This window comes from Polynucleobacter sp. MG-5-Ahmo-C2 (assembly GCF_018687735.1).
GTDB lineage: Bacteria > Pseudomonadota > Gammaproteobacteria > Burkholderiales > Burkholderiaceae > Polynucleobacter.
The window spans coordinates 281744-339414 of record NZ_CP061304.1; the positions used below are offsets into that span (position 1 = coordinate 281744).

A 57671-nucleotide genomic window follows, 5' to 3' on the forward strand; every position below is an offset into this window, starting at 1 on the left:
ATATCAATGTTGGATTCGGCTCTGATGTAACAATTGCTGAACTAGCAAAGGCGGTGAGCGCAGCAGTCGGATATCAAGGGGCTATTGGCTTTGATCCTAGTAAGCCCGATGGGACTCCACGCAAATGGATGGACTCCACTAGACTAAATCGCTTGGGCTGGAATCCAAGAGTCCATTTGAATGATGGTTTACAGCTTGCGTATCACGAGTTTCTCCAGCGCTTGGCCTCTGAGTGATAGGGAATTCATGAGCTTTAAAGATAGCAACCTCAAAAGGGCCTTGAAGAATCTCTATCTTCCCGCTAGAGAGGACATCATCGTTTTAGAGCCCCATTTTGGTCTTGGGGATAATTTAGTTTGCCTAGGCTTAATGCGCGCTCTTTCTCGGCGCAATCCTCAAATTCGCTATTACTATGCTTGCTTGCCACGTTGTTACCACTCTTTGGCGTGGATGTTTCAGAATTTAGATAACGTATTTCTCTTTCCGATTGATGGGGGCCGAGAAGTGCGCCAATTTACTTGCTTCTTGAGAGCTCGTTATGCTCCCATCGGAATTGATGGAGTAGATATCAAGCGATTTGATGAATCGTTTTACGAGCAGCATAAAGTTCCTTTTGAGGCTCGCTGGAGTGATTGCGATGTTCCTCCGGGGCCTAAGTCAGATTGGCTGTACGAAAAGTTGAATCCTCATCATGAGCCCTATATTTTGGTTTGCAATGATGAGTCGGGCTTAGTGAGTTATGACCTAAAGATTGCTAATCTAGAGGGCAAGAAGGTTATTACCGTTGCACCAGAAACCAATAATATTTTTGATTGGACTAAGCTTGTTTTAATGGCTGATGAAATTCACACGATTGATACTTCATTTGTGCATTTTGTTGAGAGTCTTTTGCACAATAGGACTCGCCAGCCTTTGTTTTATCACTTGGCTAGAAATAGCCCAACTGAATTTACCCGCCGCCTTCCCTGGCAAGTCATACGATACCGAGACTAATGCGTAATGAATAGTGCAAAGTTGTTAGATCAGCCAATCTATTCACCCCCTTCGCCCCTCATTTTTCTGCAGTGTAGCCTTTTTGCTATTTTGTTTGGAATTTGGGTTCTTCCAGAAACTATCTTAGTGCGCCACTTATGCCTATTCATCGGTGGATTGATTAGTCTTCATACCATTTTTCGCAATTGGCCCTTCTTTGCTGTCAAGCGCGCTTTACCCATTTGGGGAATCATTGCCTTAATGATATGGGTCAGTTTCCACCTAGTGTTTCTGAGTAATGATGTGGATGCGCAGTGGTTGGAGTATGGGACGATCTGGAAACGTTCTGCTATTGGCTTTATCTTTGCTTCTGGCTTAGGTTTGGCTCTGAGTGGCCAAACTCAGTCAGAGCCCCAAAAGGCAAGAATTTCTGTGCGAATTTTGTTTGCAGGCTTTGCGCTGCCCACCTTGATTTTTTGGCTGAAAATTTGTGTTGGCTTCATGGCACAGAGATACGGTTTGGAAGCGCCCGCTTTTTTGATGCTCCAGGTAGAGTCGACTAAATTTTTTGTTCACAAATCAGCGTATGTGTTTTTCTGTTTGCCTTTATATGCCATATCTCTAGGCTGTCTGTATCAGCTGTATTTGCAATCTAAGCTAATGAGCTATCAATCGCTCATTTATATAGCTTGTATCTTCGCCGTTCTGTTGAATTTTATTGTTGAAAAAGATCGCAATGGTGAAATCTATGCATTTTTTCTGACACTGTGTTTTTGTGCACTTCTCTTAAAAGATCAAATTAAAACGCTTTCATATCAAAAGATCTTATTGGGATGCCTGATTACCGCAGTACCAGTAATTGGCGCTTTGTATCAGTTTCGCAATAATCCTCAGTGGAATTCGATAATTTCTGATGCCAAAATCGCAGTGCAAATCGATCAATATAATAATTGGCAAGATCAAGCCACCTTAAAGCCTCCTAAGGATGCGCAGGGTAGACAAATTTCTGGAACTAACTATGAGCGTATTGCCTGGGGCACAGCAGCGCTCAGGTTGATCTCTCAAAATTCATTAGGCTTTGGTTTAGTGGAAAGGTCTTTTGGAAGGTTGGGCGCAAAAGTCTGGCCAGAAGCAAAGCTACATCAAAGCCATAGTGGTTGGTTAGACTTCACCTTAGGTTTAGGCTTGCCAGGCCTATTCTTATTATTGGGTGCTGGGGTGCTAGCTTGGCATCAAGCTTTGTCTAGCTCTGGCTGGGCAAAAATCATTGGGGGATGGGGCTTGGCAAGCATTCTACTGATGATGTTTACGACTGAGCTCTCACAAAAAGTCTATATTGATGCCATGATTTTTATGATTGGATTGGTTGGTTCGCTTAATCTCAAGGAGCGCGGTGACTCATTCAACCACTGACCCGATTTGGCTTCGTCTCTTGCCATCGTTTATTCGAAATAAACTTTCTGGCCGAGATCATTTACATGCAGCTATTCACAATAGTGGCTGGATATTTTTTGACAAAATATTGCGGGCTGTAATTGGGCTCGTAGTTGGTGCTTGGGTTGCACGTTATTTGGGTCCAGAGCAATTTGGTGAACTGGCCTATTGCATTGCATTTATTGCTATTTTTCAATCCATTACCAACCTTGGATTAGATGGCATTGTAGTCAGGGAGATCGCGAATCAACGTCATCGCGTCAATGATATTTTGGGCACGGTCTTTCAGCTGCGGTTATTACTGGGTATTACATGTTGGATGCTTGCGCTGGTACTTTATGGAATTGGCAATGGATTTTCTGGTCAAGGGATCTGGATTATTGGTTTTATTGGAGCCGGAATGATTTTTCAGGTAGCCGATACCGTTGATCTCTGGTTTCAGGGCAATAGCCAGAGTAAGAGAACAGTATTGGCAAAAGCCTCGGCTTATTTGATATCGAATGGCATCAGGGTGGCGCTGATTTTGTTATCAGCACCTTTGATTGCTTTTGCAGTGGTGGTTATGCTTGAGGGAGCGCTCACAGCGCTTGCGCTAAGCATTTCATATAAAAGATATCCTAGCGATGGTATTTGGAAAAGCAATCTTCAGGATGCCAAAAAATTATTGGGTGAGTCCTGGCCATACATGCTCTCTGGTTTTTCTATCATAATTTATATGCGTATTGATCAATTAATGATCAAAAGTATGTTGGGTGATTTTGAGTTGGGCATTTATTCGGCAGTAGTGCCGATTTCTAATCTTTGGAATATGATTCCGGTCACTATCTGCGCCAGCATTGCCCCATACATGGCCAAAAAGAAAATGGAGGGCCAGGCCATTTTTGATAGCGCATTACTTAAAGTATTTCGGCTCTTTTGGCTACTATCTCTAGCAGTTATTGCCTTAACAGTTGTGCTTTCTAGTTTTCTTATTGATCTAATGTATGGGGATGCCTATCAAGAGGCTACATCCGTTTTAAATATTTACGTCTTGACTAGTATTCCGGTATTTATGGGGGTGGGGCAAGGTCTATGGATGCTCAATTACCAAAAATCCTACCTATCTGTAATACAAACTATTTCTGGCGCGGTAGTTGCCTTAGTGGCAAACTTTGTATTGCTTCCTATTTGGGGTGTACAAGGTGCGGCAGTGGCCGCAATACTCTCACAAGCAATATCAGCTATGTGCATCAATGCTATTTTTGCTAGAGAACTATTTTTAATGCAGATGGGAATTCGTTTGAAAAAGGTTACTGATCTTAATGTCTAGCCCGGTTTTATTTATGGTGTTTAATCGCCCAGATGTGACTGAGGTGGTGTTTTCTGCCATTCGCGCGGCCAGGCCATCAAAGCTTTATTTAGCTGCTGATGGGCCACGTAGGTCAAAGCAAGGCGAAATTGATCAATGCAAGGCTGTTTTGCGCATCATCTCAAGTGTGGATTGGCCTTGCGAGGTCCATACCCTGTTCCGAGAAGAAAATCTGGGATGTAAGGTAGCGGTTTCCAGTGCGATTGACTGGTTCTTTTCGATGGAACCTGAGGGCATCATTCTTGAGGATGATTGCCTGCCGCATCCGGATTTTTTTAAGTATTGTGATGAATTGCTTGAGAAGTATCGTCACGATGATCGCATTGGGCTAATCTCAGGAACCTCATTTGGGGACTTGAGGGCTGAAGGTTTAATTTCTGGTCCAGAGGATTTTATTTTTAATCGCTACCCTTCTATTTGGGGGTGGGCATCTTGGCGGCGCGTATGGAGTCAATACGATGTCGATATTCAGGATTGGAAAGAATATCGTCAAGATATTTCTGAGATGACTCCGTGTGTAGAGCTGAGAAAAAGAAATGATCGACTGTTTGATCAGGTTTATGCGCACAAGATTGATACCTGGGATTATCAAGTGAGCTTCTTACTTTGGACAACTGCTAGGTTTGCTATTGCTCCACGCATGAATCTCATTGAGAATATTGGGTTTGGTCCAGATGCTACGCATACTAAGAACGCAAGTCAAATAGATTCTGGGCGCATTCAAATGTCTCAAGGGCGTCTTCAGTTTCCTCTTATTGCCCCTAAGATCATGGTGCCTAATTCGAACTATCAGCACTGGCTAGAAAAGCATTCAAGCCGCTCTAGCTTTGTAAAAATAATCAATAGATTAAAAAATTATGTCAGTCGCTAATCAATGTATTGGATGTGGCAGTCAGTCTTTAGCTCTGGTCCAGGGCAGAACAGTTTGTCAAGACTGCAGTCTTGAATTTGATATTCATGAGCAGGGCTTAAATTACGCGTCAGCCTACTCCGATGATGAATCCTTATATGCCCAGCACTTTCAAAGTTTAGACCGATTTCAGGCTGAGTCATTGGACAAACTACACTCATCCTTACTGCCTTTTGAGGCCTCTGTTTGTGATCTGATGGGGGCAAATGAATATAAAAGTATTGTTGACTTAGGGTGTGGTACAGGTCGGTTTTTGCGTGCAGTTGGAGCTGTTATTCCAAGCGCCAAGGGGTATGAGCTTGCTAACACTTTAGTGGATAGATTGAAATGGCATGGTCGTAATGTAACTAAAGGCGGTATCGATGAATTTTTAGCGGCGCCAGAAACCCCTGATGCCATTACTTTGTTTGAAGTAGTTGAGCATTTGCAGTCTCCAGGGTATTTCATGAGGCAGATTCTCGAAATCAAATCTCCTAAGATGCTTGCTATTGTTGTGCCAGAATGGGCAACTCGAAGGACATTTGATCTTCAGTTCGCCAGTCATGATGTGCCACCAAACCATCTGAGCTGGTGGAGTCCTCAAGCCCTCAAATCAATGCTGCAATGCCCTGGATACACAATTCGTGTACAGGTTATTCCAGAAAAGAGAATGAGTATGCTTAAACATTTTGTACGAAATTTGCGATGGGGTTCAAACTCAGCATCCTGGTTACAGTGGTTTAAGGCAATTCTGAATCCACCTGTATTTTGGTTGCTCGCTATTGCTGAGAAAAATACATGAGAAGCAAAATTGCTTTTGATGTGACTGGTTTGGCATGGAAATACCGTACAGGCGTTCAAAATCTCTACTGGGCCTATATTGATGCATTTTCTAAGTCACCCAAGTACCTTGATGAATGCGAAGTGACTTTTTATGATCGCTCAGGTATTTTTAATCAGCAGATAGACCGGGTCATCAGTTCAAGTTACCAATCTTGCGCCCCAAGATGGTGGCCCCATCACATGCGCAGACCACTGCAGGTTTTGATCAAATCAGGATTTGGGCTTAATCCAGCGCTGGGTAATGGAGTAAACCAGGTGTGGAATTGGGATATTTATCATCCCAAAGTGGCCAGGGGTTCAATTACCATCCCAGACATTTTGCCGCTGGAATATCCGCAATGGTTTAGCGCTCGCTTTCGACGTCAAACGGAGCGGGCGATCTCTTTTGCTGCTGACAGGGCAGAATTCGTAAACTGTATTTCTCATGATGTCAAAGATAGATTGCTTAAGTTCACAGGTATGAACCCCAAAAAGGTTCAAGTGATTTATCCCGGGATTCATGAATCTTATTTTCAGCTCGTTACACCCAATCGCCAAGAAGCAACACTCTCTAAATTTGGCTTGACTAAAGATGCATATGTTATTTCCTCGGGATTTTTGGATCCAAGAAAAAACTTAAAAAGACAGATTGAGGCGTTCGCACTATTTACTAAAAAACATCAAACGCCCTTAAAGTATGTATTGACTGGTTTAGAGACAAACTTATCCCAGGATATTTTGGAGTTGATTCGAAGTCCTGGGTTACGCGACCGAATCATTTTTTTGGGCTATGTATCTGCTGATGAACTTTTAGTTCTTAGTAGTGCATCAGCTTGCGTAATGTATTGCAGTATTGCAGAAGGATTTGGATTGCCGATTATTGAGGCAATGGCTTTAGGCGTTCCGATAATCACTTCTGCAACTAGCGCTATGCAAGAACTTGCAAAGCATAGAGCGATGTTGGCCAATCCCGAAGATCCTGAGTCAATAGCGGCAGCTCTAGAAGAAACCTTGCAGCTATCTTTGGCAGAGCAACGGCAAAGAAGCGTATCCAATCGAGAGTTTGCCTCGCAATTTACGATTGATCGCTGGTTTAAGGGGCATATTGATCATATGCTGCATAAGTCTGAGATACAAATCTAAACTGACATACTTAGACTTGTTCGAAAGATTTTTAATTGTGCTGCTTAAAGCCTAAAAAATCTTTGAGGGAAAGATAGACAAATTCACTGTTACTCACTAAGTATCTTCTCCATAGTCTCCCTGGCTCTGAAAGGAGTCTATATAACCACTCCAAACCCCACTGCTGAATTAGCTTAGGAGGTCTTTTTTTGGTCCCGGCATGGAAATCAAAAGCGGCTCCGACACCGAGCGCAATTGCTTTTAGATGGGGTGCATGGGTTGCGCACCAATATTCTTGCTTTGGGCAGCCCAAACCAACAAATAAGAAGCTGGCTCCAGAAGAATTAATTTTATCTACCAAGCTCTGATCAAGCAAAGCTTGCTCAGGAAGTTTTTCAGGGGCATAGATGCCTGCAATTTGCAGATTTGGAAATTGTCCCAAAAGCTTTTGCGATAAGAGACTCAAGGTCTGGGCATTGCTCCCAAGCAAGTAAATGGATTTGCCCTCAAGCGAAGCCAATTTACATAACTCCAGCATTAAATCAGGGCCTGATACCCGCTCTGCTTGTTTAAAACCCTTCAGCTTTTGTGTCCATACCAAGGGCATTCCATCAGGAACAACTAACTTAGCATTTTGAAGAGCGGATTTGAATACTGCGCTCTCATGTGCAATGGTGAGCATGTGGACATTTGCTACGCAAATATATCCCCCGGCATTATTTTTCTGACCTGCCAGTAGCATGAGTTTTTTTGAGATGCCTTTTATGTTGCCAATATCTACTGGAATCCCAATTACTTCAGCCTGGACTCTGTGCGAACTATTGAATAAGGTTTTGGTGGTCATAACTTATAACTTTATGGTGTACTAGAGTGGGTTACTAAATCTAGAGAAATGGCATTTAAGACTTGCTCAGGAGAAATTGACCGAATGCAGATAGCTTCATGAGTTTGACCCAGACAGGTTGGCTCATTAGAGCAGGGGTAATGAGGGCACCCGCCACTTTGGCCAATCGCTATTGAGTTTGGAGGCGCCCACCATTGCGGAAGATTGCCAGCATTAATCACAATCGTTCTTTTACCAAGCGCAGAAGCCAAATGAACTAAAAAGCTATCTACCCCAATTAATAAATCTATTTTATTTACTTCTGAAGCTAGCTTTTCAATAGACTCGTTAGAGAAAATCGGGATAGAGTATGCTGCATGGCCAAACTGCGTATTGGCAAGAGCTAGCTCTGCTGGAGAGCAAAGAATACTAGTCTGAACTCCTTTGTCAGCAAGGATCTTTGCAAGCATTAGCCAATTTTCAGTAGGCCATTGTTTGAAAGCTTGGCTAGAGTATGGGTGAAATGCAATCCTGAGAGGAGAGCTCAAGGGTAATGAACTCCCTTTTGCTTCAATGTTGCAGCCCAGCACGTTTGAAATGAGTAATGTTACAAACTGGTACGCCCAGCCATTATCAGAAGCTACTGGGATATATTTAACCCAGGGTAGTGAGTAATTCCAAATTAAACGTTTCATCCAATGAGGGGGTGCTTGCCCTTCCCACCTTGGGGAATGATGGCGCCTGCCACTAATAAGCATTCCTAAAAAGGATTCACGAGCATCGCCAATAAAATCGATGCTCGCATCTACTTGAAGCTTGTGGAGTTGGGTGATCGACTTCAATAAAGACAGCCAGCCACCTTGAAGTACTCTAGGAACGCCGCCAGCAATCGGAAACTGGGCTGTGATGATGCGATGAAAGCCCATCAGCCTAAAGAGTGGGGCAAACTCTGGTTTAGTCCAGATGATCCATTCAATGTCAGGGCGAACTTGTGCCGCCTCTTTTAGGGCAACTGCATTCATAATCGCATCGCCATAGCGACGTGCACTCATGACGCAAACACGGGCATTTTTGGGAAGCGGGGTCACAAATAAATGATGTTCAAGATTAAATGCACAATGTAAGATACCGAATATAGTTAGTAGGCTGATTTGCCAGTAAATCCATGAATGATGGTGAGGCAAATAATTTTCAGATCAAGCCAAATAGACCAGTGGTTAATGTAGTAGAGGTCATAGTCAACCCGCGCCTTCATCTTATCCAAAGTTTCTGTTTCTCCCCGCAGACCATTAACTTGAGCCCATCCGGTAATGCCAGGCTTCACCTTGTGGCGCAGCATGTAACCATTAATCAGTTTTCGGTAATGCTCATTATGAGAAACGGCATGTGGGCGGGGACCCACGATAGACATGCTGCCTTGAAGAACATTTAAAAATTGCGGCAACTCATCTAAAGAGGTCTTACGCAAGAATTTTCCTAAAGTGGTTACACGCTGATCATCTTTCTTGGCCTGCACAACGACTTCGCCATCATCTTGCGTGCGCATCGTTCTAAACTTAAGAACCTGAATGGTTTCCCCGTTTAGACCATAGCGGCGTTGCTTAAATAGGATTGGTCCTGGTGAACTCAGCTTGACACCAACAGCAATCAGAGTCATCAAGGGCAGTGTGATTAAGAAAAATAATAGGCCCAGAACACTATCTTCCACTTTCTTTAAAAACCACTGTGTCCCATAAAACGGATGATCATTAATGGTAATCATCGGCATATTGCCCAGGGTGATCCATTGAGATCCCAGTAAGTCTGAGAGAAAGACATTAGGCGCTAAATAGACTGAGGCCGTGGAGTCTGCGAGCCCATTGATTGCCTCAATGATTTCTTCTTGCTGGTTACCTGAGTAAGTTAAGAAGACGTAATCAATATTTTTTTCCTGAACATCTTTTAATAAAAGATTAAGGTCTTGATAAGTACTATGGAGAGACAAGCCAGTCCAAGGCAGAGAAGCAATCTTTGACTGAAGTTGCTCTGATGAAAGTCTATCTCCCAGAATTGCGTAAGTCCGAGTATTACTGCCAGTGCTGCGCAGGCGGCGCAATATGAGATAAATAAAGAGACGCTCTAATCCCAAGAATGCAGGGGTAGAAATGAGCCAAAAGCCAATTGTGAGACGTGAGAAATCTGCCGAAGACTTGGTGGCAAACGCGAGCAGAATCAAAATGAGCCCAACTGTCGCCCAAGTAGTAATAATTGTGAAGGCGATATCACTGTAGGACTGAAGGCGTGAAGAGCGATAGAGTGACCGCAGCTCGGCGATGAAGAAATATAGAATAATCGCCAGCAAAACAGCATATTGGTAGATAGAAAGATTCTCTATCTTGAAAACGAGGCACCAAAGACTCAGTCCGCCCCCGATCAAGAGGGCATCCAAAAGGCGGTTCAGGGTGGCAAATTCGGCGCTAAATGGGCGCAAAAGACCTGAATTTTGGGGATTACGAATAGTCATTAGTGGGTGATGTGCATCAGTAAGAATTGGGGTCTAATTAAAATGCTTTTATCATAGGACTTCTAAATGACTCATGATAATGCGACTAGTTAGACGAAGTCGTTTTATCCCATTCTGGAAGCTTGATTTGCTAAGAATTGCACAAAGTGGTCAAAAAGGGCTTGGCGCCGACATAGTGCCCGCCAGTTCCTTTGCTTATTTAATACTGTTTTTGCAGGTCTTTTCCTTTGCTATCTTGAATGCGATCTGGGTTCTTCCGGGAACAATCGGACTTCGCTATGCCTGCCTTATCCTCGGCGCATGCCTAAGTTTTTATCCCATTTATCAGGCGCGCAAACTCTTATTGCAAAAAAGAGCATTACCTATTTGGCTTCTAGTTGCCCTCTTTGGCTGGGCTACATTCCACCTTTTCTTTCTGAGTCAAAACAAAGTGTTGCAACTCGAAGAGCTCTCGAGCATTTGGAAGCGCGCTGCTATCGGACTTTGGTTTGCTTTTGGAATGGGCTTATCTATTTTCAGATTGGATCAACAAACAAATCGCAGTAAGTGGTGGCAATTATGCTATTGGATTATTTTTTATTGCGGCCTGCTAGCCCCAACGCTGATTTATCTGATTAAAGTATTGCTCGCTATGTATGGCCAACAGTGGGGCATCCAAATACCGCAGTCTATTCAGATGTATGTTGGGGCCCATTCAGTGTATATGGCAAAAACAGCCTATGTTGCTTTTTGCTTGCCAGCCCTAGCCGTCGCGCTTGGGATGTTGTTGCAGAACATTCAAAACCACCGCTGGCTCTCACTCGGAAACATTTTCTATATCCTCACGATCCCAGCTGTTTTTATCGTCTTCTATCTTGAGAATATTAAAAATGGAGTGGCTTACGGCACCTTGCTAATAGCTATATTTCTATTTTGTTTATTAGCTACCCTATTTAAAGGGCATTGGTTTCTAAAAATAATTCTAGGGGCTTGCTTGGTTACAGCAAGCATATTTTTTATCTCCAAACATCTAGAGCAAAATACATCCTGGAGAACATTTGCAGCTGATACTAAGATTGCTTTAGATATCAATCAATATCAGCAGTGGAAATACAGCGGGGCAAGAGGCTATCCCAATAATGCATTGGGAGTACCGGTCTCAGTGACGAATTACGAACGCGTATCATGGGCCAAAGTAGGAATTAAGTTGATTGAGCAAAACCCCTTGGGTTATGGCTTGATTGAGCGCTCGTTTGGCAGACAGGCAAAAGTCTCCTGGCCTGATTCCTTGCTGCACCAGTCTCATAGTGGTTGGATTGATTTAACTCTGGGGATTGGCATTCCTGGAGCCATCTTGCTTTTGGGCGCACTTTGGATGTTGCTTTGGCAACTCTGCGCAGAGGAGCTTCAAGAGCAGGGTTTGCGCTCCAATTCTTGGAAAAGGGCCTCCAGATGGGCCATCGGGGGACTATTTTTAATGTGGTGCACCACCGAAATCAGTCAAAAAGTCTATTTTGAGGCGCTTATTTTTTGGCTTGCTTTGGGGGCTGGCGTTAGCTTATATCCCGTAAAAAACAAGACTACCAGACCTTAAATGATCTCCGGGGAAGGTTGATGTGACCGATTGAGTCGCTGGGACTATTGTGATGCAGGCAAGAATTTTGACTGTCAAATAGTTGTAACTTTTGTAATGAGATAAAATTAGGTTTCCTGTATTACCTAATAAAGAACCTGGTTGATCCCTTATCTATGACCCAAGAAAACAACTCCTTGCCACAATCAGCTAATTTGAATGGTAACGCTTCAGGTGAGGCGGAAATCTCCCTTCTAGACATCGTCAATTTCCTGCAAGCATCTTGGAAAAAACTTGCCGCGGCAAGCATCGTGGGCGCTATTCTAGGATTTGCGAATTGGAACTTCTTGGCTAGCTATCAAGCAGAGTATGTTTTACTTAATAATAATAATAATAATAATAATAGTTATGCCCTTGACCTCGTTTCCTGGAAAACCATTCAAAAGAGCCTACCCAATTTAGCAGCGCAAATCGAAGATGAGGGCAAATCCCCCGAGAATCATGCGCAGCTTTACAGGGCTATGGCGAGCGAGCAGTGGTGGCAAAAAAATGTTATTCCGAGCTATGCCATATCCAAAGCCGATACCAAAGATCTGGCTGCCATTAGTAAAGACTTAGATGCTGCTTCCACTACTATTTTAAGTCTTACGGTAACGGCATCAGGTGGCACCAAAGAAAAGTCCATCGAGAACGTGCGCGCGGCAGCTAATTTTTTGCGTACTGGTAGCGCCTACTTGCAGCTGCGCAGTATTCTCAATAGCTACGAGACCGAGACCATATCGACTGTAGCTGATTTGCAAAAGCGCATTACCACTACCGAGATTGAGATGGGTTACCAAGTACAGCGCGCTAAAGCATTAGAAGATTTACATAAACGCTTTCCGGGGGGTAATAACGCCAGCAATCAGGTGGTTGATCCCAAGGACTCTGGCGCTAAGTATTTGCCATTAGCCACCCAAATCATCGCAGTTAATAACGATATTAATTTATCGAAAGAAGCCTTGCAGCGCTATAAGGATCGTTTAGCCCAAATCGCGCTCATCAAAATCTTTTTAGAAGAAGCAAATCCTCTCGCTGCAAACACATTTGATGGTATTGTTTTAGATGATGGCCTCTTGGCAATTGAGGCAAAGTTGCGCGCCAAATTGGCTAAAGAGGACATCAAACAACAAGAAGTCTTTGATCAGTTGCGCACCCAATTACTCTCTGTAAAAAGTCGCTTTACCAAGAGCCTAGATGCCAATACTGCGCCTACAAGCATCAAAAAAGGCATGATCAAAACAACTGCAGGCGGTCTAGCCGGTGCATTTTTCTTGATGCTGTTGGTACTTTTAGGTCAAAGAGTGTGGGCAAGTATTAAAGGTGGCGCAAAAAGCGGCGGTATCCAATGATCGGTAGAGCGCAGGCAAGAGCTCGGTATCGGGCATTAGCAGGCTTGTCTATTAAAAAGTAATCCATTCCTTTGGTATTTATAAACTCCCTTCATGACATTTACCTTCTCCTCCAATCTGCAAGAGCACCAATTACTTTTCCAGAATTTGGGCGCTTTAGAGTCTGTTGTTAATGAAGCTAGTGAGTTGATTGCTAAAGCTTTTATAAGTAGTAATAAATTGATGATTTGTGGGAATGGCGGGTCTGCTGCCGATAGTCAGCATATTGCTGCCGAGATGACAGGGCACTTTATTAAAGATCGCAAACCTTTACCGGCCATTGCATTAACTACCGATACTTCTGCTTTAACGTGTATTGCAAACGATTATTCCTTTGAAGATGTGTTTGCAAGGCAAGTCGGTGCGTTGGGTCGAGGGGGGTGATGTATTAATTGCTATTTCTACTTCAGGTAATTCGGGTAATGTTATTAAAGCGATGCATGTTGCGAAAGAGCTTGGGATCAAGGTTATCGCATTGGGGGGCAGATGAAATCCCTTACTGATCTTTCAATTATCGTTCCAAGTCAGACAACTGCACGGATTCAAGAAGCTCATATATTTATTGGACACATGATTTGTGGATTGGTTGGCTGAAGGTTGCCCACTATTTCACTTACTAATCCAATAGAAGCTGAAGCTATTACTGTGATTTTCATTTAGCGAATGAAAAATAATTCTCCTCAATGGTTACTTTATTTGCCGAACTTCTTGAGGGATCGGTTATTGGGTCGCGATAATTTTTTATCTATTATTCACAATAGTGGCTGGCTTTTACTAGATAAGATTATGCGGGCAATATTTGGTCTGCTTGTCGGGGCGTGGGTTGCTAGATATCTTGGGCCATCCCAGTTTGGCGAACTGGCGTATTGCATTGCGTTCGTAGCAATTTTCCAATCAATTTCTTTATTGGGGCTTGATGGTATAGCCGTAAGGGAGATTGTTAGTGATGAAAGGCATTCTGGGGTCGTTTTAGGCACCATCTTTAGGATGCGTTTTGCAGCAGGTTTAATTTGCTGGCTGACTGTAACCATACTTTATGGTTTTTCTAATAATTACCAATCAGAAAGTTTTTTATTGGCCGCTCTTGTTGCTGGCGGTTTAATTTTTCAGTCAGCAGATAGCATTGATTTATGGTTTCAGAGTCAGTTGCAGAGCAGGAGAACAGTCCTGGCTAAGCTATTTGCCTATTTATTATCAAATGGTGTAAAGGTGGCTCTAATCTTATTAGAGGCACCATTATTAGCTTTTGCTGGAGTTATTATGTTCGAGGCAATGCTAAATTCATTAGTGCTATATGTTTCATATCGTCGATTTCCTGCGCCCAATACGTGGGCATATAATCTATTAGTCTCTAGAAATTTGTTATCTGAATCTTGGCCATATATTCTCAGCACTGTTTCAATTGTAATTTATATGCGCATAGATCAAATTATGATTAAAAGTCTATTGGATGAAAAGTCTTTAGGCATATATGCTGCCATGATTCCAATATCGAGCCTATGGAATATAGTGCCCATGGTTATTTGTATGAGTGTTGCACCTTATATTGCAAAAATTAAAAATTCGGACAATATCAAATTTGAAATGATTATGTTGAAAATATTTCGCATCGCATTGATCTTAAGTGTGATGGCAATTTTCGTTACGTGGATTTTATCTGGACCAGTTGTATCATTGATGTATGGATCGGCATACCATGGGGCTGCAGATATTTTAAATATATATGTACTTACAAATATCCCAATTTTTTTAGGGGTGGTGCAAGGGCTATGGTTTGTTAATAATAAAAAACCTCATTTAGCTTTACTGCAAACAATATCCGGAGCTTTATTTTCTATATTTGGAAATCTACTTTTGATACCTGTATTTGGTCTGAAGGGTGCCGCGCTGACAGCTGTTATTGCGCAATTAATTTCGGCAGTTTTAATAAATTTTATTTTTTCGCGGAAATTATTTTATATGCAAATTGGTTATGGTTTTAGATCTAGAGGATTAGACGACTTATGAACAAAATCCTCATCACTGGCGGCGCTGGTTTTCTGGGCTCGCACCTCACCGAGAAACTCCTTAAAGAAGGTAATGAGGTTTTGGTAGTAGATAATTTCTTTACGGGTACTAAACAAAACATTACACACTTAATAGACAATCCCAATTTAGAGGTGATGCGCCATGATCTGACCTTCCCGCTCTATGTAGAAACTAATCAGATCTACAACTTAGCTTGCCCAGCTTCACCAGTCCACTATCAGTACGATCCCGTGCAAACGACGAAGACCAGCGTGCATGGCGCAATCAATATGCTGGGATTGGCTAAGCGCACCCGCGCCAGAATCTTGCAAGCATCTACTAGTGAAGTCTATGGCGACCCTGAAGTGCACCCTCAGCCAGAAGAGTATTGGGGAAGAGTCAATCCTATTGGGATACGTTCTTGTTATGACGAAGGCAAGCGCTGCGCTGAAACCTTATTCTTTGACTATTACCGTCAGCATCAGCTCGATATCAAAGTAGTACGTATCTTTAATACCTATGGGCCGCGCATGCATCCCAATGATGGACGCGTTGTTAGTAACTTCATTGTGCAGGCTCTCAAAGGCCAAGATATTACTATTTATGGTGATGGCCAACAAACCCGTAGCTTTTGCTATGTAGATGATTTAATCGATGCCATGGTGTCAATGATGAACTCAGAAGAGGGCTTTACTGGGCCAGTCAATATTGGCAATCCAGGTGAGTTCACGATGCTGCAATTAGCAGAAACTGTTCTCAAGCTCTCAGGTAGTAAATCAAAAATTATTCATCAGCCATTACCATCCGATGACCCTAAGCAACGCCAACCAAACATTGAATTGGCTAAAGCCAAGCTCGGTTGGGAGCCCAAGGTCAACTTAGAGGATGGTCTTAAAGAGACGATTGCTTACTTTAAGGCGGTATTAAGTGTCTAATTTTTTATTGAATACCCCAGTTGCTTTTATCATTTTTAATCGTCCCGATGAAACGGAGCGTGTATTTTTAGAAATTGCAAAAGCTAAGCCAAAAAAATTATTAGTTATAGGAGATGGGCCTCGTTCGAATCATATTGGGGAGGCAGACAAGGTTTCAAAAGCCAGAGATATAATAAAAAAGGTTGACTGGCCTTGCGAAGTTTTAGTTAATTACTCCGATGTAAATCTGGGATGTAAGGCTCGCGTATCTAGTGGTATTGATTGGGTTTTTGAGTGCGTCAATGAGGCGATTATTTTGGAAGATGATTGTCTACCTCACCCCTCTTTTTTCAGGTTTTGTGAGGAAATGCTAGTCAGGTATAGGAGTGACGAGCGGATTGGAATGATTACTGGAGATAATTTTCACTTTGGTCAATTTAAAGGGGATAAAAGCTATTACTTTTCAGGCTTCAATAATATCTGGGGTTGGGCAACATGGCGGAATCGCTGGCAGCATGATTATGATGTGGATTTAAAAAATTGGCCAAATGTATTGAAAAGTGGCGAAATTGAAAACTGGTTTGGTTTTAAAGATGCAGAAAGATATTACGTCAATATTTTTGAACGCGTATACGGCAATAAGATCGATACTTGGGATTATCAATGGCTTTTTGGCAGCAGATTAAATGTAAGGGTTTCAATTGTTCCTAGAGTTAATCTAGTTTCAAATATTGGATTTGGATTGAGCGCGACACATACAGTTGGAGAAAGCGTCCTTGCTAATATGGCTACTGAGGAAATTCTATTTCCGTTAAAACATCCTGACCAAATTTTCAAAAATGTAAAATTAGACGAAATTTTTTTTAAAAAATATGTAGATGACTCACTATTTAGAAGAATTCAAAGGCGCATTCATTCCATCATATATAGGGTTTAATTTATACAATGACAGTAACGTGCGTTAATTTAAGTTGTCGATGTTGTGCGGAAGAGAGCAATAAGTTATTTACTGCCAGCCTTCTTAATAGATATCAGGTCGACTATTTTGAGTGCCCAACATGTGGGTATGTCCAGACAGAGGATCCATACTGGCTAGATGACGCTTATGCCGATGCAATTAATGATAGCGATACCGGAATACTTGCAAGAAATCAAATTAACGCTAGAGTTGTTTTGGGCGTTATGGCTTTGTTAGGTAATGTAAACGGAACAGTTGTAGATTGCGCCGGGGGGTACGGAATTTTAGTTCGACTCTTACGAGACTATGGCATAAATGCCTTCTGGTCAGATCAATTTTGTCAAAATTTACTAGCCAAGGGGTTTGAGTTTTCCGGCGGAAGTGCTAATTTAGTGACTGTTTTTGAGGCATTTGAGCATTTTGTGGACCCAGATATTGAATTAGATAGATTTTTAGATATTGCTCCAAACGTTCTATTTTCAACTGAAATAATAGCTACCCCTACGCCAGATCAACATGAGTGGTGGTACTACGGCGTGGAGCATGGTCAGCATATTGGTTTTTTTAGAACAAAAACATTAGAGAGGCTTGCAAGAGTGCGCGGAAAAAGATTGATAACTAATGGTAAAAATTATCATTTAATTACCGACCAGCCAGTAAATCAAACCCTATGGTATTTGCTTGTAAAGCTTAACTTTCTCATACCATTTTTTCTCAAGAAAAAACTGAAAAGCAAAGTATGGTCGGATCATTTTCTAATGTTAAAACCAAGAAAATAATGAGGATAGCTTTTGATTATCAGGCTTTTTGTATGCAGTCTTATGGCGGTATTTCACGCTATTTCACGCGTCTCGCACAGGAATTACAATCCCTAAGACAAGAAGTTCAGGTCTTTGCACCTCTTCATCGCAATGCTTATCTGGCATTGACTCAAGAAAATATGGTATATGGTCGCTACATTCAAAGATACCTCCCAAAAGCCACTAAATTTTATTTGGCATATAACTTTTTAAAGTCTAGTAATCAAATTGAAAAATGGTTGCCAGATATAGTGCATCAAACCTATTATTCTAATCAAGTATTAAGATCTAAAAATTTTAAAACAGTAATTTCAGTTTATGATATGATTCATGAGCTTTATCCAAATCAATTTTCCGTCTGGGATAGTACATTAAGGGTTAAAGAAAAGGCTATCAAGCGAGCGGATCATGTGATTTGCATTTCCGAAAATACGAAGCATGATCTTATGCATTTTTATTCTGTTCCTGAGCAAAAAATTTCAGTAGTACACCTTGGGTTTGATCATGTAAATCCAGAAATTATAGGAAAAGTAGCCTCAATACATATTAGACAGCCATTTTTATTGTATGTAGGGCATCGCGGGGGCTATAAAAACTTTTCAGGTTTACTTAGGGCGGTAGCGTCATCTCCAAGGCTCATGAAGGATTTTAGTATTTTAGCTTTTGGTGGGAATCCATTTTCCAGCGATGAGCGAGCATTAATTTCTGCGCTTGGCTTCAATGACCAACAAGTATTCCAATATAGTGGGAGCGACTCCAATTTACAGCGCTGTTATCAAACAGCAACCGCGTTCGTTTATCCATCCATGTATGAGGGGTTTGGAATACCACCCCTAGAGTCTATGGCACAAGGGTGTCCTGTGATAAGTAGTAATACTAGCTCTATGCCGGAAGTGATAGGTAATGCTGCCCAGTTTTTTAATCCTAACAGCATCGAAGAAATGAAAGATGCTATAGAGAGGGTTGTCTATTCGGGGGAGGTGACTGAAGCACTGAAAATAGCTGGCAGGAATCGTTTGTCATGTTTTTCATGGGAGAAGTGCGCAAAAGATACCTTAAGGATATATTACGAGTTAATGTGAGCGGTAAATTAAAGATCCTTGTCGTTATATGGCGGCTCTATCGCTCAATGGCAGCCATTGTAGATAAAAACTTACTATTTAATTCTTTAAAGATAAGGATTTTGGGGAAGCTCTTGAATAGTCCAGCCATGATTTGACATTGAATTAATTAGGTCTTGAGTGGGCCTCTGCTTAAACAAGGCAACAGTCAATAAATTCGTTTTCATAAAACCTAAAAAACATAACAAATCACGAATTTTTATACAAACTACTGTTTTTAGTTTAATGAATTTATGCTTAAAGTTTTTAGGGTCAATGTCTATAAACTCAACCCCTGGGATGTAGTGATCGTTGACCCCAGTAAAGGCTATGCAGTTGTAATGCATTCCAAGTAAAAATTTACTAAGCTCCCTTTCTGAAATGGTGTAGACATAATTTCCTACGGTTTCGAATGAATGAGCACCAGTGTTGTTTTTAGTTAGTTTTTTTAGAAGCCTAAAAAGGGGGAGCAAGGGAGCCTTATCGATTAATTGATCTCTTGGCTCGGTAAGGATTACAGCAGTTTTACACACTCTTAACATTTCATATAAGGCCATATAAGGGCGTGGAAAATGGTGTAGGGCTTCTTTGCAGTAAATAAAATCAAACGAATTGTCATCGAACTTCAGAGATTCTGCATTTTGGGCTGAGTATTCACTAATAAAACCTTTTTCATGGGCTATAGTTAAGAGCGTATCTGAATAGTCAGAGCAATGAACTTTTTGTATGCCTGAGGATAGAAGGAAATGTGCATCAGTACCATACCTTCCATCGCCAACAGTAAGCCATTTGAAAGACTTGTCGTAGGATATTATTGGATTAATTAGGAAATGCATTCTCCTGTGACGCCATGCATCAAGAGTGTTATGTTTGAACCAGGTGGCGCCAATTTGCTGCTTTAAGGGGTTGGTCAGAATCTCATCCCATTCTTCCTCATGACGGTCATATTTAATATAAGATTCATTGTTCATAAAAAACTCTTTTTATCGAAAATACTTGCATTGGCTGTCTTATAGCGAGATAGTAACGTTTAGGAAAATAACTAAAACAAACCACAGTAGTTAAAATTTTTATTACATAAGGAATAGTTTGAGTAACAGATTAAAGGGATTTATAGCCATATGGTGGAGTTTTTGGATTGCTGCGGCATATTTAAATACAAGTTTAAGTATATCGAACCTTGCTACAGCTTTGGTAACATTCTCAATGGTTTTATTTCTAGTTGGGTGGTCATTATCAGAAAATTTAAAATTTAAGAAGTTACCAAAAGAAAAATACTTTTATTTAAATGTGGAAATAATATTGCTTTATATTATTTTAATACAGATAGTAATGTCAATTTTTTCATTAACATATTCTTTAAATAATCCAGGAGCCTTGCGTGATATTGCTTACAGCAACCCGGTAGAAATATATAAAAATCAATACATATTGCAAATATATACCCTCTTAGTTTATCCAATTGGACTGTATGGTATCGCGTCAATTAATTTCTTTAGCTCAACAACATATAAAAATGGTTTAATTTTATTATTCTTTATTTTTGATACTTTAATTACATTAGGTAGATTATCAATTTATATTTTTTTTATTTATATTTTAATAAACGCAATTATTATAAACAAAAAACTTATTTATAAAAAAATAGCATTTTTATTTATTATAGCAAATATTATAATGTATATTCTATTTAATTATAGATATACTAATGAGCTGAATATATCCCTAGAAAATTATATTGAATACTTAGAAACGTCAGTTTTTAACTATCATATAATTGGATTTAAAATTTTTGATGAATTTATTAATGGTAATTTAATCTTCAACAGTGAATCTCTTCTTACATTTGGTTTTTATGAGTATATAGTCAGTAAATTTTATTCAATTTTTATACCAACGGTAAGTAATTGGGCAAAATTTGGCGAGGTGCTACAGGGATTTGTTATACAAATTGAGGGCGGAACTTATAATGCTCTCTCAACAATTTTTTTACCTTACTATATTGATTTTGGAATAATTGGACCACCTGCTTTCTTATTTATTTTTGGATCCATCATAGGTTTTGGTATTAATCGAACTGGCAATGTAACCCCATTAGGTATTTTAATATTAATTTTGGTCATCACTGGAATGTTGCAGTCTACAACAATTGGACAATTGTTGTATATACCATTGATATTAATTTTATTTGGAATTAGATTAAGATGACCAACTCAAATAAAATGTTAGATTTTTTAATTTTAATAATAATTTTAAACATATTATTATTATCAATATTTTCAAACCATTGGGGTTATGATGAATTTGCGGCGGTTTCCAGCCATCTTGAACTTTCAAATTATATTTATATAGATGAGTATAAAAAATATTTAACAAATATAGGTATTAGTAATGAATATATTGTTGAAATAATTATTAATTACTTACTTCCAATCATTATAGTACCATTGAGATGGACTTATGCAATCGGAATTAGTCCTTGGCTGAGTATATCAAATTATATAGGTATAGATTGGCCGTATTTAAGGCCAATTTTAATGCTTCCATATGTATTTTTAATTTACTTAGGTTTAATTTTAATTAAAAAAACATTAGTTGATATTGTTAATTCAATTGCAATTGCAATTTTCTTTATACTGATTTTTTGTTCGGGTCCGTTTCTATATTGGACAAATACTTTAACATCCTATTCTCATCACATTTTTGTCTTTGGAATTATCTTATATAGCGTTCTTAAGTGCGATTTTAATGGCCATATATTTAATAAAAAGAGTATTTTACTTGCAATAGTCCCTTTATTCAATTATCAATATATTTTTATCATATGTGCATTAGGTTTATATGATTGGCTAAAGGATATTAAATCCAAAAAATTCTTATTTATAGTCAAAAGTTGGGTTTTGTCAATAATTACATGTTTTTCATCAGTTATATTTCTTGTATTTCGTTCAATAATTTCCGGCAAACACCAAGATCCTGCATTTGCATCTTTAAATGAATTTGAACTCAGCATATATTCTATTCCTTCAAATTTTAAATTTTCAATTGATTTTTTTGATTACGTGATTTCAATATATATTAATATATTATTTTCATTTTACAAAAATAATATTTATAATTTTACAAATTATGGAATAGTTTTTAGTACTTTATTTTTTATATTAATGGTTTCTATTGCCTATATTAATTGGAATATTAGTAAAAAACTTACAAGTATTCTACTTTTAATAATTGGTACAACTTTATTGCTACAATTTTTAGGTCTACTGCATGTTGCGCCCAAGAGGCATCAATTAGTTTTATTTTTACCTGTAGCTCTTTTATTTTCGATATATTTTTCAAAATTTTTCATTAAATATTTGGCTTATAATCAAATATATTATATAATATTTATTGTACTAACATTATCTATGGTATTTAAAATAAATACATTTTCATTTGCAGAAAATAGTTTTCCTAAAGATTACATAAAACCTTATTTAGATAAGGAGGGTGTTGAGCGTTTGGTATTGAATAAATGTGACTATGAACCTATTTTATATAAAGATCTTAGAGTTGCCTATAAACCAATTTATAGGTGTGGACCCAGGGTGGTTGAAAAGTTGCCTCCTAATGTCAACACAATAGCGGTTTGGTCATCGTTTCCTATAAATGCAAATAGCGCATTAGACATCATTGGTGACTATTCAGGCTCAAAATGGAGTCTAATCTCCCCTCTGCAGCTTGATCTTAATCGGGACTGCAGCTCTTGTAGTAGATTGTGGATCGCAAAATTAATACTTGAAAATAAATAATATATATGCAGATCGTTATTCCAATGTCTGGCTTTGGTGAGCGCTTTCGACGCGCTGGTTATGTTATTCCTAAGCCCCTAATTGAGGTTGATGGTAAGCCCATTATCGGTCATGTGATTGATCTATTTCCAGGCGAGACCGATTTCACATTTATTTGCAATGAAGATCACTTAGCGAATACCGACTACCGCATCGAGCAAATTCTGAAGAATTTGTGCCCTACTGGTCGTATTGTTAGCATTCCGGCACATAAGCTTGGCCCTATCTATGCTGTGCGCCAAATAGAACATCTATTAGACCCAACTCGCCCTGTATTAGTTAATTACTGCGATTTCACCTGCTATTGGGATTGGGATCACTTCAAAGTGTTTGTCGCTCAAACACAATGTGCTGGCGCCATTCCTGCATATAAAGGCTTTCATCCCCATACTCTTGGCACCACCAACTATGCCTATATGAAAGAGGTGTCCAGCACCATTCCCGGCAAAGAAAGTGGCTGGTTATTGGATATTCAAGAAAAGCAGCCCTTTACTGACAATCGCATGGAAGAATACGCCTCTAGCGGAACGTATTACTTTGCTAGTGCCAAGATCATGAGTGATGCGTTTGAGCAAACCATGGATCAGAATCTCAATATTGGCGGGGAGTTCTATGTCAGCTTAGCTTATAAACCCATGCTGGCCCAAGGTAAAAAAATTGCTGTGTATCCGCTACAGCACTTTATGCAATGGGGAACACCAGATGACTTGGAGGAATACAACGCTTGGTCAAATACTTTTAAGAGATTATTACATTCTGAGCAAGTAAGTAAGCCTGCTGGTTCACTGATTATTCCAATGGCGGGTATGGGAAAGCGCTTTGTAGAAGAAGGTTACACCCTCGCTAAACCGCTCATCCCAGTCTTTGGTAAAGCAATGGTGATTCAGGCCATTGATGATTTACCCAAAGCACAATACAAGTCAGTCATTTTGCGAGCTGATATGCCAGGCTTGGCTGATATCGAAACGTCGATCAAACAGCAATTTCCCAATTCGATTCTGACGCGCGTTCCTGGCGTGACCGAAGGGCAAGCTTGTACTGCGCTCATTGGTCTAGATGCGCTAGAAAGCCATATGTCTAAAGCCGATACCCAATTAGCTAACGGCGCTCTTGAGCCCATTACACCTATAAATCCAATCACCTTTGGGGCCTGTGATAACGGCGCACTCTTTGATCAGAGTGCCTATGAAGCACTGTTAGGCAATCCCGAAGTAGATGTCATCGTCTGGGGTGTGCGTGGTCATATCAATGCGGTGCGTAAGCCGCAGATGTTTGGTTGGATTGATGCAGATGCTCATGGCTTGATTGCGAACATCTCTGTCAAAACCCCTTTAGCCTTACCAGCAACAGACCCGATCGTGATTGGCACTTTTACCTTTAAAAACGCTGGTGATGCACGGCGGGCAATCGATACGCTGATTGCGCGTAATGGGCGGATTAATGGCGAGTTCTACTTAGACTCATGTATTAATGATGCGATTGCCTTGGGTCTGCGTTGTTATCTACTGGAAGTCGATAGCTTTATATCTTGGGGCACCCCAAACGATCTCAAGACCTTTGAGTACTGGCAGTCTTGCTTTCATAAATGGCCTCATCACCCCTATCGACTTGAAAATGATCTTCGAGTTAATGTGAATGCTTTAGAACTTCTGAATCAAAGGTATTCTCCAAGAATTCCACGGATGCCGATTATGCAAGCGGAATGAAATGGCAAAGGGATTGGGGAGATATTTATTTATAGGGGCTGGATCGAATATATTAAATTTTGCTTTTTATTTCATTTTCTTTTCAGTTGGCATGTCCCTGTTTTTAGCTTCAACAATAGGCTATTTAATCGGCCTATTTTTTTCTTATCATTTTGGGCGAACTTGGGTTTTTGATGAACGGTTTGATATTAGAATGAAAAATGTAATTAGTTTTGCTTTGGTGTATGCAATTGGCGGGGTGGGTATGAGTCTAATAATTGAGGTTATGAATAAAAAAGTAGGTTTAGACTTTCAGATAAGTTGGATCTTTGGTGCAGTCTTTGCTGTAGTAAATAATTTCCTCGGATTAAAATTTTTTGTATTCAATGGGATAAAAAATGGCAAGTAAATTTGGATTTATTTCAAAACTAGAATTCCTTCAGGATTGGGCCTCAGCAATTATTGCCGGCTTAAATCCTGCAATTGTTCATAATTTAGAAAAGTATCATGTGTTGAAAAAAGTGCACTACCTTTCTGCGATTGAAAATATTGAGGGTGATTATCTTGAATTCGGGGTTTTTACTGGAAGCTCCTTTTGTCACTCGATCCGTTGTTGTAAAAAATTGGCAAAGATAAACCCAAATACACTTAAAACAAAATTTTTTGGTTTTGACTCATTTTCAGGATTTGGAGACTTAAATGAGGATGACGAGCACCCCTTCTATACCGATGAAAATTTTTCTACCAGCCTCTCGGCTGTTAATAATCGCGTGCAGCGTATAGCGCAAGGTATTGAATTTAAATTGATTCCTGGCTTTTTTAGTGATTCTTTAAAAGTCGGATCCCATCGGATGGGAATAGATAAATCACGTATCATTTTTATTGATAGTGATACTTACTCAAGCGCTAATGAGGCGCTTGCATTTTGCATTCCAACCTTGCAAGAGGGCACCTTTATTGTACTCGATGATTATTATTCTTATCGAGGAAGTGAAGCTCGAGGTGTGGCGCGAGCATTCAATGAGTTTGTTTCTCAAGGAGGAATAAATGTCAGACATGTGTTTAATTACGGAATGGGTGGTGTGGTCTATGTTGTTTCAAAGAAAATATAATGAAACTTTCATTGGTTATTCCTTGCTATAACGAAGAAGCCAATTTGCCATTGCTATTGGAGGCTTGTCAACCACTTCGATTGAATGGCGATATAGAAGTTATTATTGTAGACAATGGTTCGACAGATGGCACATCTGAGGTGCTTAAAAGATTGCTTCCAAGTTATCCACACTGTCGTACTGTACGCGTGTCAGTTAATCAGGGTTATGGATTTGGTATTTTGTATGGATTAATGGCGGCTCAGGGGAACATTCTTGCCTGGACGCATGCAGACCTGCAGACTGATCCCAAAGATGTCCTTAGATGTTTAGAGCTTTTTAATCGCTATGGAGAAACCATTTTTGTGAAAGGTAGGCGAATTAAGCGCCCGTTAACAGATGTTGCATTTACCGTGGGAATGAGCATCTTTGAAACTCTTTTGCTGCGCACCCGTTTATGGGACATCAACGCTCAACCCAATATATTCTCCAGGTCATTCTTTGAGAGTTGGGTAAATCCCCCGCATGATTTTTCCCTAGATTTGTATGTGTATTTCACAGCGCGCCATAAAGGCTTGCCGGTTTACCGCTTTCCCGTAGAATTTGGAGAGAGGGCCCATGGGGTCTCTCATTGGAATGTCAATTGGGCAGGAAAATGGAAATTTATCCGCAGAACCATCGACTTTAGCTTTGAACTGAAAAAAAGGCTGTCTCAATGAAGTTCATTGCTCATCGGCGCAACACAATCGAAGAATTAAAGGCGACCCCAAGGGATTTCGGTGTCGAGGTCGACGTTCGCTCTAATGATGGGAAGCTGATCATTCACCATGACCCCTTTGCTTCTGGGGAAGACTTTGAGGCATGGCTCAAGCACTACCACCATGGCACCCTGATTCTCAATGTCAAAGAAGAAGGTCTAGAGGCCTGTTTAATTGAACTGATGCAGCAACACCACATCACAGATTATTTTTTCCTAGATCAATCCTTCCCGTTTCTGATTAAGTGGTCCAAGTTGGGTGAGCGCAACTGTGCTGTGCGCGTCTCCGAATTTGAGTCCATCGAAACTGCACTTACCCTCGCCGGAAAAATTGACTGGGTCTGGGTTGACTGCTTTACCCACTTCCCGCTCACGGGTAACGATGCCAAGCGCTTGCTCGAGGCTGGCTTTAAGTTGTGCCTGGTTTCTCCAGAACTGCAGGGTCGCCCTGCTGAGGTGGAAATTCCCCTACTTGCCAATTTACTGCGTGAGTGCTCGATTAAGCCCGAAGCTATTTGCACAAAGCAACCTGAGCTCTGGAAAGAGCGCCTACAGAACGCCGTCTAAGTTACTGATGAAAAAATTACTTGCCTACTGCCAAAGCCCCCTCTTTTTAATAGGGCTTCTCCTGCGTTTAGCATTATTAGTGCTGGTGTTGCCCACACCCGTTGGTCAATGGTTTGTCCCGTTTCTGAGTAATAGCATCAGTACTTTTAGCTTAGATCCTTGGCAAGCATGGTTGAGTCAAGGAGGTGCCGCAGCCGCTTTTCCTTATGGCTATGCCATGTGGCTTTTTCTCTTGCCCTTTAGCTTGGTTTGTAAGTTACTTTCCATTCCCCTGGCCTATGGTTATGGCGCGAGTTTGATTGCCGCTGATTTTGGTTTGCTTTTAATCCTCCGTAAGTTACTCAATCCCAAAGACTGGGTCTTACTCGCAATCTACTGGCTCTCTCCGATTAGTCTCATTGCTAGCTACTGGCTGGGCTATAACGACATCATTCCGGTGTTTTTATTGATGAGTGCGATTTACCTTCTCAGGGGTCAACGCTTGTTGTTCTCGGGCGTGGTGTTAGTAGCCGCTATCTCAGCAAAGCTCAGTATGATTTTGAGCTTGCCTTTCTTTCTGATTTATCTGTTTCATAATCGCAATCTTCGCCAAATTTTCAGTCAATATCTGGCTGGTCTCGCGCTTGGATTAGCAATTTTCTTCTTACCCTTTCTGTTCTCTCAAGCTGGTCTGAGCATGCTGGCGAATAACCCCGAAGTAGAAAAGATTTACCAGCTCTCGATTAGTCTAGTACGCAATACCTCAGTGTATTTAGTGCCGCTGGCCTACTTGCTGATGCTCTATGCCGCTTGGAGAGTCAAGCGCATGAACTTTGAGCTCTTTAATGCCATCTTGGGCACGGCCTTTTTATTGGTGGTGTTATTAACACCGGCTTCACCGGGTTGGTTTATCTGGATCTTGCCTTTACTCGTCTCTTATCAAGTATCCGGCGATCGGGCAGCCTTCTATATCACCTCGATTTTTTCTGCGCTTTATGTCTTCAGCGCGCTGTTATTTGTGGGTAGCCAACAGATCGATTTAGTGATGCAGGCGTTAGGACTTCACGCTAATGCAGGCCAACAGATCATTAATGCCGAGTGGATTAATTCTCGCCTAGCCTCACTCACCCATACAGCCTTAGTAGCCACAGGAATTGTTTTAGCCATTCGGATTTGGCGCGAGACCGTGATTCGCAATGATTTCTTTCGCCTGAGTCGCAAGCCTTTTGTGATTGGTATTGCTGGCGACTCGGGCGCCGGCAAAGATACTTTTGCTAATGCTATTAGCGGCCTCTTTGGCTCCCACTCGGTGGCAGCTATTTCTGGGGATGACTATCACCTCTGGGATCGCCATCAACCAATGTGGCAAGTGATGACGCACATCAATCCAGCCGCAAATGATTTAGAGAGTTTTGCTAAAAATTTAGTTTCTCTTACAGATGGCAGATCAGTACAAGCCAGTCACTATGACCACGATACCGGCAAGATGGGCAGGCCATTTACTATCCAAAGCAATGACATCATTATTGCTAGTGGACTGCATGCTCTCTATCTTCCTATCTTGCGCGAGTGTTATGACCTGAGCATTTACCTGGATATCGATGAAGGCTTACGTACCTACTTCAAGGTCCAAAGGGATGTAAATACACGCGGTTATACCATTGAGCGGGTGCTAAATGCCTTGGCAAAGCGCAAGCCTGATTCTGAGAAATTCATCAGACCTCAAGTCGCTTTTGCGGACTTGATTTTTAGTCTTCGCCCAATTAACCCAAGTGCTCTGAATAATGCCAATGAATCTAACCCACCACGTTTAAAACTGGTTGTCAAATCCCGTCATGGATTTAATGAGATTTCACTTAAAAGGGTGCTGATAGGCGTCTGTGGCCTGCATGTGGATATGAACACTAATGCCGATGTCTCTGAAGTGGAACTCAGTATTGAGGGCGAAACCTCTGCTCAGGACATTCAAATGGCTGCAAGGTTGATTTGCCCTCAAATCTTCGAGTTCTTGGATCTCCAGCCTCAATGGCAAAATGGGGTATTAGGTCTGATGCAGCTCATTACCATATCTCATATCAACCAAGCGCTGACTAGAAGATTTATATGATCCAAATTACCGACCAAAGTCGCTTTACGCGCTTACCTGATGCGGTGCTCTTTGATACCGATAACACCCTTTACCCCTATGATCCAGCACATGCTGCCGCTCAGCAGGCGGTTAAAGAAAAAGTGATGAGTACCTTCTCGATTAGCGCAAAGGATTTTGATGTCGCCTTTAAAGAAGGGCGAAAACAAATTAAAACTCGCTTAGGTCATACCGCCTCATCGCATAGTCGTCTACTCTACTTACAGCGCATGTTAGAGATCATGGGGCTGGGATCCCAAGTGCTGCTGGCCTTGGATTTTGAGCAAACCTACTGGCGCACCTTCTTGGCTAATGCCATCCTCTTTGATGATGTAAAGGAGGTGCTAGACGACTTACGCCTACTTGGCATACCGACAGCAATCGTAACTGATCTGACAGCACAGATTCAGTTTCGTAAGGTGGTGTACTTTGGTCTAGATCATTATTTCAATTTCATTGTAACCAGTGAGGAGGCGGGCTTTGATAAGCCCCATGAGGCCCCCTTTCAAATCGCTTTAGAGAAAATGCAACCTAAGGGCGACTGTATTTGGATGGTTGGTGATAATCCCATTAACGATATTCGGGGGGGCAAAGAAAAGATCAATGCCGTCACACTACAAAAGGTACATGAAGGGGTAGAAATAGGGGAAGGACCTAATACTCCTGATGCGAATTTTAAGGAATTTAAAGAATTGCGACAACTGCTTGCAAAGCTCGCTAGTAATAAATTAGCCTCATATGGATAATAACCACAAAGCTATTAGTCAGTTTTGTGCCGATCTAGGTAAAGATCAATTACTAGTGCAAGGCGCCGGTGGAAATGTCTCCTGGAAAGAAAATGGAGTTCTTTGGGTAAAGGGGTCGGGCACATGGCTAGCTAATGCAGACAAGGAGAATATCTTTGTGCCGGTTGATTTATACCATCTGCAAAATGCCCTGTCTCAAGAAAACTTTGAAATTAAACCCCAAATATTAGGCGATCAGGAAAGGCAAAAACTCAGCCCTTCGATTGAAACTGTTTTGCATGCATTGATGCCGCAAAAAATAGTAGTTCATCTACATGCCGTTGATGCACTCAGTTATTTAGTTGCGAAAGATTGTAAAAAATCACTGCAACAGCTCTTTATGTCCTCTGCCAATATGCATCAAGTTATTAGCATCTTTGTTCCATATCGTAAGCCTGGCCCAGAATTAGCTCAAACTATTTATCAAACACTTCAAGCCAATACAGCTGCTAATGTTGTGCTTCTCAAAAATCATGGCATTGTGATTGGGGCAGAATCAATCGATGCAATTTATACGCTTCTTGAATCGATCAATACAATCTGTATCCCAAAACAGACACCATCAAATACAAGTCACGCATTTCCCCACCATTTGAGCGTATCAGAGGAATATATCCCTTTTGCGGATGAGCAAGTGCAAGCACTAGCCCTTAATCCTGATCTTTATAAGCGTTTGCACTCTGATTGGGTTTTATATCCGGACCATGCTGTATTTTTGGGTCCGAGAGCATTCACCTATGAATCTTGCCGGACTTTTGAGAGGCAGGAGAAAAATAATGCTAAAAAACCCGAACTAATCTTTATTCAAAATACAGGAGTTTTTATAAAACCAAGCTTTAATCAAGCTAAAACTGCGCAGTTATTGTGTTATTACGATGTCATTAGCAGGATATTGCCATCAGCTCTATTAGATCCGCTTGATGAGAAATCCATCTACGCTCTACTCAATTGGGATGCTGAGAAACTGAGGCAAAAAATGGCTAAGTGACAAAAAAAGTTAACATTTCTCTTTTTTAATAAGAGTGTCTAATTGAAAAAATATCGTTGGGGCTATGAAACAAATTCAAGTTTCTAAAGAGCATAATTTAAATATTAAGTTAGTTTTGATGTCTGGATTTATTTCGGCAGGCTTAATTTTATTAAGCAATTTCCAAACTAGCGCAATAACTTGGCCATCAACGGATAATTTGCCGGCTGTATGCAGAATGCTCGATAGCGCGTGCCTCACTTCTGATTTCTTTACTAATGCTAGCTCAGTAATAACCCCGCGTTTCCCATATACTTTTTTGCTATCTGGCGTTACGAGCTTGGTTCCGTTTGGCTTAGGAGGGGGGCTAGCAGTTATTAAGGGGGTTCTCCTCGCATTTTTGCCAGCACTGTGGTGCATGGTTTTAATTTATATCGCAATCTTTAGTCTACGGAATCCCAAATTTTATTGGCTAGATAATTATTTTAAGGTTCAACTAGGTGTTCTTGCCCTTATTATTCCGGCAATTATTTTTCTATTGCAAGGCTCATTAGGTTTAAAGCTAAGCGTTGCATGGTGGCCGCCCTTAAGTTTTGATGCAACACCGCAGAATTTTTCGTTGTTAATATGCTTATTTTCATCTTGGCTTTATAGCCTTAATAAAAGATTCTTATGCGGATTTTTGTTTTTTTGGGGGGGGATTATTCACCCTGCAGCCACAATTTTCTTCGCAATCTATTTTGGATTATTAATTTTTGATTGGATTAAATTAAGTCATAATATTGACTTATTGACAAAAATCTTTATGCCTACATTGGTAGCCTCGTTATGTGCTACTTATTTCTTTGGTGGGGGTAATGTAAATATCGGCGCCTCTGACTTTGCTAAAATTTACGCACTCGAAGCCCATTCTGGCCACTACATACCATCAAAATTTGGCTCCTTAAGCCCATATCCCTGGCAAAAATCATTTTCAATTATTTGCATCGGGTTGTTTATTTTGTCATGTGTACTATATAAGTTGAAGTCACATGCATGGAAAAATGCAATTACGGCTCTACTGGTCTATTCCGGCGCAATTTTTTGTCAGTACGCGTTTGTAGAAATCTATCCAATTAAAATAATTGCACAAATAGGGCCTTCAAGATTTTCAATGTTTGGCCCATGGCTTTTAGTATCCTTTCTATTGACAACAATAGCCCTTCTTTACAGTCGTCTACCCAAAGCGACCGAGAGATATTTAGATTTACTTTCACAAAAAATAATAGCTATCCCTACATATATTTTTGGCGTTATTTTAATTGGAATTATAATTTCAATTCTGCTGTATTCCACCTCAAAAAATTCCTATCAAATAATTTTTCCAGATAAAAGTGGGGTGGATTTAGGGAATTTCGCAGAAAATTACTCCAAGATGGATGATGTTTTTGCTTTACCATTTTTTGCTCCTCGGGTAGAGTTCCCTCTAATTACTAAACGAGCTATTTTTTTTGGAAATGGATTTCCTTTCTCTGAAAAATATTTTTCAGAATGGGATTATCGCAATGCAAATATTAATGGGCGCATTAAGGATATAGAAAATCTCCCCGGAGGTTGGATCGGAGATAAGTACTCTTTTTTTTATAATGGTTTAACGCCTAACGATTTTGTAAAAATGTCAAAAGTCCACAGATTAGATTGGGTTGTGTTGTACCCGGAGAACGTTAGCGGATTTCAAAATTGCAAGAAATCTTATGACAACTCAGGCTATCAGATTTATTCAATCGTTGATTTAGAAAAATGTATCAGCAATTAACTGACCCCACCCTTTCTATAGTTACTATTAACTATAATTCGGGCGGTGGCCTTGTAAAAACAGTCGATTCAATTTTAGAGTTTTTAGGTCAATTAAATATTGAATTAATCCTAGTTGATGGATTATCTTCTGATGATAGTTTATCGAGATTGGGAAGCAAAAGAGATTTATTTTCCTTGGTTATATCGGAAAAAGATCTTGGTATTTATGATGCCATGAATAAGGGTATTAAATATGCTAAAGGAGATTGGATTTGGTTCTTAAATAGCGGCGATGTTGCGCTTGAATCATCAAAGGAAATTTTACAATACCTAGTATCTGAAAAAGAAAAATATAATTTTTTGTATTGCAACTTTTCGACGGATTTAGGAAGGGTGGTGGATCAGAATTTAACTCTTAAACAGCTATTTAGAGGAATGATTAATCATCAAACAATTTTTTATAGAAGAGATTTGATCGATAGCTTTGATTTAAGTTTTGGCTTAGGTGCAGATTTTGCCCATTTATTGAGACTTTATTCAGAAATAAAGCATCAAAAAATCGATATTTCTGTTGTTAGGTATGATTTAAATGGAAAATCATCAGCATTTGATAGGTTTACCAGAGTAAAAACTTGGTATCAGAGGTTTCGCGCCTTTAGAGATTCTAGTTTGCGCTTTGATTACAGAATATATGGGATGGTTTTTAGTCTTACTGTTTGCTTGGCGAAGGCTTTTTTTCCAAAATTTGGATCTAAAACAATTAAACTCAAATAAATAATTTTAAAGGTTATTGAATGACTATATTCGCAGTTACTGGATGCGCTGGGTTTATCGGTAGTAATCTGATTGATAGGTTATTAAAAAATGGCCATGATGTTATTGGCATAGATAATTTTTCCACTGGTCAAAACCGCTTTCTTGAGGAAGCTTCGTTGCGGTGTAACTTTAGATTAGTGAATTTAGATCTCTTGGATTTAGATGGTCTAAAACTTTCAATTAAGGGTTGTGAGTTTGTATTTCATCTTTCCGCTAATGCTGATGTTCGCTTTGGTACAGATCACCCGCGCAAGGACTTGGAGCAAAATACCATCGCCACTTATAATGTTCTTGAGGCTATGCGTTCAAATGGAATTAAGAAAATTGCTTTTTCTTCAACTGGTTCTGTATATGGTGAATCACCCGTAATACCTACGCCTGAAGATGGCCCATTTCCAATTCAAACATCTTTGTATGGCGCGTCCAAAGCTGCATGCGAGGGTTTAATCTCGGCATATTGCGAAGGGTTTGGATTCCAATCATGGATTTTTAGATTTGTATCTATTCTGGGTGAGCGTTACACTCACGGACATATTTTCGATTTTTATCAAAAACTAAAAAAAGACCCATCTTGTTTGGCGGTTTTGGGTAATGGGAAACAACGAAAGTCATATCTTTATGTTCAGGACTGTATTGATGCCATTATGCTAGCCGTTGAAAAAGCTGATGAAAAGGTTAATATCTTTAATTTAGGTGTAGACGGCTATGTTGAGGTTAATGATTCCATTGGCTGGATTTGCCAAGAATTAGGCGTTAGCCCACGGCTTGATTATTCTGGCGGTGATCGTGGTTGGATAGGAGATAACCCATTTATTTTCTTAGATACAAAAAAAATTCAAGCGCTAGGTTGGAGGCCAAAGTTCGATATTGAGCAGGGTGTAATACGGACTGTTCAATACCTAAAAAATAATGAATGGGTATTCGATACTAGGGGTGGGCAATGAGGGTATGCGTTCAGGGCCTTTGGCACTTAGGCTCAGTGACAGCAGCATGCCTGGCATCTCTTGGGCATGAGGTAGTAGGGCTTGATTCTGACCAAACAGTGATTTCTTCTTTAAATGAAGGCGAGGCTCCACTTTTTGAGCCTGATCTAAATCCCCTCCTCGCTGAAGGCATTCAGAGAGGTAGACTGCGATTTACGAGCGATATGGCAAACGCATGCAAGGACGCAGAGCTTCTGTGGGTGACGTTTGATACTCCAGTAGATGACGATGATGTAGCGGATATTAATTTTGTGTTAAATGAAGTTAAATCTGCAGTGATGCTTCTTTCGGACGGCGCCTTGGTATTGGTGTCTTCCCAGTTGCCAGTAGGTTCAATAGCTACCTTAGAAAACTTTTCCAAGGAGATCGTTCCTAATAAACGCATCTCATTTGCAAGTTGCCCCGAGAATCTAAGGCTTGGAAAGGCTCTAAATGTTTTTCTACATCCAGATAGAATTATCGTTGGCACTCGCACTACTGATGATCGAGTGGCCTTAGAGAAATTGTTATCACCAATTACTGAAAAAATCGAGTGGATGTCCATTGAGTCTGCCGAAATGACTAAGCATGCGATTAATGCCTTCCTCGCTACATCAGTAACTTTTGCTAATGAAATTGCGGCTATTTGTGAGCTAGTTGGTGCAGATGCTAAGGAGGTTGAGCGAGGACTTAAATCAGAAAGTCGTATTGGACCTAAGGCCTATTTGTCACCTGGAGGACCTTTTGCAGGAGGTACCTTAGCGCGAGATATTGAATTTCTGGGGAAAATCAGCCAAGAACGACAACTCTCAACACCTTTGCTATCTTCTGTTCGCCCGAGTAATGATGCTCATAAAAAATGGGTACAGCGCAAGTTGCTTGAATGTTTCCGAGATCTTAGCGATATTCGGGTCGCAATATGGGGGCTCACATACAAAGCTGGCACTGATACTTTGCGAAGATCTCTTAGTGTAGAGCTAGTGGATTGGTTGCTTGAGCATGGTGCTCAGATACAAGTTTATGACCCTGCTGTTAAAGAGTTGCCAATCAACTGGGCTAATCGAGTCATGAAATGCATGAGCGCCAACGAGAATCTAGATGACATCCAGGTCTTGGTAGTGGGAACGGAGTGGCCTGAATTTAAAGATGAGGCACGCCGATTGACCAAGTTCGCAAAATCTAATTTATTGATAATTGATGCTAATCGCCATTTATTAGAAAGCCTTAGAGGGACGACTATGTCATATTTATCTGTCGGCTCAAGACAAGCAAACTAAGAGTGGAATAAAAAAATGTTAACGAATAAGGTAGCCGTTATTACTGGCGCTAATCAAGGTCTTGGTTTGGAAATTGCCAAGAAATATGCCGCTGCTGGAGCAAATTTAATGCTGTGCGCCCGCAATGGGGTTTTATTGGATAGCGCTCTAAAAGAAATAAAACAACATATTGCTGATGGTCAAATTATTCTTGCACAGCAGGTAGATATTTCAAAAGAAAAAGAAGTAAGTGATGTAGTTGAGTCAACACTCAGGCAATTAGGAGCATGTCATATCCTGGTAAATAACGCAGGAATATATGGACCCAAGGGTAATGTTGAGGACGTAGATTGGGCTGAATGGATTAAAGCTATTGAGATCAATGTGTGCGGATCTGTATTGATGTGCCGGGAATTAATGCCTCATTTTAAGAAACAGCGTTATGGGAAAGTTATTCAATTATCTGGTGGTGGCGCAACCAACCCTTTGCCAAAAATTAGTGCTTATGCAGTATCAAAAGCTGCGATAGTGCGATTTGCGGAAACCCTTGCTGAGGAGGTTAGGGGATTTGGCATTGATGTAAATGCACTCGCTCCTGGTGCACTAAATACCCGCATGCTCGAGGAAGTTTTAAGGGCTGGCCCAGAAGCAGTCGGTAAAGACTTTTATGAGAGGTCCCTTAAGCAAAAAGAGTCGGGTGGTGCTTCAATAGACCGTGCGGCAGAGTTGGCGCTATTTTTAGCTTCTTCGCACAGTGATGGTATTACGGGAAAATTAATTAGCGCAGCTTGGGATAATTGGGAAGAGTGGCCAAACCATATATCTGAACTTAACAAGACTGATGCGTTCACTCTACGAAGAATTGTTGGCCGTGATCGCAAGATTGATTGGGGCGACAAGTGACTGAAAAAAATCGTGTATTTGGGGTGGGCATTATTGGGTGCGGGCTAATAGGTCAAAAAAGAGCTAATGCATTAGGATCTGGTGGCAAGTTAATTGCATGTGCTGATATTGCTATTGATAGGGCTACAGCTCTGGCCAATCGCTTTAACGCTAAATCATTTAACGATTGGCAAGATTTAATTGCTATGAATGAGGTTGATATCGTGATCATCTCTACATTGCACGACTCTTTAGCAGAAATTACTTTGGCAGCAGTCAATTCTGGCAAAAACGTATTAGTGGAAAAGCCAGCCGCACGAACCAGTGCTGAGCTGGAACCGATTTTATGGGCATTGCAGGAAAGCAGTGTCAAGGTTCATGTAGGCTTTAATCACCGCTACCATCGGGCAATAAGAAAATCCAAAGAGCTTGTTATTTCTGGTGTTTTAGGTGAGTTAATGTTTATACGTGCACGCTATGGACATGGCGCTCGTTTGGGCTATGACAAAGAATGGCGTGCCGATCCTAAATTGTCGGGTGGAGGAGAGCTAATTGACCAAGGCCCGCATTTAATAGATCTCTCGCGTTGGTTTTTAGGTGACTTTTCTGAAATTGATGGTTTTGCCCACACCTACTATTGGAATATGCCAGTTGATGACAATGGATTTGTATTGTTAAAGACGCCCAAAAAGCAAGTAGCTTTTTTACATGCTTCATGTACAGAATGGAAAAATCTTTTTTCCATGGAGATTTATGGCAAGGATGGAAAATTAGATATATCTGGATTGGGTGGTAGCTATGGGTTAGAGAAATTGACCTATTACAAAATGCTTCCCCAAATGGGCCCACCTGAGACCGTGTCGTGGGAGTACCCCATGGGTGATGATTCGTGGGCGGTTGAAATGGCTGAATTTTATGAAGATATTCAGTTGGATCGCGCCCCTGCAGCTGGGCTAAATGATGCCTATCAAGCCCTAAAAATAATTGAAAAAATTTACAAGGATTCTGGATATGATCATTGCGCGTAGCCCACTTCGCATTACCTTAGGAGGTGGTGGAACTGATCTGGCTTCCTATTATGAAGACCATGAAGGTTTTTTAATTGCAGCAGCAATTGATAAGTATGTCTATGTAACGGTCATGCGGCCTTTTACGGAAGGTATTTATCTCAAATACAGTCAGCTAGAGCATGTAGAGAAAACTGCAGATGTGCATCATCCGATTATTCGGGAGGCTTTGGACATTATGGGTTTTCGTACACCGCAAGTGGAAATCACCACACTTGCAGATATTCCCGCGGGAACGGGTCTTGGTTCTTCGGGTAGCTTTACTACCGCCCTACTCAAAGCGCTTTATACCCATCGTAAACGCCATATTCACCAAGAAGAGCTGGCCGAGCTGGCATGTCACATTGAGATTGATCGCCTTGGCGAGCCCATTGGTAAGCAAGATCAGTATATTGCGGCAGTAGGGGGTCTAACTTGTTTTACTTTCCATAAGGATGGAAAAGTCACTGCCACTCCTTTGAAGATTAGCATGGAGACCATGTTTGATCTTGAGGACAATTTACTTCTCTTTTTTACCGGTTTTTCAAGAAGTGCTAGTGGCATATTAAAAGATCAAAAAGTAAAGTCACAGCAAAATGATGCTGACATGATGGCTAATTTGCATTATGTAAAAGATTTGGGATATAGAAGTAAGGCGGCATTGGAAAAGGGGGATACCAAGTTATTTGGTGAACTCATGCATGAGCATTGGGAGCATAAAAAGCGTCGCTCAGGTGGCATGAGTAATCCCAAGATTGATGAGTGGTATCAGCTGGCTATAGATAACGGTGCGATTGGTGGAAAATTAGTTGGTGCTGGTGGCGGTGGTTTTTTGATGTTTATGGCAAAAGACCGCAATCAATTACGTAAGACAATGACTGGTGCTGGATTAGAAGAAGTGCGCTTTAAATTTGATTTTGAAGGTGCCAAAGTGATGTTGTCCTCCTAATGTTTCCGGTTGCAATATTGGCTGGTGGCTTGGCTACCCGCCTACGCCCCATAACCGAAGAAATCCCCAAGTCGCTCATTGAGGTTGCTGGGAAGCCATTTATTTGTCATCAACTGGAATATCTTCGTAAGCAGGGTATTAACTCGGTAGTTTTGTGTATTGGATATTTGGGTGAAATGATTGAAGAAATTGTTGGCAATGGCTCCCAATGGGATATGCATGTTACCTACTCGCTAGATGGTTCAGTCCTCTTGGGGACAGGAGGCGCACTTAGACAGGCCTTGCCGTTACTGGGGGAGCATTTTTTTATTCTATACGGCGACTCTTATCTACCCATTGATTTTTCGGATGTAGAAAAAACTTTTGTAGCTAGCGGAAAAAAGGGGTTAATGACTGTACTTAGGAATCAGAATCAGTGGGATAAAAGCAACGTGGAGTTCGATGCTGGTCAAATTATTGAATATAACAAGACTGTAATTCGACCTCAAATGCATTATATCGATTATGGCTTGGGCATACTACAAAGTGCGGTACTACAAGCTTACCCTGCTAGACACTCATTTGATCTTTCAAAAGTTTATAATGATTTATCATTAGCCCGCGAGTTGGCTGGCTACGAAGTTTTTGAGAGATTTTATGAAATTGGGTCTCACCAAGGAATTGCGGATACCCAAGCCTATTTATTTGAAAAAACAGCAAAGGGCACTTTATGAGTTACGCAAAACAACATTTGAATGAAGCGGTTGAGATCATCGAAAAGATGGATGTGGCCGCAATTGAAAAAATGGCAGATCTTTTAGCTCAAGTTAAAACAGATGGTGGCCGAATCTTTTTTTTAGGCGTGGGAGGTAGCGCGGGAAATTGTTCACATGCCGTAAATGATTTTCGGAAAATTGTTGGCATTGAATCTTATGCCCCTACTGATAACGTATCAGAGTTGACTGCACGCACAAATGATGAGGGATGGGCTTCAATTTTTGTTGAATGGCTCAAAGTTAGCAAACTTACTCCTAAAGATATGCTGTTCATTTTTTCTGTTGGCGGTGGCAATCTAGAAAAGAATATCAGCCCTAATTTAGTTGAAGCTTTGAAGTATGCCAAATCCGTAGGCTCGAAAGTAATCGGGGTGGTGGGTCGTGATGGGGGGTATACCGCACAAGTTGCCGATGCTTGCGTGATTGTTCCAACGGTGAATGCCGATAATGTGACCCCACATTCAGAAGCCTTTCAGGCAGTGGTTTGGCACCTCTTGGTTTCACACCCTAAATTAAAAGCAAATCAAACTAAATGGGAATCTACGGCTAAATAAGCTGGAGATATTAATTCATTGAGGCGCGCAGTTTTTTTAGATCGGGATGGGGTAATTAATCGGGTAATTGTGCGCGATGCTAAGCCCTATCCTCCAGCCTCTTTAGTAGAGCTAGAAATATTGCCAGGGGTTCACGAGGCCCTCCAAAAACTGCATGATGCAAATTATTTATTGGTAGTAGTGACCAATCAACCCGATGTAGCGAGGGGTACCGCTAAGAGGGAAGATATTGAGGAAATGAATGCCTTTTTATCGTCTCAATTGCCAATAGATGACTTTAAGACCTGCTATCACGATAGCGGTGATAAATGTAGCTGCAGGAAACCATTGCCCGGTGCATTGCTTGAGGCAGCCCAAGAACACAATATCGATCTGTCCAAAAGCTTTATGGTTGGTGATCGTTGGCGCGATGTTGAGGCAGGAGCATCTGCTGGGTGCAAAACGTTTTTTATCAATTACCGTTATGCGGAACAAAAGCCAGATGCGCCTGATTTTATTGTGTCATCGTTATTGGAAGCAAAAAAAATTATCCTTGGAGAGTTTTAAATGAAAAAAGTAGAAGAGTTAAAAGTAAAGATTTTTGCTGATGGAGCTGATAAAGCGGGGATGCTTGAGATGTACGAAAAGCCTTTTGTGAAAGGGTTAACCACCAATCCCACATTAATGAAGAAGGCGGGTATTACAGATTACCGAGCATTTTGTAAAGATATTCTCACGTCAATTAATGACAAGCCACTCTCGTTTGAGGTGTTCTCTGATGATTTTACAGAAATGGAGCATCAAGCATTAGAGATAGCCAGTTGGGGCGATAACGTGTATGTAAAAATCCCCATTACCAACACTAAGCAAGAAACTTGTTACGCGCTGGTAGAAAAACTTGCAAATCAAAAGGTTAAATTGAATGTGACTGCACTGATGACTCTTGATCAGGTGCGCAATGTGGTGGCTGCTCTTGATCCAAATATCCCCAGTTATGTTTCAGTCTTTGCTGGACGTATAGCCGATACTGGTTATGACCCAGTACCCCTTATGACCAATGCTGTGGAAATATTGAAAGTCGCTCCTGCAGCTGAGTTAATTTGGGCGAGTCCGCGTGAGTTATTAAACATATTTCAAGCGGATGACATCGGTTGTCATGTTATTACGGTTACCAATGATATTCTCAAGAAATTGTCTCTTATTGGTTACGACTTAAATGAGTACTCGCTGGATACTGTCAAAATGTTTTATGCGGATGCGGTAGCCGCTGGCTTTAAGCTTTAATTAAAGTCTGATTTAAATGCCCTTTTTATTAAGTGTAATTATTACTTCATTTAATGAAGGGGCTAACCTTGATAGACTTTTCCAAGACCTTTCAAATCAAGATTTTGATAATAATGCCTATGAAATACTATTTCTTGAGGCAGGAAACGATTCCAAAGAACGTGCGATAGAGAAACTTAGTTATTCTTCTATTCTTTTAAAGTATTGGCATATTCCGGAATTATCCAGAACTGCTTCTTTAAATTTTTTAGTTAAAAAGTCGACTGGAGATTTAATTGTTCGGCTTGACGCTAGAACTCATATTGATCCAGATTACCTAAGCAAGATTTACGCTCTTTCGCTCCGGGAAAATGTTGCTAATGTTGGGGGTGTTCAGGTTCCGATTGGCGAATCTGAAGATCAAAAAAAGATTGCGTTAATAATGGCACACCCCCTTGGATTGGGTGGCGGGAAGTTTCGAAATACAAGCTATAGAGGTAAAGTTGATTCAATTTACTTGGGGGCCTTTAGTCGAAAATATATGCCACAACAGCCTTGGTTCGACGAAAGGCTAGCAAAGATTAGCGAAGATTCAGACTTAAATTTTCGAATTCGGCAAATGGGTGGTGAGATTATTCTTGATTCAAGCATTATTGCTTGGCACTATCCCCGAGAAAGTCTAAATAAATTTTTTAGACTTTGTTTTAATTATGGCGTTGGCCGCGCTTTATTTCTTATTAAGCACCGGCAATTTTCTGCGCCACGGCAGCTAGTGCTTCCCTTTGCTTTTTTAATTGCATTGTCATTATTGGGATTAGGCGTAATTTACCCGTTCCTGTATTCAGTATTGTTTATTGGCATCCTTTCTTACCTAGCCCTTATTCTTTTTGTTTCCTTCAGAGCCCGAAATAGAAGTTTTAAAGATGTATTTTTCCTTACCTCAGGCTTTGTGGGGTGCCATTTTTTCTGGACGATTGGATTGTTTTACGGATTGATAGCTTATAGATGATTTTTTGTCCACATTAAATACGAATAGCAGTAAACATAATATGAAGATAAATATAATCGGTGGCAGTGGCTTTATTGGTACACGACTAGCGACGATTTTTAACAAAAAAAATGTAGCTTTCAGTATTGTAGATAAAGTAATAGGAGCATCTTTTCCTGCATTGACCCATAACGTAGATATCCGATCATTGGAAGATTTAAGGGCATCAATTGATCTTAATGCAGTAGTGATAAATTTGGCAGCAGAACATCGCGATGACGTAAGTCCTCCGAGCTTATATGATGAGGTTAATATCGAAGGCGCACAAAATATCTGTGAAATTGCTAATAAGATGGCGGTTAATAGAATTATTTTTACTAGCTCAGTAGCGGTTTATGGTTTTGCCCCCTTGGGAACTAATGAGTCTGGTGTAATTGCCCCTTTTAATGACTATGGCCGCACCAAGTGGGAGGCAGAACAAGTCTATAAACAATGGCAGGCTGAAGATCCTCAAAATCGGACCCTAGTCATTGTTCGTCCAACCGTGGTTTTCGGAGAGAGAAATAGGGGTAATGTCTTTAACTTACTCAGACAAATTGCTTCCGGTAAATTTGTCATGGTCGGTGATGGCCTAAACCGAAAGTCAATGGCTTACGTTGAGAATGTTGCAGCATTCTTGGAGTATTCATTGGACTTCAAACCAGGCGTACACATCTACAACTATATTGATAAGCCTGATTTCACAATGAATACGCTTGTTGCCCATGTCAATAAGTTATTGGGCAGGTCTTCTGAGATTAAATTTAGACTACCATTCTCTTTTGGTCTTTTAATTGGATCCAGTTTTGACTTGGTAGCAAAAATTACTGGTAAAAAATTTCCTATCAGCGCAATTAGAGTTAAAAAGTTTTGCGCTAACTCAGTTTATGAGTCGGCAATCGAGTTAACGGGCTTCATCCCGCCGGTTCCATTAATGGATGCGATTGAAAAGACGGTTCGATTTGAGTTTATTGAAGACCATAAAAATGAACAGGTTTTCTATTCTGAATAGTGGTTTTATGTATTAGTTCTATTCAATTTTTATGCAGACAGGCTTATGCTATGGGATTTCCATTCTCCACGTATCTCATAACTGTATCAGTCTTTGACCATCTTCCGCGCTGCATGATGATTGGTATGCTTGCTCCAGAATTGAGTAAATCTTGAGCTGCGCCTACTCGCATTGAGTGGCCGCTGATACCCTCAATTGCCGATTCATCTAATCTAGCTTTTCTTGCAATTCTCTTATAGATTCGATTAATCTGACCAGCTCCAATATTGGCACTGAAATCTAGCGCTCGGTTTAGTCCGCAAAATAACATTTCCTGCTCTTTTGGAAGTTCTTTCATCCATTCAATCAATGCTAGGTAAGCCCTTTGACTTAGATATAACCATCTTCCCATGGAGTCTTGATCAGTCTTACTTTTTCTCAGAAGAATAGATGAGGTCTCAATACCATTCTTTATGTTGATTTTGACATCCTTGACTTGTAGCGAGACTAATTCACTACGTCTACATAAGGTGTCATAGGCCACTAGTAATAAGGCGCGATCTCGAACCCCTCTAATAGAATCATCGGTAGCTAGTAAGAGCTTATCTAAGGTTTTTGCATTGATGCTGCAGGCCTGGCTGGAGGAGCGCCCTAACTTGCGATGCATTCTGCGCATCTCTAAAGTAACATCAGGATCTTTGGTGGGATCATCAAATCGGTTAAGTCTGTGAATGGCAGATAGGCCGCATAATGCTCTGCGAATACTCGCTGAAGATCTGCTACTGCCAGTTAATTGGCAAATATATTGCACGACTAAATTGGGCTCCGCAGGTAAGGCGCTGGCATTTCTATCGCTGCAAAAATGAATAAAATCATTAAAGTCAGCGCGATAAGCTCGAATAGTAGAAGGTGCATAGGCGCCCTCAATTTTTGAGATAGTCTTTTGAAGGATTTTAGTCGCTCGATTTAAGTCCGAGAGCGGGTTCGCTTCATACCTACTCTGATTGACCTTGCATACTAGTTTCAACCTTCTTTTAGCTAGACTTTTAGGCGCGCATTGTGCAAAATCTTGATTAATAAGCATTTTTTATCCTTTATAAACAATAATAAGTTCTTTTAATAGAACATATTATCCTATTATAGTAAGAAATTATTGTGATTACAAGTGGGCAAATTAAAGCTGCAAGGGCACTTCTTAGTTTGACGGCCACAAAATTGGCTCAGTTAGCAGGAGTTGCTTACACCACAATAGTCCGCTTAGAGTCTTCAAGCGGGGTTCCTTCTGGTCAGGTTAAGACCTTAGATGCGGTACAAAAGGTCCTTGAAAAAGCCGGTATTGAATTCATCGGCACTCCTGATGATCGCCCTGGAGTCCGACTCAAAAAACCTTCGCTATGAAATCCCCCACAGCACAAACGTATACGCAGTTAAGTAAGGTAGTTGCTGGTGCTAGGTTTCCTCAAAATACGGCTAAGATTCAGACCATTTTGTTAGCTGCATTTCAGCAAATTGAAGAAAATCTAAAGCACCCCTATTTTTTGCATAAAGGTTCACGCCCCACACGCAATGGTTTCGGTACGGATTTACCAAAAGGTCAGCGCGACGAAACTATGCTGCGCAATCTGTTAATCGCTGAGCTATTTCGTTCTTGGCAATTGGCTTTTAATGAGGCCCCAGTGATTAACAACAAAGATTATCCTGCCACTAAGTTTGTGGTGTTTGCCGAGCAGATTTTCGCTTTACTGGGCATAGGCAAAATTGAAGATCACCTCGAAGAGTTCCAATCCTTTCGGGCCAAAAACCTTGCGCATTTTGATGTAAATGAGGACCCAGTAAAAAAGTAACAGGCTATTTCAAAATAATTGCAAAACATGCTCCATGCCGGGGGGTATAGCGCTCTATATAGGCTCGATTATCTAATCTCCGATTAACTTCCTAAATAGGAGATTAGATATGAGCGATCATATTAAAGGTCAATCCACAGGACCTAAAACAGTGGATGGTAAAGCAGTATCTTCTCAAAATGCACGCAAGGATTCGATCTTTGTCCAAGGCTATTTGCCTTGGGAAAATATCGATGAAAAGCAGCAGCAATTTGGGGCAATGACTAAGCAGTGGGGCGCAAAAGATCCTAGTCGTCAGATGTTATTGCGAACTATTGAGCAATGTCACCTGAGCATCGAGCGCATGATGTACATTGAGCGTAAAAAAATCGAAGGTCTCATGCAATCGACTACGATCGCTTATGAGTTTTGTGAGCGCACTGGACTTTCTGAAAAAATTGCCCATGCACTACCTGATTGGTTTTTTCTAGAGGACGGTGAGTCTGAAAAACAGCGTGCAGTAAAAGTCGCTCGTATTTACGATGAGACGGCTGATTTTAAAGCGCGCTTTTCTGATCAGTTGGCTGCCAGGGTAAAAGACGCCTATCCGGCATTATTTGGGTATGTCATGCAAGGCCAAAAGGAGGGTGCTTCATTTTTGATGGCTCTGGGACAGCGCTATAAATGTTCAGCGGTAACGCTGAACCTGGGCGCCCTGATGAATGAGCTCAAAGAAAACTGGGAGTTTCATTTTATTTGGGCCCAGGAGCCAGCACGCTATCAGACGATTATTGATGGGCTACGGGCCGAGCAAATGGAGCAAGCGATTGATCTGGATAAGTCGCAGCGCTATGCGACCAACCTGCAAAATCGCATGCTCAAAGGGCTTTCTGCACTAGCTGCGCTTGATCAACATGAGCTACTGATGAAAAATCAACAGCAGAGAGTAGCCCAGTTAGAAAACGCTGCTAATTCTGTATTGGAAATGGCGCCAAAGGAATCTACGACTAAAAAGCCGGATTCTGGGCACAAGTCAATGGAGGTAAAGAGAGCTGAGTAGCAGTTAGTAGTCAATAAGTCAGGATGGGTGTTTGGCAAAGCATAACTAAACACCCATTTTGCAAAACGAACTGTCTTGATTTTTGATATTTAGAGGAGGGATAGGATTGCTAATGCCATATATCAATCCTGGCGCTCTAAAAATGCATCCAACTTGGCGTCTTAAATCGTACAATTCTTGCGTAGAGCCAAACATAGGAAATGATAAATATCAGGCATGCCGCCATTAAAATGGGGGTTGATTGCCACCACAACACTGCTGGCGTAATTGACAGTCCTGCTAGTATCCATAAGTAAGGAGCTGTTCTAGCATTCGCAGATAATTGACTATCAAAATGTTTAGCCTGTAATAAGCGCCTATAAATTAAAGTGTGAAAATGAATTCCATCGGGCGCCCCAGGATCTTTATTCTGATGAACTTTTCTTCTATAGACAGTGAAGAGAGTCTCCATAATAGGGTATCCATTCACTAAAAGGGCAAACCACGGAGATATTTCTGCGTGTTTATAGCATACCAAGATGCTGAGGGTTGCCACCCAAAAACCAATCAGGTAGGCTCCACCATCTCCCAAGAAGATTAATCCTTGGGGGTAGTTCCAGATAAAAAATCCTAATATGGCGCCTGCCATCACTAGACTCAAAAAAATGATTGTAGTGTCACCCAGGATGTAGCCAAGATACCCTATCGCTAATAGAGTAATGATGCCTACCATGCTTGAAAGTCCATTAAAACCATCGATGATGTTGTAAGCATTTGCAAGGCCCGTAATAGCGAAAATCGTCAGTGCAATGCCAAAAAAAGGAACGGCAAATAAAACATCAATCAAAGGAATGTCTAAAGATGTAATTTGTAGGTCCATTAGATAAATAGCGCACGCCGCAGAAAGGGCTGTGAATAAAAGACGCTGTTTTACGCTAATTTTCTTAGTGAGATCTTCGGTCAATCCAATGGCAAAGGTGGGGATGGCGCAAAATAAGAGAGCGAGTTCTAAACTTTGCAGACCAAGATCAAATGCCTTGATCAAGATTGCCAAAAAAAGACCAGCAGCAATACTAATGCCGCCAATTCTGGGGACTGCTACTTTATGAACTTTCTGGGGTCCTGATAAATCAAAGTCCGCAGACAATTCCTGATGTAGGTGCTTAAAACGAATAATTAATAGCGTAGTAAAAAAAGAAGTGAGAAAGGCGGCTATTAATCCAGACATTACTTTATTATAGATTTAATTACTATTTGTTAATCGATTTCCCCCCCCCACAGTGTTCAAAAGACCACAGATTATTGGCTCCAGGGCTGAGTTTTTGGCTAAAAAGACTTGTTTGCCCAACACCATAACTAAGTTATGTGGCGTCATTAGTGCAATAATTCTCTCCATGGCCCTAAATACTCACCATCAAGAATTCCTCCAATATCAGCAAACCCGCCGGGGATTTTGGCAGCGGATTCATTCCTCCATTTCTCGCTCTTGGGGTTTTTATTATCAGGACCAGTTATCGGATATTTATCAGCATCTAGTTCCAGTTGGATCTCGAGTTCTGGATCTTGGTTGTGCCAATGGTCGTTTATTGGCCTCACTGAACCCCTCTTTTGGGGTGGGCGTAGATTTTAGTGAATCAGTTTTAGCCTCAGCACCAAGAAAACACCCCCAGCTCACACTATTAGAAATGGATGCTCATGATTTGTCTTTGGGTGAGGAAACATTTGATTTCATCATCCTGTCCGACTTAGTTAATGACCTTTGGGATGTGCAAACTGTGCTTGAGCAATTGCGCCCTTACTGCCACCCAGAAACACGCATCATCTTTAATTTCTTTAGCCATCTATGGAGCTTGCCTTTGCGCTTTGCACGTTGGCTTGGATTGGCAACACCCAATCTCCCTCAGAATTGGCTCACACGCCATGACATGAAAAATCTCCTGGAGATTTCAGGATTTGAGCCTTTGCGAGAATGGCGTGAAATTATTGCCCCCTTACCGATTCCCTTAATCTCCAATTTCTGTAATCGCTACCTTGCTCGTATTTGGCCATTTGAGTTACTTGCTATTACTAACTTTGTTATGGCACGGCCAGTAGGATTAGCATTAAAAAAGAACCCTACAGTTTCTGTCATTGTGGCAGCGCGTAATGAATCAGGCCATATTGAAGAGTTGATGGAGCGCATACCCGAGATGGGTGGTGGTACCGAGATTATCTTCGTAGAGGGTAACTCCACTGACGATACCTATGACAAGATTGCTCTAGAGATTTCTAAGAACCCAAATCGCAATTGCAAACTCCTCAAGCAAGACGGTAAAGGTAAAGGTAATGCAGTACGAAATGGTTTTGATTTAGCGGGTGGCGATATCTTGATGATTCTAGATGCCGATATCACAGTACCTCCAGAAGACTTGACCCGCTTTTATCATGTGATTGCCAATGGCTCAGCGGAGTTTGTCAATGGTGTGCGTTTGGTTTATCCGATGCAAGAAGACGCCATGCGCTTTTTAAATCTGATTGGTAATAAGTTTTTCTCCTGGGCTTTTAGTTGGTTATTAGGTCAACCCATCCGGGATACCTTATGCGGTACTAAAGTACTTTGGAATAACGATTACAAGCGGATTGCTCACAATCGCTCTTACTTTGGTGACTTTGACCCCTTTGGCGACTTTGATCTGCTCTTCGGTGCTGCTCGCTTAAATCTCAAAATCATGGAAGTGCCCATTCGTTACCGTGCACGTCGTTATGGCGAAACTAATATTTCGCGTTGGTCACACGGCTGGTTGTTACTTAAAATGGTAGTTTTTGCAGCTCGCAGAATTAAATTTACCTAAATTGGATTGCCCTTACATTCAGCAGTAATTTTCTGGGCATCAATCTTCTCTAAATAGATTTGGGGTGAAGAGCAAAACGGCTGCCCTCCCTTACGCATGAGTAGGTTGACATAGCGGGTATGTGGCACTAGGTTCACTAGCAGAATCAAGAAAATTAATCCGCCTACAGCCCTCATCTTTGCTTTAGATTCTTCTAGCTTGAGGATCAACGTTAAGGCAAAACCTAAAAGAAAGAACTCTGATAGTAAAAGATAGTGAGGCGCATCGATATAGCGAGTGCGATTAATGAGAGAGACGGCATAAAAAGCGAAAAAGCTATAAGCGCCAAATAGAATATCTTTCTTGCTGAGTATCTTACGCAAGATATGCATCAATACAAGACAGAACAACACCAGAATTAGTGGTGAAGATACCCTATTCAACAGGCTCAGTAGCGGCTCTAAGAGTGAGCTGGCAATCTTGTTGAGAACATATAGGGAATTGCTATCCATGGCGATCTTTTCAGCATTGGGATCGGGAGCTAGCCAGCGCGTCATACTAATCGGATCTTCTATATTGGAGAAGATCGAAACATTTTGGTTAAGCTTAAAACTAAAGTAACTCAGCACCTCGAAGGCAATTAGGTAAAAAACATTAAAGAAGGCGGTCGCTTTGTATGCATTTATCCCTGCCCTATTTGAGCAGGCAAAAGTCAGTGCAAAGAAAAAGCCAATGAGCCCTAGATTGATTGGTAAGCTCAACCCAGATGAAATTACGCTATAAAAGATCCCTAATGCAATGAAGGAAAGCGCACTAGCAAATTTGAGCCAGTTACCGGCATTAGCCTCATTTCTGTCTTGGTCGCTGGGAATGAAGTAGAAGGCCCAGGTGAAGTAAAACGGCGCCAGCACGAGGACTTGGGCTTTATTGAGGGCACCACAGAACAGCATGAGCAGGCATAGCAAGAGACTAAAAAGATGTTTGCCTTGGCCGTTATTGAAATATTGGATGTAGCAATATACAGATCCCAGCAGAAATAGAAAGGCAATGGGTTCTGTTCTGGTGAGGGTGAAGTGAAAGAAGACACCATTGCTCACAAAAACCAAGATGGCAATCCAAAAGGAGAGCGCGCGCTCTCGAGTTATTTTTTGGGCAATATAATAGGCGGCAAAGACGTAGGCTACAGAAGTAATTAAGGCAGCATGCCGCGTTGTGATGATGAGGTCTTTGATGCTCGCTAGCATCGAGGGTGAGTTATTCAGATCTGCTACGCTTTGAAGTTGATAGATCCCCAGGAAGTTGGTGATAGCGATGAGATAAGAGATCAGATGAATCGAGAAGAAGCCGGGATGATCTAGGTATTCTTGATTGGATCCAGAATGCACCAATAGTCCGTTGTAGGAGAGTGTGAGCTCCTGGTCTACCCAGTGTGGCCAATTACGGTCAAAACCCGTGACATAAAACAGCAATATTAATAAGGCGCTCAGCGCAAAATAGGGCCACAGGCAAGATAGAGTTTTAGAAGTCTGATTCATCGGTATATTTTGGCTTAAATGAGATTCTCTAGTACCATTTATCCTCATTATCACCTTTTGTTTTGCCACTCTTCATTTACCTTGCCAATTACTCCCGCCCCTAATCATCAAGCCCCACATCCGCTTCAATATCGGAAAGATATCGATGGCTTGCGCGCCTTAGCAGTTTTATTGGTAGTGATTTATCACGCCTTTCCCAATTGGGCGCATGGTGGGTTTATCGGGGTAGATATCTTTTTTGTAATTTCAGGATATTTAATCACCTCAATTATTTTGGATGGTCTTACTGATGGCTCATTTAGTTTGATCAATTTTTATGCCAAAAGAATTATCAGGATATTTCCAGCATTAATTTTGGTTTTAGTGCTCTCGATTGGGTTAGGTTGGCTGATTCTATATCCTGCAGAACTGCAATTGTTGGGCAAGCATATTCTTTCTGCCATTGGATTCTTCTCAAATTTCACTTATTTATCAGAAGCCGGTTACTTTGATAGTCGCGCAGTAGAAAAGCCCCTGCTACATCTTTGGTCGCTGGCAATTGAAGAGCAGTTTTACGTTGTATGGCCCATTCTTTTGTGGCTAGCCCATAAATTCAAGCTACCTATGCTGAAGCTTATTGGGCTTCTGATTCTGTGCTCTTTTGCGTGGAATATTTACCTGGCGCATGTAAATAAATCTGCAGCGTTTTACCTCCCCCTCGGTCGGTTTTGGGAGCTCTTAATTGGTGGGCTATTGGCATATGCACTTTTTCCCCATCGCATGCAGGGGGGCAAGAGTCAAATCGATCAAAGAGATCAGGGGGTAGCTCAAAACACTTCATCTCTGAGTTCATCTTTGAAGAGGTTTGAAAAGTCTGTGCATGAGCACCTCATCTCCAAGCAGATATATTCTTTTTTAGGCCTGACACTTTTAGTGGTGGGGGTCATTGTTATTTATCCACGCAGCTTATTTCCCGGCTGGCTTGCATTGATACCAGTGATTGGGGCGGCGCTCATTATTTTGGCCGGCGAAAGGGCGCTGATCAATCGCTACCTCCTGTCTAATCGTCTGATGGTGGGTATCGGTTTGATTAGTTATCCTTTGTATCTATGGCACTGGATACTTCTATCCTATGCGCAGATTTGGGGCCCCATATTTATTGAGCAAAGACTCTTCATCGTTGCCCTATCCTTTGTAAGCGCCTGGCTTACTTTTAAGGTGATAGAGAAACCTTTACGAAATCGACAGTCCATTCGTCAAAAAGCGGGTATCTTACTCTTGCTCATGAGCGGTATTTTGCTTGCAGGATTTTTGTTAAATGGAAATGGATTTCCCAAGCGAATCGTTCATTCTTTAGCTCAGTTTGAAGCCTCTGCACAAGATGGTGGTGATCAGGGTTTTGTGAGTAAAGGGTGCGGTCTATCAGACCTCTCCTTGCAAAACTATTTTTATGCCTGCCTACAAGATCAGCGTGAACCTGCAAAATTTGCTCTGGTAGGTGATAGCAAAGCAATGGCTCTTTTTCCTGGCGTGGTACGCACCTCATCTGCTGGGGGTAGATGGCTGGCTATTTATGGACCTGGCGGTGATCAGGCTATTCAACCATATCTCTCTAACAGTCGCACAGACGTTAAGCCAGCAAAAGCACCACTTACTGATCAAGCGGTTACTCAGATTGCACAAAACTCGAATATCAAAGCCGTAGCAATTGTCTTTTCTAGCAAAGGGGTAATGACTACTGATATTGATAGTCTGTACAAAGGACAACATCAAGCCCAAGCTATTGCTGGCTTGGAAGCAATTACTGCAAAATTCATTGCAAGCAATCAGCGGGTAGTGTTGGTAGTAGATAACCCTAGCCTGGCATTGCCGCAAGACTGCTTTCATCGCAAGCTTGGCATCTCCTGGTTTGATGAATTTAGTAAAATTGATAGCCGTTGCTCGATGACCCTTGAAAATCACCAAAAAATGACGGGTAAATATCTGGAGGTCTTAAGCACGATCGCCCAAAAACACCCAGGCCAAGTTCAAGTATTTGACACAAGCCCCATTCTTTGTGATGTCAAAAATAATATTTGCTCTTATCAAAAAGAAGGTCGCAAGATGTACTCCTATACTGATCACATCTCTGACTATGCTGCCGGTAGTATCGGGATAAGTTTGAACCAACAGCTTTTGGGTAGCTCCAGATAAGTACGCCAAGTCGAATAAGGATAAAAGATTCGCATGAGAATTGTTTTAGCAAGCCAATTTAAGAACGAGGCATTGAGAGCCGTTGAATGGCTTGAGTACTATAAAGCTCGCGGCATTACCGATTTCATACTGTGTGATGATCACTCAAGCGATCATTCGGTTGAGCTGATTAATAGTATTGACGGGATTCATGTAAAGCATTTCTCTTCACTATCTATCCCAACACGCTTTTCTGGATCTTCCGATACGGAGCTCTATAAGTGGGACTTAGAGCATCCGCAAAATCAGCACACCAACTTTCGTCGGATGTTTGCTTATGCTTGCGAGCACTATGGCCCAGATACTGCAATTGGTTTTTTAGATATGGATGAATTTATTTTTACAAACTCTGATCTACCGCTAGTTCAAGTGATTGGTGAAAAAATTCAACATTACGCAGTCATCTCTATTTGCAGTTTTGAAGTAGATTCCAGAACCTTTGAGGTGACTGGTAATAGTCTATTGGCTCAATCAACGCTTTCAATGTCAGTTGAAAGCCGCATACACTCAACTCGGCGCACCTCTGTTAAATCAATGATCAACCTAGGGCATCCGCTTAGCAGGTATGCTTTTACAGAGCCCATTGAAGAAATTGGCGCCGGAATTCATACGGCGGGATTACCGCTGAGCTCAAGAAAAACATTGAGTGGAATGTGGCGTAAACGCTTTAAGAATTACTTCCGAGCCCTATTGAAGCCCAGTGCAAAAAGATGGTATGCCCTGGAGGAGGTATGGGTACCCAAAAACCCGCATGATACATTTTCACTGAGTTCACTGTGGCTAAGAGTGGATCCATATAGCCTCTCCTATTTGCATTACCGCACCCCCAGCTATGATATGGCTATCAATGGGCCCTTATTTGATTGTGATTATGATTTGGAAAAAATGCCATAAGTTGTCGCATTTTGGATATTGAATTCCCCTTCGAGGTAAACTGATTATTAAATTTATATCTAATCAATATTTATGAAATATTATCGTATCTACCCAGTACTATTGGCCATTTATTTCGGCTTATTCTCTTCGCATCTTCAGGCACAAGGGGCTTTAGCTATCCCATTAAATATTCAATTTGAATACGACCTTAAGATTACAGCCGATCCAGCGAAGAGGGCTGCTTTTTTGAAGCAATCCGGTGAAGCCCCTAGTCCCTATGAGCAAGTATTCAGTCTGGTAAAAGGATCAATGCAGGTAGCAACAGTAGTTGATAAGGTCGATATTCGTAAAGACCAATATCACATTAACTCCACCGGTACTTTAGGCTCCGTTCTTTCTACAGTGCTAGCGGATCAAAAGCTATTAAGAGATTCAGTCGGCACAGTTACTAAAGATGGATTTGTGACCAACACTTATCAAGAGAAGCGCGGTAATACCGAATTGCTGATTGCCAAAGTAGAAAAGAACCTTGTAAACTTTTATAAAGTTTCTTCACGTACTCCACCGCTCGGTAATGCCCCTTTTACTGGGCGCTTATACGACATGCTAACTGTAGGCTATCAATTTATTGGCCGTGATCTTCCGGCCAAATCCATAGTCTTGCCGGTAACGGATGGAAGGTCCTTGAAGACTTACACCTTAGTACGTGGCGAGCCTTGGGATTTTCCTTTTGAGAATGGCAAGGTCAAGGCTATTCGGTATTACAAGACCACCTCTAAAGATGACACTGCCACTTTTGAAGTTTGGTTCTCAGAGAAAGAGCATGTGCCATTGCGCTCAGTAATTGGCTTGAATGCCCAATATGGCGCAACCATTCAAGTTGATTTGAAAAAAATTCCTGCAATGTAAATACCTATTAAAAAATATTACATGAGCCGCCATTCATTAATTGCCATTATTGCTATCACTCTAATTGGATTTATCTTATTTAAGGGTGCGGCAAGTTTTTTATGTGAGCCAGCAAAAAGTAATCCAGTGGTTAATGTGATCTCTAATGTCATTCCAGTACCAGAGCCTATTAAAGGAGCTGCTCAGCCTGACCCATTTTCATGGGAGCCGGTCATGCAGCGTATGGCCCATTTTTTCTCCAAAGCCTGTCCAAAATAATTTCCTCCCCTAAGGGGTTAATGATGTGGTGAGACTAGGGTACAAGGCTTAAAAATAAGTACTCAAAGAAGATAATCAAGTGCACCACCCCTTGTAATAGAGTGGTTCTGCCAATGGCTAATGTTAGGGCCCCAATAAAGAATGACAGATACATCAAGGTCATGTTGAGACTGCTAATACCTAGGCTGAGCGGCAAATCAAAGAAGATGGCTATTGCAGCAATTGCTGGAATAGAAAGTCCAATGCTCGCTAAAGCAGAGCCTAAGGCTAAGTTCAAACTGCTTTGCAGGCGATTGGCTTTGGCTGCTCTGACTGCCGCAAATCCCTCTGGTAAAAGTACTAGCAGGGCAATCGCAATGCCCACAATGGTTTTAGGTGCGCCGGCCGCTTTTACTCCCGCCTCAATCGCTGGGCTGAGTAGTTCGGCAAGACCAACAACTACGATTAGCGAGAGTATCAGCAGGATTGCACTGACCGCAGTTTTGAGATTGCTGGGTTTGAGAGCGTGAAAATTAATATCTGTTTTTTTATCAGCAGCTTTTGGCAGGTAGTAATCCCGATGGGTTACAGTTTGAAAGAATAAAAAAGCAATGTATAGCGCAAAAGAGGCGATTCCAGCAAAAGCGAGCTGACTCTTGGTAAAGTCTGGCCCGGGTGTGCTCACCGTGACAATGGGCATGATCAAAATAAAGGTTGCTAAAGCAGTTAGCACTGCCAAGGCAGAATTAGTCCCTTCATTGCGAAAGCTCATCTCATGATGATGTAGGCCGCCAATAAAAATACACAGGCCAATCACGCCATTGATCACAATCATTACTGTGGCAAATACAGCGTCACGAGCAATGAATTCCGATCCATCATGTCCCGAGAGCATCATGGAGATAATTAAGGAAACCTCAATGATGGTGACGCTAATAGCAAGCACCAATGCCCCATAGGGCTCTCCTGTTTTATGGGCTATTACTTCGGCATGATGAACAGCTGAAAGTACTCCACCAATTAGCAGAACAGCCATCAGTGCAATAAACCAAGTTTGACTGGCTAGGGAGTGAAGGAGTTCCATGGATGGGTCTTATTGGATTGATGAAAATCCACTCAATTGAATTTAAGGTTAAGCTTACAAGTAATAAAAAACAGAGTAATTGATCATGAGAGTTCGATATTGGAGTGTAAGGTATTTATGAAGGCAATCATTCTTTTTGGCCATGGGGCCCGTGATAATCGGTGGCGCGAGCCCTTTGATCGGTTGGCAGAGCTTTGGCGTGTCCAGCATGCAGATCTACCAGTGGAGTTGGCTTTTTTAGAAATGATGCAGCCTAGCTTAGAAGAAGCAGTTACTTCCCTTGGCGCTTTGGGAGCTACTTACATCACCATAGTGCCGGTCTTTTTTGGCCAAGGTGGCCATTTAAGGAATGATTTCCCCGTATTACTAAATGCCTGCCAGAAAAAGTTTCCGCAAATTGCTTTAAGCGCGACGCCGGCCGTTGGAGAGGATCCCGCCGTCTTGCAAGCGATTGTGGATTTCGGAGCTAGGGCTCTCTAAGTTTTGTTTTGCATGCTTGTCTGAAGTTTGGCCTGTAGTTCTGAGGGCCTCGCCAACCATAATGAGTGCTGGCGAAAAACTGTCAAACCAATGATCCGCTTTACCTAAAGCCAGTTCACCTAAAGTGCTTGACCATTGACGCTCACGCTCTGTACTCACGGCTTCTAAAATGTGTACTGGCGTATTTTCTGCTTGATTGGAGCTTTTTTCAATTAACTGCTGCGCAATCTTGGCAGCATCTTTACGGCCCATGTAATACACCAAGGTATCGGCACTAGGGTTCTGGATTGGCTGCATGTGATTGTCGTGTGCTCCTTGGGCGAGCGTGACAAAAGCAACACTACGCGAGATACCGCGCAGGGTTAAAGATTGCTGTAGGCTTGCTGCGCCAGCTAATGCAGCGGTAATGCCCGGTACGACTTCTACTTCAATCCCCATTTTCTTGAGTGCTTGGATTTCTTCATCGGCTCTGCCAAAAAGCATGGGGTCGCCACCCTTGAGGCGCACAACAATTTTGTACTGTTTGGCAGCGTCAACTAATCGTTTATTAATAAAGTGCTGGGCAGAAGAAAGCTTGCCACAGCGCTTACCTACAGGCACCTGAATAGCCTGTGGACAAAGGGATAGCATCCCGGGTTCCACTAGCGCATCATGAAAAACCACATCAGCCTTTTCTAGGAGCTTGGCTCCACGGACGGTAATGAGATCGGCGGCCCCAGGACCAGCGCCAACCAGATAAACTTTGCCGTATGAAGAGTTGTTTTTCATGACTTTTATTTTGTGCTTAGCTTATTTTTAGCTTATGGCTAGCAAAGATCTCTTGCCGCGCCAGCTGTTCTGCGTAGTTACAGTAAAAAGATCAAATTGCTTTAAGGCAACATCGAGGTTTTGATCATGACGCAATGCAAAGCTATCAAACCCTACCCGTGCGCCTTGTAAGAGTTGATCAATCAAAACATCACCAATCATGCGAATCTCTTTATCCCAGCCTAAGCGATCGCGTAAAAGAGCTGCTGTACTGAAGCTTCTACCATCCCTAAAGAGTGGAAAGTAGGCGGCTACAAGTGGCCAGTATTGTTTGCCCGATTCAATCAGTTCTGCGTGCTGAAGGATGTCATCATCCGCAGCAAACCACACACCTATTTGACCTTTTTTGGCTTTGGTCAAAACGTCAGACCCTTCATGACGCGAATCAAGTTGACTACGCCACCAAGTAAATGGCACAAGTACTTTGCTATTTGCATACTCTGCAGGAAGACCGCTTTCATCTTGCACATCCCAAACTTGCCATTCATTAGGAGCAAGAAATGGTTTTCCCTCTCTTGGAAATAACAGCACTTGAGCATGAGACTGGATTAGTTTTGTTGGGTTGGAATTACTCATCACGCATCCTCCCCAACGGTTTTATCTGCCTCCCCTTTTTTCTTGGCATTCTGATACGCAGCTTCTTTAAACGGGATTACTCCAAGACGGCCATAGGCATCAATAAAGGACTCATCTTCATTGCGGTGCGCGACGTAGGTATTAATGATGTTGGTGATAACGTCTGGGATTTCATCAGCATAAAAAGAAGGGCCAATCACCTTACCAATGGCGGCATCATTGCCTTGTTCGCCGCCCAAGGTGATTTGATACCACTCTTCACCGTCTTTATCGACACCGAGCACACCAATATTGCCTACGTGATGGTGGCCGCATGAATTAATACAGCCTGAAATATTCAAGCTGATATCGCCCAAATCAAATAAGTAATCCAAATCATCAAACCGTTCCTGAATCGCTTTAGCAATGGGTAAAGATTTGGCATTGGCTAGTGAGCAAAAGTCACCGCCAGGGCAGGCGATGATGTCAGTGAGCAAACCCACATTTGGCAGCGCCACTTTTTGTTTCTTCGCCTCTTGCCAGAGGGCGTATAACTTGGCTTGTTCAACATCAGCCAGCACTAAGT

General features: G+C 41.4%; 59 protein-coding genes (2 of these 59 running past the window's edge). 48 read left to right on the top strand and 11 right to left on the bottom strand.

Annotated features, from left to right (window positions below; translation table 11 throughout):
• The 7 genes in view from C2740_RS01545 to C2740_RS01575 are tightly spaced (at most 10 nt apart) and all read left to right on the top strand, a layout consistent with a single transcriptional unit that may run on beyond the window.
• Positions 1-236: the end of a GDP-L-fucose synthase gene (locus C2740_RS01545; protein ID WP_215293656.1), read on the top strand. It extends 745 nt beyond the left edge of the window; only the last 236 of its 981 coding nucleotides appear in the window; the start codon falls outside the window, past its left edge; the stop codon is at positions 234-236.
• A 10-nt stretch (positions 237-246) separates the two neighbouring features.
• Entirely contained in the window at positions 247-993 is a 747-nt protein-coding gene (locus tag C2740_RS01550; RefSeq protein ID WP_215293657.1) for a hypothetical protein, read from the top strand.
• Between the two features lie 6 nt (positions 994-999).
• Complete coding sequence (locus C2740_RS01555; protein WP_215293658.1) at positions 1000-2385, top strand: hypothetical protein; 1386 nt, start codon at positions 1000-1002, stop codon at positions 2383-2385.
• Positions 2366-3715 (top strand): flippase, encoded by a 1350-nt coding sequence (locus tag C2740_RS01560; protein ID WP_215293659.1) that lies wholly within the window; start codon positions 2366-2368, stop codon positions 3713-3715. The genes C2740_RS01555 and C2740_RS01560 overlap by 20 nt, the downstream gene beginning before the upstream one ends.
• Positions 3708-4625, top strand: a complete 918-nt coding sequence (locus tag C2740_RS01565) for a glycosyltransferase family 2 protein (protein ID WP_215293661.1) — start codon at positions 3708-3710, stop codon at positions 4623-4625. Before C2740_RS01560 ends, C2740_RS01565 begins: the two co-directional genes overlap by 8 nt.
• Positions 4612-5445 carry a class I SAM-dependent methyltransferase gene (locus tag C2740_RS01570; protein WP_215293662.1) on the top strand — a complete coding sequence of 278 codons (834 nt, stop codon included), beginning with the start codon at positions 4612-4614 and terminating at the stop codon, positions 5443-5445. The genes C2740_RS01565 and C2740_RS01570 overlap by 14 nt, the downstream gene beginning before the upstream one ends.
• The gene (locus C2740_RS01575; RefSeq protein ID WP_215293663.1) at positions 5442-6608 is read left to right on the top strand and encodes a glycosyltransferase family 1 protein; all 1167 of its coding nucleotides are present in this window, start codon (positions 5442-5444) and stop codon (positions 6606-6608) included. The genes C2740_RS01570 and C2740_RS01575 overlap by 4 nt, the downstream gene beginning before the upstream one ends.
• A 31-nt stretch (positions 6609-6639) precedes the next feature.
• Here the strand turns inward: C2740_RS01575 and C2740_RS01580 are convergent, their stop codons facing one another.
• The 3 genes from C2740_RS01580 to C2740_RS01590 are packed head-to-tail and all read right to left on the bottom strand — an operon-like array spanning position 6640 to position 9913.
• Positions 6640-7431, bottom strand: a complete 792-nt coding sequence (locus tag C2740_RS01580) for a WecB/TagA/CpsF family glycosyltransferase (protein WP_215293664.1) — start codon at positions 7429-7431, stop codon at positions 6640-6642.
• Between the two features lie 11 nt (positions 7432-7442).
• Positions 7443-8498: a glycosyltransferase family 9 protein gene (locus tag C2740_RS01585; protein ID WP_215293665.1), complete on the bottom strand. Its 1056-nt coding sequence runs from the start codon at positions 8496-8498 to the stop codon at positions 7443-7445.
• 50 nt (positions 8499-8548) lie between these two features.
• A complete protein-coding gene (locus C2740_RS01590; RefSeq protein ID WP_215293666.1) occupies positions 8549-9913 on the bottom strand; it encodes an undecaprenyl-phosphate glucose phosphotransferase in 1365 nt (454 codons plus the stop codon).
• Between the two features lie 79 nt (positions 9914-9992).
• On the opposite strand from C2740_RS01590, the gene C2740_RS01595 reads away from it, so the two are divergent.
• The 9 genes from C2740_RS01595 (at position 9993) to C2740_RS01630 (ending at position 18656) form a co-directional block, all read left to right on the top strand.
• Complete coding sequence (locus C2740_RS01595; protein ID WP_215293668.1) at positions 9993-11486, top strand: hypothetical protein; 1494 nt, start codon at positions 9993-9995, stop codon at positions 11484-11486.
• 155 nt (positions 11487-11641) lie between these two features.
• Positions 11642-12856, top strand: a complete 1215-nt coding sequence (locus C2740_RS01600; protein ID WP_215293669.1) for a hypothetical protein — start codon at positions 11642-11644, stop codon at positions 12854-12856.
• Between the two features lie 93 nt (positions 12857-12949).
• Positions 12950-13279, top strand: a complete 330-nt coding sequence (locus tag C2740_RS09365; protein ID WP_251369664.1) for an SIS domain-containing protein — start codon at positions 12950-12952, stop codon at positions 13277-13279.
• The gene (locus C2740_RS09370; protein WP_251369665.1) at positions 13236-13385 is read left to right on the top strand and encodes an SIS domain-containing protein; all 150 of its coding nucleotides are present in this window, start codon (positions 13236-13238) and stop codon (positions 13383-13385) included. The genes C2740_RS09365 and C2740_RS09370 overlap by 44 nt, the downstream gene beginning before the upstream one ends.
• 173 nt (positions 13386-13558) lie before the next feature.
• On the top strand, positions 13559-14902 hold the full coding sequence (locus C2740_RS01610) for a flippase (protein WP_215293670.1): 1344 nt from the start codon (positions 13559-13561) through the stop codon (positions 14900-14902).
• The gene (locus tag C2740_RS01615; RefSeq protein ID WP_215293672.1) at positions 14899-15837 is read left to right on the top strand and encodes a UDP-glucuronic acid decarboxylase family protein; all 939 of its coding nucleotides are present in this window, start codon (positions 14899-14901) and stop codon (positions 15835-15837) included. The genes C2740_RS01610 and C2740_RS01615 overlap by 4 nt, the downstream gene beginning before the upstream one ends.
• Complete coding sequence (locus C2740_RS01620; protein WP_215293674.1) at positions 15830-16753, top strand: glycosyltransferase family 2 protein; 924 nt, start codon at positions 15830-15832, stop codon at positions 16751-16753. The genes C2740_RS01615 and C2740_RS01620 overlap by 8 nt, the downstream gene beginning before the upstream one ends.
• Positions 16754-16761: 8 nt before the next feature.
• Positions 16762-17553, top strand: a complete 792-nt coding sequence (locus C2740_RS01625) for a class I SAM-dependent methyltransferase (RefSeq protein WP_215293675.1) — start codon at positions 16762-16764, stop codon at positions 17551-17553.
• Positions 17514-18656 (top strand): glycosyltransferase family 1 protein, encoded by a 1143-nt coding sequence (locus tag C2740_RS01630; RefSeq protein ID WP_215293676.1) that lies wholly within the window; start codon positions 17514-17516, stop codon positions 18654-18656. Before C2740_RS01625 ends, C2740_RS01630 begins: the two co-directional genes overlap by 40 nt.
• An 86-nt stretch (positions 18657-18742) precedes the next feature.
• On the opposite strand, the gene C2740_RS01635 is transcribed toward C2740_RS01630, so the two are convergent.
• Positions 18743-19645, bottom strand: coding sequence for a class I SAM-dependent methyltransferase (locus C2740_RS01635; RefSeq protein ID WP_215293677.1), 903 nt, complete (start codon positions 19643-19645; stop codon positions 18743-18745).
• A 118-nt stretch (positions 19646-19763) separates the two neighbouring features.
• On the opposite strand from C2740_RS01635, the gene C2740_RS01640 reads away from it, so the two are divergent.
• From C2740_RS01640 to C2740_RS01750, 23 genes are all read left to right on the top strand, one after another.
• The gene (locus C2740_RS01640; protein ID WP_215293678.1) at positions 19764-20882 is read left to right on the top strand and encodes an O-antigen polymerase; all 1119 of its coding nucleotides are present in this window, start codon (positions 19764-19766) and stop codon (positions 20880-20882) included.
• Positions 20879-22468, top strand: a complete 1590-nt coding sequence (locus tag C2740_RS01645; RefSeq protein WP_215293679.1) for a hypothetical protein — start codon at positions 20879-20881, stop codon at positions 22466-22468. The genes C2740_RS01640 and C2740_RS01645 overlap by 4 nt, the downstream gene beginning before the upstream one ends.
• A 5-nt stretch (positions 22469-22473) precedes the next feature.
• Positions 22474-24213: a hypothetical protein gene (locus C2740_RS01650; protein ID WP_215293680.1), complete on the top strand. Its 1740-nt coding sequence runs from the start codon at positions 22474-22476 to the stop codon at positions 24211-24213.
• A 1-nt stretch (position 24214) separates the two neighbouring features.
• Positions 24215-24601, top strand: coding sequence for a GtrA family protein (locus tag C2740_RS01655; RefSeq protein ID WP_215293681.1), 387 nt, complete (start codon positions 24215-24217; stop codon positions 24599-24601).
• Entirely contained in the window at positions 24591-25304 is a 714-nt protein-coding gene (locus C2740_RS01660) for a TylF/MycF/NovP-related O-methyltransferase (RefSeq protein ID WP_215293682.1), read from the top strand. The genes C2740_RS01655 and C2740_RS01660 overlap by 11 nt, the downstream gene beginning before the upstream one ends.
• On the top strand, positions 25304-26002 hold the full coding sequence (locus C2740_RS01665) for a glycosyltransferase family 2 protein (RefSeq protein ID WP_215293683.1): 699 nt from the start codon (positions 25304-25306) through the stop codon (positions 26000-26002). The genes C2740_RS01660 and C2740_RS01665 overlap by 1 nt, the downstream gene beginning before the upstream one ends.
• Positions 25999-26607, top strand: a complete 609-nt coding sequence (locus tag C2740_RS01670; RefSeq protein ID WP_215293684.1) for a phosphatidylinositol-specific phospholipase C/glycerophosphodiester phosphodiesterase family protein — start codon at positions 25999-26001, stop codon at positions 26605-26607. Before C2740_RS01665 ends, C2740_RS01670 begins: the two co-directional genes overlap by 4 nt.
• 7 nt (positions 26608-26614) lie before the next feature.
• Positions 26615-28693, top strand: coding sequence for a uridine kinase (locus tag C2740_RS01675; RefSeq protein ID WP_215293686.1), 2079 nt, complete (start codon positions 26615-26617; stop codon positions 28691-28693).
• Complete coding sequence (locus C2740_RS01680; protein WP_215293687.1) at positions 28690-29457, top strand: HAD family hydrolase; 768 nt, start codon at positions 28690-28692, stop codon at positions 29455-29457. The genes C2740_RS01675 and C2740_RS01680 overlap by 4 nt, the downstream gene beginning before the upstream one ends.
• Complete coding sequence (locus C2740_RS01685; protein ID WP_215293688.1) at positions 29450-30484, top strand: class II aldolase/adducin family protein; 1035 nt, start codon at positions 29450-29452, stop codon at positions 30482-30484. The genes C2740_RS01680 and C2740_RS01685 overlap by 8 nt, the downstream gene beginning before the upstream one ends.
• Before the next feature lie 64 nt (positions 30485-30548).
• Entirely contained in the window at positions 30549-32258 is a 1710-nt protein-coding gene (locus tag C2740_RS01690) for a hypothetical protein (RefSeq protein ID WP_215293689.1), read from the top strand.
• Positions 32243-33013, top strand: coding sequence for a glycosyltransferase (locus tag C2740_RS01695; protein ID WP_215293690.1), 771 nt, complete (start codon positions 32243-32245; stop codon positions 33011-33013). Before C2740_RS01690 ends, C2740_RS01695 begins: the two co-directional genes overlap by 16 nt.
• A 20-nt stretch (positions 33014-33033) precedes the next feature.
• Complete coding sequence (locus tag C2740_RS01700; protein WP_215293691.1) at positions 33034-33999, top strand: NAD-dependent epimerase/dehydratase family protein; 966 nt, start codon at positions 33034-33036, stop codon at positions 33997-33999.
• Entirely contained in the window at positions 33996-35294 is a 1299-nt protein-coding gene (locus C2740_RS01705) for a UDP-glucose/GDP-mannose dehydrogenase family protein (protein WP_215293692.1), read from the top strand. The genes C2740_RS01700 and C2740_RS01705 overlap by 4 nt, the downstream gene beginning before the upstream one ends.
• Positions 35295-35309: 15 nt before the next feature.
• On the top strand, positions 35310-36176 hold the full coding sequence (locus C2740_RS01710; RefSeq protein ID WP_215293693.1) for an SDR family NAD(P)-dependent oxidoreductase: 867 nt from the start codon (positions 35310-35312) through the stop codon (positions 36174-36176).
• The gene (locus C2740_RS01715) at positions 36173-37183 is read left to right on the top strand and encodes a Gfo/Idh/MocA family protein (RefSeq protein WP_215293694.1); all 1011 of its coding nucleotides are present in this window, start codon (positions 36173-36175) and stop codon (positions 37181-37183) included. Before C2740_RS01710 ends, C2740_RS01715 begins: the two co-directional genes overlap by 4 nt.
• Positions 37167-38150 (top strand): GHMP kinase, encoded by a 984-nt coding sequence (locus tag C2740_RS01720; RefSeq protein ID WP_215293695.1) that lies wholly within the window; start codon positions 37167-37169, stop codon positions 38148-38150. Before C2740_RS01715 ends, C2740_RS01720 begins: the two co-directional genes overlap by 17 nt.
• On the top strand, positions 38150-38863 hold the full coding sequence (locus C2740_RS01725; protein ID WP_256440745.1) for a nucleotidyltransferase family protein: 714 nt from the start codon (positions 38150-38152) through the stop codon (positions 38861-38863). Before C2740_RS01720 ends, C2740_RS01725 begins: the two co-directional genes overlap by 1 nt.
• Complete coding sequence (locus C2740_RS01730) at positions 38860-39459, top strand: SIS domain-containing protein (RefSeq protein ID WP_215293697.1); 600 nt, start codon at positions 38860-38862, stop codon at positions 39457-39459. The genes C2740_RS01725 and C2740_RS01730 overlap by 4 nt, the downstream gene beginning before the upstream one ends.
• A gap of 18 nt (positions 39460-39477) precedes the next feature.
• Positions 39478-40005, top strand: a complete 528-nt coding sequence (locus C2740_RS01735; RefSeq protein ID WP_215293698.1) for an HAD-IIIA family hydrolase — start codon at positions 39478-39480, stop codon at positions 40003-40005.
• The gene (locus tag C2740_RS01740) at positions 40006-40722 is read left to right on the top strand and encodes a transaldolase (protein ID WP_215293699.1); all 717 of its coding nucleotides are present in this window, start codon (positions 40006-40008) and stop codon (positions 40720-40722) included. It abuts the gene before it with no gap.
• A 16-nt stretch (positions 40723-40738) separates the two neighbouring features.
• Positions 40739-41710: a glycosyltransferase gene (locus C2740_RS01745; RefSeq protein WP_215293700.1), complete on the top strand. Its 972-nt coding sequence runs from the start codon at positions 40739-40741 to the stop codon at positions 41708-41710.
• A 40-nt stretch (positions 41711-41750) separates the two neighbouring features.
• Positions 41751-42740: an NAD(P)-dependent oxidoreductase gene (locus C2740_RS01750; RefSeq protein ID WP_215293701.1), complete on the top strand. Its 990-nt coding sequence runs from the start codon at positions 41751-41753 to the stop codon at positions 42738-42740.
• Between the two features lie 43 nt (positions 42741-42783).
• Here C2740_RS01750 and C2740_RS01755 read toward each other — a convergent pair whose 3' ends face one another.
• Entirely contained in the window at positions 42784-43803 is a 1020-nt protein-coding gene (locus tag C2740_RS01755) for a tyrosine-type recombinase/integrase (protein ID WP_215293702.1), read from the bottom strand.
• Positions 43804-43874: 71 nt separating this feature from the next.
• On the opposite strand from C2740_RS01755, the gene C2740_RS01760 reads away from it, so the two are divergent.
• The 3 genes from C2740_RS01760 to C2740_RS01770 all read left to right on the top strand — a co-directional run bounded on the left by C2740_RS01760 (position 43875) and on the right by C2740_RS01770 (position 45602).
• Entirely contained in the window at positions 43875-44117 is a 243-nt protein-coding gene (locus tag C2740_RS01760; RefSeq protein ID WP_256440746.1) for a helix-turn-helix transcriptional regulator, read from the top strand.
• On the top strand, positions 44114-44563 hold the full coding sequence (locus C2740_RS01765; RefSeq protein ID WP_215293704.1) for a hypothetical protein: 450 nt from the start codon (positions 44114-44116) through the stop codon (positions 44561-44563). The genes C2740_RS01760 and C2740_RS01765 overlap by 4 nt, the downstream gene beginning before the upstream one ends.
• A gap of 109 nt (positions 44564-44672) precedes the next feature.
• Positions 44673-45602, top strand: a complete 930-nt coding sequence (locus tag C2740_RS01770; RefSeq protein WP_215293705.1) for a hypothetical protein — start codon at positions 44673-44675, stop codon at positions 45600-45602.
• A gap of 136 nt (positions 45603-45738) precedes the next feature.
• On the opposite strand, the gene C2740_RS01775 is transcribed toward C2740_RS01770, so the two are convergent.
• Positions 45739-46809: a glycosyltransferase gene (locus C2740_RS01775; protein ID WP_215293706.1), complete on the bottom strand. Its 1071-nt coding sequence runs from the start codon at positions 46807-46809 to the stop codon at positions 45739-45741.
• 166 nt (positions 46810-46975) lie between these two features.
• On the opposite strand from C2740_RS01775, the gene C2740_RS01780 reads away from it, so the two are divergent.
• Positions 46976-48412, top strand: coding sequence for a glycosyltransferase (locus C2740_RS01780; RefSeq protein ID WP_215293707.1), 1437 nt, complete (start codon positions 46976-46978; stop codon positions 48410-48412).
• Here the strand turns inward: C2740_RS01780 and C2740_RS01785 are convergent.
• Complete coding sequence (locus C2740_RS01785; protein ID WP_215293708.1) at positions 48409-49926, bottom strand: phospholipid carrier-dependent glycosyltransferase; 1518 nt, start codon at positions 49924-49926, stop codon at positions 48409-48411. The two genes, C2740_RS01780 and C2740_RS01785, sit on opposite strands and share 4 nt — an antisense overlap.
• An 81-nt stretch (positions 49927-50007) precedes the next feature.
• Between C2740_RS01785 and C2740_RS01790 the strand changes: the two genes are divergently transcribed.
• The 4 genes from C2740_RS01790 (at position 50008) to C2740_RS01805 (ending at position 54180) form a co-directional block, all read left to right on the top strand.
• Positions 50008-52098, top strand: coding sequence for an acyltransferase family protein (locus tag C2740_RS01790; protein WP_251369666.1), 2091 nt, complete (start codon positions 50008-50010; stop codon positions 52096-52098).
• Positions 52099-52131: 33 nt separating this feature from the next.
• Complete coding sequence (locus C2740_RS01795) at positions 52132-53031, top strand: glycosyltransferase family 2 protein (protein WP_215293710.1); 900 nt, start codon at positions 52132-52134, stop codon at positions 53029-53031.
• 72 nt (positions 53032-53103) lie between these two features.
• Positions 53104-53922: a DUF3108 domain-containing protein gene (locus C2740_RS01800; protein WP_215293711.1), complete on the top strand. Its 819-nt coding sequence runs from the start codon at positions 53104-53106 to the stop codon at positions 53920-53922.
• Between the two features lie 21 nt (positions 53923-53943).
• A complete protein-coding gene (locus tag C2740_RS01805) occupies positions 53944-54180 on the top strand; it encodes a hypothetical protein (RefSeq protein ID WP_215293712.1) in 237 nt (78 codons plus the stop codon).
• 34 nt (positions 54181-54214) lie between these two features.
• On the opposite strand, the gene C2740_RS01810 is transcribed toward C2740_RS01805, so the two are convergent.
• Positions 54215-55243 carry a calcium:proton antiporter gene (locus C2740_RS01810; RefSeq protein ID WP_215293713.1) on the bottom strand — a complete coding sequence of 343 codons (1029 nt, stop codon included), beginning with the start codon at positions 55241-55243 and terminating at the stop codon, positions 54215-54217.
• A gap of 117 nt (positions 55244-55360) precedes the next feature.
• Here C2740_RS01810 and C2740_RS01815 point away from each other — a divergent pair, with 117 nt between their 5' ends.
• Positions 55361-55723, top strand: a complete 363-nt coding sequence (locus C2740_RS01815; RefSeq protein ID WP_215293714.1) for a sirohydrochlorin chelatase — start codon at positions 55361-55363, stop codon at positions 55721-55723.
• Here C2740_RS01815 and cobA read toward each other — a convergent pair.
• The 3 genes in view from cobA to C2740_RS01830 are tightly spaced (at most 27 nt apart) and all read right to left on the bottom strand, a layout consistent with a single transcriptional unit that may run on beyond the window.
• A complete protein-coding gene (gene cobA / locus C2740_RS01820; RefSeq protein WP_215293715.1) occupies positions 55646-56491 on the bottom strand; it encodes a uroporphyrinogen-III C-methyltransferase in 846 nt (281 codons plus the stop codon). The genes C2740_RS01815 and cobA overlap by 78 nt on opposite strands.
• A 27-nt stretch (positions 56492-56518) precedes the next feature.
• On the bottom strand, positions 56519-57106 hold the full coding sequence (locus C2740_RS01825; protein WP_215293716.1) for a DUF934 domain-containing protein: 588 nt from the start codon (positions 57104-57106) through the stop codon (positions 56519-56521).
• Positions 57106-57671, bottom strand: partial view of a nitrite/sulfite reductase gene (locus C2740_RS01830; RefSeq protein WP_215293718.1) — the end only. It continues 1153 nt past the right edge of the window; only the last 566 of its 1719 coding nucleotides appear in the window; its start codon lies beyond the right edge, outside the window; its stop codon occupies positions 57106-57108. Before C2740_RS01830 ends, C2740_RS01825 begins: the two co-directional genes overlap by 1 nt.

Coding starts and splice junctions, on each gene's coding strand:
- C2740_RS01645 (WP_215293679.1), top strand. CDS start 20,879: ATGACCAACTCAAATAAAATGTTAGATTTTTTAATTTTAATAATAATT.
- C2740_RS01720 (WP_215293695.1), top strand. CDS start 37,167: ATGATCATTGCGCGTAGCCCACTTCGCATTACCTTAGGAGGTGGTGGA.
- C2740_RS01595 (WP_215293668.1), top strand. CDS start 9,993: ATGCGACTAGTTAGACGAAGTCGTTTTATCCCATTCTGGAAGCTTGAT.
- C2740_RS01600 (WP_215293669.1), top strand. CDS start 11,642: ATGACCCAAGAAAACAACTCCTTGCCACAATCAGCTAATTTGAATGGT.
- C2740_RS01695 (WP_215293690.1), top strand. CDS start 32,243: ATGTATCAGCAATTAACTGACCCCACCCTTTCTATAGTTACTATTAAC.
- C2740_RS01565 (WP_215293661.1), top strand. CDS start 3,708: ATGTCTAGCCCGGTTTTATTTATGGTGTTTAATCGCCCAGATGTGACT.
- C2740_RS01650 (WP_215293680.1), top strand. CDS start 22,474: ATGCAGATCGTTATTCCAATGTCTGGCTTTGGTGAGCGCTTTCGACGC.
- C2740_RS01825 (WP_215293716.1), bottom strand. CDS start 57,106: ATGAGTAATTCCAACCCAACAAAACTAATCCAGTCTCATGCTCAAGTG.
- C2740_RS01765 (WP_215293704.1), top strand. CDS start 44,114: ATGAAATCCCCCACAGCACAAACGTATACGCAGTTAAGTAAGGTAGTT.
- C2740_RS01610 (WP_215293670.1), top strand. CDS start 13,559: ATGAAAAATAATTCTCCTCAATGGTTACTTTATTTGCCGAACTTCTTG.
- C2740_RS01780 (WP_215293707.1), top strand. CDS start 46,976: ATGGCCCTAAATACTCACCATCAAGAATTCCTCCAATATCAGCAAACC.
- C2740_RS01750 (WP_215293701.1), top strand. CDS start 41,751: ATGAAGATAAATATAATCGGTGGCAGTGGCTTTATTGGTACACGACTA.
- C2740_RS09370 (WP_251369665.1), top strand. CDS start 13,236: ATGTGTTTGCAAGGCAAGTCGGTGCGTTGGGTCGAGGGGGGTGATGTA.
- C2740_RS01770 (WP_215293705.1), top strand. CDS start 44,673: ATGAGCGATCATATTAAAGGTCAATCCACAGGACCTAAAACAGTGGAT.
- C2740_RS01685 (WP_215293688.1), top strand. CDS start 29,450: ATGGATAATAACCACAAAGCTATTAGTCAGTTTTGTGCCGATCTAGGT.
- C2740_RS01580 (WP_215293664.1), bottom strand. CDS start 7,431: ATGACCACCAAAACCTTATTCAATAGTTCGCACAGAGTCCAGGCTGAA.
- C2740_RS01800 (WP_215293711.1), top strand. CDS start 53,104: ATGAAATATTATCGTATCTACCCAGTACTATTGGCCATTTATTTCGGC.
- C2740_RS01625 (WP_215293675.1), top strand. CDS start 16,762: ATGACAGTAACGTGCGTTAATTTAAGTTGTCGATGTTGTGCGGAAGAG.
- C2740_RS01665 (WP_215293683.1), top strand. CDS start 25,304: ATGAAACTTTCATTGGTTATTCCTTGCTATAACGAAGAAGCCAATTTG.
- C2740_RS01555 (WP_215293658.1), top strand. CDS start 1,000: ATGAATAGTGCAAAGTTGTTAGATCAGCCAATCTATTCACCCCCTTCG.
- C2740_RS01690 (WP_215293689.1), top strand. CDS start 30,549: ATGAAACAAATTCAAGTTTCTAAAGAGCATAATTTAAATATTAAGTTA.
- C2740_RS01815 (WP_215293714.1), top strand. CDS start 55,361: ATGAAGGCAATCATTCTTTTTGGCCATGGGGCCCGTGATAATCGGTGG.
- C2740_RS01710 (WP_215293693.1), top strand. CDS start 35,310: ATGTTAACGAATAAGGTAGCCGTTATTACTGGCGCTAATCAAGGTCTT.
- C2740_RS01775 (WP_215293706.1), bottom strand. CDS start 46,809: ATGTCTGGATTAATAGCCGCCTTTCTCACTTCTTTTTTTACTACGCTA.
- C2740_RS01550 (WP_215293657.1), top strand. CDS start 247: ATGAGCTTTAAAGATAGCAACCTCAAAAGGGCCTTGAAGAATCTCTAT.
- C2740_RS01730 (WP_215293697.1), top strand. CDS start 38,860: ATGAGTTACGCAAAACAACATTTGAATGAAGCGGTTGAGATCATCGAA.
- C2740_RS01795 (WP_215293710.1), top strand. CDS start 52,132: ATGAGAATTGTTTTAGCAAGCCAATTTAAGAACGAGGCATTGAGAGCC.
- C2740_RS01745 (WP_215293700.1), top strand. CDS start 40,739: ATGCCCTTTTTATTAAGTGTAATTATTACTTCATTTAATGAAGGGGCT.
- C2740_RS01570 (WP_215293662.1), top strand. CDS start 4,612: ATGTCAGTCGCTAATCAATGTATTGGATGTGGCAGTCAGTCTTTAGCT.
- C2740_RS01810 (WP_215293713.1), bottom strand. CDS start 55,243: ATGGAACTCCTTCACTCCCTAGCCAGTCAAACTTGGTTTATTGCACTG.
- C2740_RS01575 (WP_215293663.1), top strand. CDS start 5,442: ATGAGAAGCAAAATTGCTTTTGATGTGACTGGTTTGGCATGGAAATAC.
- C2740_RS01615 (WP_215293672.1), top strand. CDS start 14,899: ATGAACAAAATCCTCATCACTGGCGGCGCTGGTTTTCTGGGCTCGCAC.
- C2740_RS01660 (WP_215293682.1), top strand. CDS start 24,591: ATGGCAAGTAAATTTGGATTTATTTCAAAACTAGAATTCCTTCAGGAT.
- C2740_RS01655 (WP_215293681.1), top strand. CDS start 24,215: ATGGCAAAGGGATTGGGGAGATATTTATTTATAGGGGCTGGATCGAAT.
- C2740_RS01680 (WP_215293687.1), top strand. CDS start 28,690: ATGATCCAAATTACCGACCAAAGTCGCTTTACGCGCTTACCTGATGCG.
- C2740_RS01700 (WP_215293691.1), top strand. CDS start 33,034: ATGACTATATTCGCAGTTACTGGATGCGCTGGGTTTATCGGTAGTAAT.
- C2740_RS01805 (WP_215293712.1), top strand. CDS start 53,944: ATGAGCCGCCATTCATTAATTGCCATTATTGCTATCACTCTAATTGGA.
- C2740_RS01630 (WP_215293676.1), top strand. CDS start 17,514: ATGGTCGGATCATTTTCTAATGTTAAAACCAAGAAAATAATGAGGATA.
- C2740_RS01725 (WP_256440745.1), top strand. CDS start 38,150: ATGTTTCCGGTTGCAATATTGGCTGGTGGCTTGGCTACCCGCCTACGC.
- C2740_RS01635 (WP_215293677.1), bottom strand. CDS start 19,645: ATGAACAATGAATCTTATATTAAATATGACCGTCATGAGGAAGAATGG.
- cobA (WP_215293715.1), bottom strand. CDS start 56,491: ATGAAAAACAACTCTTCATACGGCAAAGTTTATCTGGTTGGCGCTGGT.
- C2740_RS01755 (WP_215293702.1), bottom strand. CDS start 43,803: ATGCTTATTAATCAAGATTTTGCACAATGCGCGCCTAAAAGTCTAGCT.
- C2740_RS09365 (WP_251369664.1), top strand. CDS start 12,950: ATGACATTTACCTTCTCCTCCAATCTGCAAGAGCACCAATTACTTTTC.
- C2740_RS01740 (WP_215293699.1), top strand. CDS start 40,006: ATGAAAAAAGTAGAAGAGTTAAAAGTAAAGATTTTTGCTGATGGAGCT.
- C2740_RS01705 (WP_215293692.1), top strand. CDS start 33,996: ATGAGGGTATGCGTTCAGGGCCTTTGGCACTTAGGCTCAGTGACAGCA.
- C2740_RS01670 (WP_215293684.1), top strand. CDS start 25,999: ATGAAGTTCATTGCTCATCGGCGCAACACAATCGAAGAATTAAAGGCG.
- C2740_RS01675 (WP_215293686.1), top strand. CDS start 26,615: ATGAAAAAATTACTTGCCTACTGCCAAAGCCCCCTCTTTTTAATAGGG.
- C2740_RS01590 (WP_215293666.1), bottom strand. CDS start 9,913: ATGACTATTCGTAATCCCCAAAATTCAGGTCTTTTGCGCCCATTTAGC.
- C2740_RS01785 (WP_215293708.1), bottom strand. CDS start 49,926: ATGAATCAGACTTCTAAAACTCTATCTTGCCTGTGGCCCTATTTTGCG.